Origin of the sequence: Mesorhizobium sp. AR07 (genome assembly GCF_024746815.1) — a bacterium.
In the GTDB taxonomy this organism is placed as follows: Bacteria; Pseudomonadota; Alphaproteobacteria; order Rhizobiales; family Rhizobiaceae; genus Mesorhizobium.
Genome location: NZ_CP080528.1, coordinates 799,324 through 856,680, shown reverse-complemented (window position 1 = coordinate 856,680; position 57,357 = coordinate 799,324). Strand labels below are relative to the sequence as shown.

The following is a 57,357-nucleotide window of genomic DNA, read 5'->3' as shown; positions in this document are numbered from 1 at the left end:
CCGTGAGGTGACGTTGTGAAACAAGCTTCAGCAGCGAACGAGCATGCCAAACACTGCCCGCAAAGAGGGCAGCCCGACGCGGGTCATGCCCCTGCAGAAGATCCGGCCCCCAGCCGCATCCGTTCGAATCCGTGTCATTGTCAAGCAGCAATTCTGCCAATTTTGGCTGCAGCCTGGCACAGGTCTGCAGCTGCACCACTGTCGCAGCCGATAACGTCGGATCCAGACAGGCGGCAATACGAGTCGGATGGGCCGAAGCAGCAAGCTTGCTCCAGTACACGGAACGTAATTGCGACGAATGATCGCGATCGCTAGTCTGCATCGAAATGGGCATTGAGAATATCACCTATGCCGCACGGCCAATGATTTTTTTTCGAATGGCCTCGACAGCGGAAACACCCGAGGGGCCCCCGATCTTGGATAATTCGCCCGATGATTGTCTGCGCCGATGCCGAAGAACACTTGCTAAGAGATAGCACGCCACAGCGAACACAGCTGCGGCAACACCCATCACGATCGCCAGAAGTGGCGCGGGAAAGGATTTAGACGCTTGGGCCAACGCAGTCGCCGGTACGGAGGGTTGCTCATGTACGGACCGTTCCACTGGCACCAAAACCACTTCGACCTTTTCGTAGGACAAGCCTTCGATGCTGTCGGCGACGAGCATCTTTATTTTCGGCAGCAGAACGGAAAGATTTGCTTTGGCGTCGTGCCGGATAAAGACCGAGGCCGAGGATGGCGTGCCGCCCGCTCGTAACAGGTCGTTATTCGGCAGAACGACATGAACACGTACTGAGAAGACGCCATCAATATCGCTGATCGTGCGCGACAACTCTTCGCTCAGAGCATAAACGTAACGGGCACGCTCCTCGGTCGGCGAGGCAATCAGTCCTGATCCTTCGAATATCTCGCCGATGTTCTTGAAAGACTGGCGCGGCAGCCCCTTGGCATTCAAGAGGTTGATTGAGAAGGCAATGAGCTTTTCGTCGACCTGGATCGTGCTGGTCCCGTCCTTAGCGGCAACCCGGACCGCGTCAACTCCGTTGTCTATCAGAAGCGCCAGCATCTCATTCGCCTCGCGCTCCTGCAATTGCGTGTAGAGATCGACCTTGCAACCACTCAAGGCGAAGAGAAGTGGCAGCACGACAAAATGAAGCGATCGCCGACCAGACGGGCGACTACGCATGATTTCGCCATGGGCTAAGCCAATCATTCGCGCCGTTCATCCTTCTTTTATTAGTTTGTTCACCGATGAGGTGATGCCGCTGACACCTTTGGAAACAAGGGCAACCTGGGTGACGCCGTTGTAGAGATCCCGCAGACCAGCAACCATCGCTTCGAAGTCACCCCCTGCTCGCGGAACGTCCGACGTCCCCGTTGCCCCACCTTCGACCGGAAGCCTCTCAGCCGTACCCGGTAGAGCGCCCTTCGTTAGGGCTACCTGATGGTCGGGCGCGGCAGAAGTAACTGCATTGTCCCCGTGCATCGAAGAAATCGCCTGCAGCACGCGGTGTCCCAGTGGACTTGTCTGCGCAGTCGCGCGTTGAACATCCAAGGGCGGAGGAACAGGCGCCGCCGCAGCGGTATCGTTCTTCATCGAGGCAGCCGCCTGGGCTAGAGCGTGGTCAAACTGGGCCTGCTCGCCGAATGACGGTGAGCCAACCCTGGAGAGACTGTCAGTAACACTGGCAGGGATCGACGTGACAGGCATCATCATACAAGGACTCGATTGCTTCTCTTTAACGTGTGACGAGTCCAGCCGGTTCATCACCCGCTGTTGAGTCAATCCCTTAGGGAGGCGAGCTGACGACAAGCTGACGGGAGCGTCGGTTGGTCATTTAAAGTCACTTTGACGACTTTGGTGACTTGTGACAATTCCATCCTTTGGTTTATCAGGGCGAGATGCCAAGAACGCTCATACGATCCACCATCCTGCACAGCTTGAAAAGACTTCTCTGTGTCGGGTTTTTTCTCTCCGCCAGCATCCAAACAACTGTCGGCGCCCCCCTATCGCTTCCCTCGACACCCTACAGGTATACGGTTCTAGATCAGGATCTCACTGCCGCGTTGCAGGAGTTCGGCAACAACCTGAACATCAGGGTCAATATCAGCGCCGAGGTGAAGGGGCGGATTCGCGGGCGTATGCCGGATTTGCCACCGCGCGAGTTCCTGGACCGCTTGACCAACCTGTACCATCTCCAATGGTACTATGATGGGCTTGTGCTCTATGTGTCCGCTGCAAAAGAAGCGCAAACTCGGATGCTCGTGCTCACTTCGATTCGTTTCGATGCCTTCAACGGCGCCCTCGATAGGCTTGGCATCTCCGATGACCGCTATGTAGTGAGACCCACGCCCGGAAATGGCCTCGTCCTTGTTTCCGGTCCACCGCGCTTCATCGCGCTCGTGGAGCAGACGTTCAACGGCCTTGTGGCCGAGGCGCAGGCGCAGCCTCACGTCGCTGAGACGCCGCCAAGGGAATCGGTACTGATATTGTTTCGGGGTTCCTCCACCACGGTCGTCCGTAACGGACAACCGGAAGTCTCTTATTCTTCTGACGTGCCGCAACCGGATAGCGTTGCAGGGAAGCCTGAGCTGAGCCAGAGATGACATCTAAGGAGACGCCGCAGCTTCTGGAGAAATCATCACGTCGGCCGCTCCTGATTGTGAATTCTTCTGAAATTCGTCAGTTTCTCGAAAGCTAAGCCGCTCATGATGGGAATCGGAAGCCCCATGTCGCTGGCTTTTGGCTGGAATTGACCTTGGGGCTAACAACGAGCGGAGCAATTAAAGGCACTGCTAGGGGCCATTTTGGCGACCGGCCAACGCTCGGAACGTTCGTGAAACATTGGCTTACATGAGGCCTTTGTTGGGATTTCAACGTCACGTCTGAGGATGCACAATGTCGGCCAGCAACCTTTCATCATCCATCACTTCGAATCTCCCACAGCCCGTACAGGCATGGTCGGGCCTGAAGCCTTCTGCCGCGGTATTGCAGACTCAGCAAAGCGCATCGTCCTTCGAGGCAATGCTGTCCACCTACTTGCTCGGAGACATGACCAATCCTGGCGCGCTCCGGGGTCCGCTGGCGCCGGATGTCGAATCGACGTTGGAAGATTTGCGGCAGCACCCATTGGACCTGCTGCCGTCGCATATGAAGGCGGCAATCGAATCGATGGATCAGGCCCCGCAGCCTCCTGCGATCGCCTCCGATTTCATATCGCCGGCTCCCGTGCCAAGCTCGAGAATCACGTGGAACGGCGGCTCGCTAACCAAGGCCGAGTTGCAGATCGTGGCAGTGCTGAACCGACACAAGGACCAATGCCCATTCAGTTGGGAGTCGCTTGGCGATAAAGCCAATGATCCCTCTACGCCGCCGGATCTGAAAGCGGCGATCGAAGGACTGCAGCAGGATCCCGAACTCTTTTACGCGATCGGATCGCAGGGCGATGGTCGCTGTGGAGGCAAGATCACGGCGAAGGATTTGTCTGGATTTTCCCACCATCACTCACAAGTTGCCGAATTTCAGGACCGGCAGGCGCAAAGCTACCAGCAGAACTACATTCCATCCGACAGCGCCGGAAATGCTCAGCCTTCGGTCATGACCTTGAGCGATGCATTGCGCGAGCTTTACCGGTACTCCGACGACCTGCCTAAGGATCTAAGCCTGGCTGATTTCAAGCGGATCGTCGACGGCCAAGCGAAAACCGGCAAATGTCCGCCTCAGGTCATTGCGGCTGCTCAACACTTCCTAAATCACCCGGATGCCTGGAAGCAGCTGTGCGGTGGTTCAGATACGGTCCATAAAGACGAGTTCCTCAAAGCCGCTACATCGTCAATGAGCCTCACGCAAACCGAGCTGAACACGCTCAAGATGATTAACAGCAATCAGCGCGCCTTCTTTGGGAGCGGTGACCTGACTCGTGACAAGCTGGCGAGCATGGCAGACGACAAGAGCCTCGATCCGAAGGTACGCCAAACGGCCTCGCAGTTACTCTCCGATCCGCTTTTGTTCGGTTTGCTGAACAATTCAATTACGGGCTATAAGACCCACAATGAGTTCTTCGACTTCGGCGGCGGGCATACGGTCGATTCCGGTAACATCAGCAAAAAAGACTTCGCGCAATTCTACGGCAACATGTCTGTTGCGAACAGCACCGTTCAGAAAACGAAAACCCATGTGCCTGATGCCGCTGCAGAGCAGGAGGCCGTCGCGGACATGATGATGGGTGCGGCGGACCAGCCCGATATCAAGTCTTCCAAACAGAACGGCGGGGCCTTCATCCACACAGTCGGCGACGTGCTCAAGGTGTACTCGACAGTGGTTGATTGGACTGCGACGGCGGTTGGTCTACTCAGCTTCATTCCGGCCGTGGGCCAAGTGGCCGATCTCGCATCGATGGCGCTTGCGTGCGAGGCGCAAGCGTTAAATGTTGTCCGTACAGCTATTACCGGAGGCAATATGAAGCAGGCGCTGCTAGAAGCTGGCCTCGGTGTCGCAGCGCAGGCGGTCAGTCTTGTCGCCGGCCCCCAGGTCAAACTCGCGATTCGCAACGGGCTCATCAGGAAGGCATTGGAAGAGGCTGCGACGGCCGGCATCAATCTGCCGCTTTCAACGGCGCAAACCTATGCAGAAGAGTATTTGAACAATCTGCAGGCACGCCTGAATGCGGAACCGATCCCCGCCGCAGGTATTCCTAGCCCGATCGGCACGCCGCAATTATCTCAGAACGTGGCCTGATAAACGGATTGCGCTTCCTCGGCGCGATCCCCCATCCTGCCAATCAGCGGCCGCGTAAAGCTTTGCTGCCGCGGCACTATCGATCTGACCGGCGCGCCTGGAAGATCGCCAGATCGCCATCTATTCCAAAGTGTCTAGAGCAGGTCGGCTTGATCCGGCTGACCTGCGCCTTTGAAGTGGTGTCACACCGGGCGGGTGAGAAGGAGAGCTCGACAAAAGAACCCGGCAGAGGGGATTGTGCGCGCCAAAGCAGAGCGATCATCAAGGCCCAATGCGACTTGGGTTTGACGACGCGTTCTCGATTGCGGCAGAAAATTAAGCGTGGCGCCAGCCAGCTCGGTCGCGCCGACGCACGGCGCCATCAAGCTGAGGCGCGCAGCGCCCGCTGAAGAAAGTGATCCTCCGGCGGCCATGGGGCACCGCCGGCCCCGCAACACTCGCCGCCTGGAGCGCGGCGCCGCGCCATCTTGTTCGACACGAACCGGCCAATATTTGGGCGCCTGGCCATTGATCCAAGCGGTGGCACTTCAGGTACGCGAAGCTTAAAACGCCAACAAAGGGTCCGCTCAGTGCGCATGCCATCGTCTTGCCCTCAAAAGGTGCCTTGGAGCGGATCCTCTCAACTCCGTTCACACCATCAGCGTGACAGTAACGGCTGTCTCACCAAGGAAAGTCGCGAGCCTGCAGCGTCCACTCAAGTGCGCCCTAGTGTGGTGAGGGAGCAGCTATTATCCATCTGGATCGTCGCAGGTCAACGACCTCGATGAGGCGATGATCGTGCGCCAAATCCGATGGGTCCGCGCGTTAGGTGCTGGAGCAGCTGCCGGGGTGTACCAGGTAGAGACGAGGCGACTTGACATCAGCCGTCTTTGTCCTTCGCGAAGGTCCTGTATCTGGCTACTGGTACAGCCGCACGATCACCATCGCTTGGTTTGACAGCCTTGTTGTCGAGCAAATCGCGCGGATCGCTGACCATTGCCGCCAGGTTATGGCGTATCGAACAGCCAAGCGTCTGGTCGAAGGACTTGTCATTGAGTAAAGGGCCGGAATACGAAGGACAGACAGGAGGGCGGGCACGATAGACAATCGCCTCTATTCGCACTGCGCCGCCGTTGGTTTGGTCGAGCAAATGGATGTTGTAGGCGCCGATGCCCATCTGCCTGGCCTCATGGACGGCCTCTGCGCTGAGCCCGAACGCCCCGCTGATAAGGAGGTGAAGGGCATCGCGCCGGCCGTGACTTGCCGTTTCAAGGAAAACGCGCAAACGCCGCCGTTCGGAAGCGCGAAGGCTGTGTAACGTTAGTACGGTGGTCTCCTGCCCGATAAGGATCGGTGCCAATGGCTCGACAATCGGCGCGGTGCTTGTGCAGCCACTTACGCTTACCGTCAGAGTGATCACCAGACTTATGATCCGCAACGTCATTCGTAGACCGCTATTCAATGATAAAGCCGAGGCCGCCCTTGGCGCCTGACGCACCAGTGCGGGGACTAGGGCGCTGGTCTCCTGGCGGACTTGCCAACGAATTCGTCAGAGTGGCCCCCTGGTCCAAAGGCGCCCCCATCCGGTCCGTCGGTGCGCTCATCTGGTTGGGGTTCGATCCTGGCCTCACGATGTAAGGCGTCACCAGAATAACCAGTTCCGTCTCTTGCTTTTGAAATGAGGACGAACGAAACAGGGCGCCAAGGACCGGCAACTCGCCCAGCCAAGGAAAAACACTGATATCAGTGTTGACGCTCCGCCTGATGAGGCCACCAATCGCGAAGCTCTGCCCGCTGGCGAGTTCGACGACCGTGTCGGCGCGGCGGGTGGAAATTGCCGGCACGGAGATGCCGTTGATTTGAACAGCCCCTTGAGACGATAGTTCGCTGACTTCCGGCTTTACGCGAATATTGATTTGGTCGTTGTTGAGAACGGTTGGCACGAATTCTAGGCTGACGCCGAAGTGACGGAATTCAACCGAGACTTGCCCCTTTTCCTGCAAGACAGGGATGGGAAATTCGCCACCGGCCAGGAAGCTGGCAGTTTCACCTGACATAGCGGTGAGGTTTGGCTCGGCCAACACGGAAGCGATGTGCTCCTCGGCGAGCGCATCGAGAACCGCGCCGACGTTCACAGCACCATTGTCGAATCCGATTTCTGCTGTACCGCCCCCATTCGCCGCACCAGCGCCAGCACCTTTGCCGCTTAATAAACCCACTTTGAAATTGCCGACTTGACCGAAGGCGGACAGGTTAATGCCGAGTGCCTTCATCGCGCTACGGGAGACCTCCGCTACGCGGACACTGAGGTTAACCTGCAAGGATCCAGCGACCTTGATGTTATTGACGACCTGCGCACCGTCCCCGAGAAATTGCTCAGTAACTCTTTTCGCCGTGTCGACGGTCTCGGCATCGGGCGCTGTACCGCTTAAGATGGCACCGCGCGGCGTATAGCTGACTCGGATCGGATAGTCGCCGACCTGGTCCCTCAACATGGCGCGCAGTTCCCCGATCGGTTGCGTGACGACGATACGAAACTCAGCGAGAGCCTCGCCGTTTTCGTCCAGGGCGAATAGGCTCGTTTGCCCGGATTTCTTTCCAAATACGAAGATGGTTGTACTTGAGGGTGCCTGATAATCGGCGATCGCCGGGTCGGCAACAAAGATAGTCGCGGCTGCCGCGGGCAAATGAACTGTCTTGCCGAGCGAAGAGGAAAGGTTCAGCGTGGCGTTGATGCTGTTGGAAGCGGCGCGGGGTGCCGCTTGAACCTGCTTGTTCTGGGCAGCGGCGGGAAGAGGAGAAAACAAAGTGAGCGCGCAGAGGACATGACTCAAGTAACGCGAAACAATAGGTCTCGGGCCGACGATGAGCGGCGGCCGCGGATCAGTGCCCGCATGACCAGTTGGAATGATTTTCAAGGCAGTCTTTTCTTTCAATTCGACCAACTATGCGGATGTCGCGCTAGTCGGACATTCGAGAATGTAACCAATGCCACGCACGGTCTTGATCCGTGGCGTTGCACCTGACCTATTGAGATGTCCGCGCAAGCGATAGATTCCGACTTCAAGCGCGTTGGCAGATACTTCATCGTTGAACGAATAGAGGTGATCTTCCAAGTGCGCACGCGGCACGATGCGGCCTGCACGGTTGAGCAGATGCTCTAGAATACATAGTTCACGGCGTGCGGCCATCAGCGGATGACCAGCAACGGAAACCTGACGGCCGATCGGATCGAAGTGGAGATTGCCAAATACGATGATCGGGTCGGTCATCTGTGTCGACCGGCGCAGAACAGCTCGCATTCTGGCGATGAGTTCGTCAGTAAACACCGGCTTGACCAGAAAGTCGTCCGCGCCACCATTGAAAACCGCAATTCGCTGCTCAAGATGGTCGATGTTGCTCATCACGACGGCAGGAACTGAATGTCCGTCGCTCCTTAGCTGCCTCAGCCAATCCAGACCATCGCCATCCGGCAGAACCAATTCCAGCAGAAGAATTTCATAGCTCGCGCAACAAAATGCACTCGACGCCTGTTCCAGTGTACCAACGACGTCAACGGCGAAACCGCTATCGCCGAGCGCAACTCGCACGGCGCGCGTAAGATCCGCATGATGGTCAACGAGCAGCGTTCGCATTTCATCTCCTATCAAGGTAGGACAGGTGACCGACCGCTATGGGATGGTGCGACAGCAGAAGTCGCGCAACTCGTCGCAGTATTCGTAACCCTCTCTCCGACGGGTAATCGCAGGAGCGTGCAAGCCGCACTCCTGCAATAGGCGGGGACGGAACATGTGAAGACGAGTTGACGGGCCGAAATGCCGCTTGGTCAACCCAAAATGCCACAACTCCGCCTGCAATTTCTCTGCGCATCGTCCACCTACGTGCGGCCCCTGCATTCGTTAGGCCGAGGTCGCCCTCGAGAACCCCATGATTCCGTGGCTACGAAGGGTTAGCTTTCGAGAAGTGACTTGAACAATCGAATGTTCGGATTGTAGGTATACACATAATGGATGCATTCGCATTTCAGCCAGGCGCGGCGAGTCGCACGCTGCCCTGCCGGTGGCATGATGTGTTCGCACCGAAGGGCGGGCCCGATCAAGCCCGTCTAGGGTGAAACGCCGCGGCCAGAGGCTGATGCTCGTGCCGCGGCCGGGAGCTTGCGCTCGGGTCATCAGAGCGTCGAGAGCGGCGATCACTGACCAGGCTGCCGCCCCATCTGAGCGCGGAGAAACCGGGTGGTTTCAAGGCGACCTCGGTGACCGTTCTGACCAAATATCGAGAGGCCCGCCTGCCTTGGTACACCATCTATTCGACTGTGCCGGAGTTCTCCGCGGCGGTCAGTGCCAGGGCTCATGGTCAATGCCAGGGCTCATGGTCAATGGCTGAGGGACCTGCCGGCTCAGTGTCGCTCTATCTCCACATTCCGTTCTGCCGATCGGTGTGCTGGTATTGCGGCTTCCCTACCACCATCACCCGCCAAGATGCGGCGGTGGTATGTGACGAGACCCGTTTGGCCTCGGAGCAAACACCGCAGCCGCTGCCCGTGAGCGACGTCCATTTCGGCGGCGGAACGCCGACCCTCATCGGGCCAGCGGAGTTCTTGGCTATCCATGTAGTGGTGAGGTCTGCAACAGTTACCGTCCCCTGCTGATAACTGTCATCCTTGCCGCTGCGCCCCCCCTGTGTCTTTGCGCGTTCCGCTTTGGCCGCGGAAACTGTATGTTTCGACGGCCCATCAGGCGGGTGGCCCCGCATGGCCCAGCGGCGGAACGCTCGTGATTGCGGCCTCTTTGTGGTGGCCGGCACGCGGGCGCTGGTTCGGCGATTGCAGAGCAGGCAGCCAGACCTGCTGAACCTCCACAACCTGGTCGTCAATCATTCGCACGAGAGACAATGATAGAACGGCGCCTTCCTCATTACCTTCCCCAAGATGGCTGCTGCTCGTAGACCGCAGCGACCGGGAAAGGCCGGTTGCTTATCATTGCGACTCAAACGGGGGATACAATGACAAGCCTGCAGCAGAGCTCGCAGCAAGGCGGGCGCCGCCTGGCGCTATGGCTGCCGCGGCGACTAAGATCCGTAGCACTGGCATCGTTCACTGGCACGAACAGGACCTCGGCTGTGTCGTTACCGTCTGATTATGGGCGATGCGCTGGAATGCGCGAGCGGCTTCTCTGGCCAACCGATTGTCTCCTACGGCGCGCTGTGCTGCGCAGCGGCGTCCCGAACGGGACGGGCCTCCACGCCGACCGCGTCTTCCGGTTGAGCAGCAAGGGCAAATTCTCGCCTGAGTATCGCGCGCAGCAGGAACTTCTGAATGAATCAGTACAGCACCGGTCGTCAAGATCGTGCTGTAAAGCAACCAGAGCAACACGGGGTTTTAGAATTCCTGGGACTGAGCTGTCGCACTATCGGCTGAGATCCAGCAATTTCGAGCTCCTCATGACCCTGCTAACACTCGCTTTCGCTCACACGGACGCGGCAATAGGTCCGCTCAATAGGACACCGAGATGCAGCTTTTCAGTCCGTTAGAATGAGTATTGGAAACGGACGATGCCGCCGACGCTGTTCTTTTTGTCGGCGTTAGTCCAATTCACGTTGGAAGGGTCGACCATGCCGACGCCGAAATTGCCGTAGTGATAATGGTCGACTTCGACCGTCGCTGTAAAACCTGGCACGACCGTATAGGCGACGTTGGCAGCCAGACCATAGTTCTTGAACTGATCGCCCGATAGTCGCAGGTTCAACGACGTCTTCTCGTTTAGCAAATAGGCGCCGCCGACCCAGAAGGCCCAGTTGCCCCCCCACTGCTTGTAGAAACCACGACCGTGGGCGTCGATGAGGTTTGTGGAGTCATCGTTGAGCTTGCCGTTGGAACCGTAGCCGACCATTCCGAATAGTGAAAGTTCGCTGGTGACATTCACGTCAAGGCGGACCTTGCTGGCCACCGACCCGTAATTGCTATCATAAGCGACAACGCCAGTGATCGCGCCCCAGCCTTGCGTATACCTCATGCCGCCGACGACGTGCGGAACATAGCTGTCGATAGTACCGACTGCGCTCGAGCCTTTCTCGAGTGAAACTAAAGTCGAAAGGCCATTGCTGGCGTCGAAGTAGTACTGAATTACGTTGGTGTCAGCGTCGCCGTAAGGAGCAAGCTTGCCATTGAGAACGTTGCCGGCGTGGCCAATAAAGGTGTCGAAGGCCGACCAGTCCTTACCAACTCGCAGGCCACCAAGCTGAACCCAGGCGAAAGTCAACATGACCTCACTGTTGACGGCATAGTTCTGAGGACTATCCGGACCCGGATAAAAGTTGCGGTTGCCGAAGTTGAAAAGGGTTTCGGAATAGGTCTTAAAAGTGCCGAGTTCGGTCTCCTGGCCCGTCCAGGTTTTTAATGCCAAGCGCGTGTTGTTCCACCATGTTCCCCGATCCTCGCCAGTTCTCACAGCTGAAATTCTTGCGCCGTCATTCGAGCCGAGGTCGCCGGCGCCGATGTCATAACGAACATAGCCGCCAATGCGCAGGCAGGTCTCGGTGCCGGGAATGTAGAAGTAGCCAGCGCCGTAGACGTCGCAGATCTTGACGTGTTCAGCGGGTCCCAGCTCGGCGTCGGCGCCGCGCGCACCGGAAATTGCGGTCAGGGCCGCAGCGGAGCCGACAAGAAGGCTATTGATATTCATTCTTGATCTCCATTCAAAGATTAAAAGGCGGGCGACCAAGAATGAGCCCTTCACCAGTCCCTTGTTCGAAGGAGAATGGCATAGCGCTGCTTCTCCGCCATTATCCGTCACACTGATCTGGGTCGGCGCCCTGCGCTCGACGCTACTCGTCAGCCTAAATCGTCAGTTGGCCCGTGGAATCGCATTTCTGAGCCATGGCCATAGGCATCTCCGCTATTGTCGGCAGACCGTCACAACCGCTTTCGGAGTCGATTGTGCAAGTCACGTGCCACGCTGAAGACGTGAGTTGCGGGCTGACCCTCAAATTGGCCAGTCTCATTCGCGTCGCGTTTCTTGTTTTTGGGCGTCAGGCTGAGCACGAAGGGCAAATGTTTGGAATCTGGTTTGTTTGTTCGATATGCGACAGTTTCGTTCAATGGTGACAGCATTTGTTCGGCTTGGAACCTCGGGAGACATCATTGCGCGGAACCGCTCGATGATCAGACGAGACCCCAACGGACCCTGACACAATCCACGAGCAAGGTCGGGCACGCGATTGTCGAAGGACGGCCGGGCCGATTGGGGCGGAGGGCCGCGCCTAATCAGTATGAAGCCGGCCATGATCGCGTGGAAACCAGTCCGGACAAGGTGATTTCGCAGGTCTGGGAAGACCGACGTGAACCGTTGTAAACCGCCTCTGGATCGCTGGCCGGGATGGCCCGTTCGGTTTTTGCAGCAGCATGCGAATTCTCGGTGCGATTGTTCAGACCGTGTGAGAACGATGTTCGACTTGCGGCAGCACCTGGCGCTTTGCCGATGCATCGATCATCGTGCGCCTCGGGCGCGGTCCTGCTATCGGCATCAGGAAAGCAGGTGCGTGGCAGTTTCGGCATTGCGGCGGCCTCGATAATCCCGTCGCATTCCCGTCCTTGATCAACGCGCGACCACGAGCTCATCGAGATGTCAGACGGTCTTTATAAGCCTCAACCAGCAGCCGGCGAGCAAAGTCTCGTACTTCGTCAGGATTCGGCAATGCCGCGCTCCACCAACGTTTCATCTAGTACTACTGCGTCATAAAGTGCGAACGTGACGCGGACTGTCCATTGGCCTTATGCAGCACGGACATCGTTGCAGACGGTTGGCCAGGGCCACAGTCAGGCGTCGCCTGAGGGTTGGGATCGAGGTCGGGACGTGCCGCTCTGGTCGGATCGGAGGATCCGCGGGGTCGATGACCGTCGGGAAGACCAGGTGTTTGGCGGCCTTGGGCGCGAGTTGGAGTTGAGGGGGGAATCGTCTCCCTCAGAGAGACCAGGAAGCCATAGGCGGCGATACAGAGGCTGGCGTGGTGGTGGAAGCCCCGCCACCCTCGGCCTTCGTAGTGGCCCAGTCCCAACTCCTGCTTGAGTTCCTGATAGTCTCGCTCGATCCGCCAACGCAGCTTGGCGGCATCGACCAACTGGGTGATCGTAGCGTCGGCCGGCAAGGTGGAGAGCCAATACTTGCTCGGCTCGACCTCGCCTTCAGGCCACTCGATCAGGAGCCACTCTTCGGCGTGAGCCTCGGGCCGATTGTAGTCCCTGGATGCCGGCCGCAAGCGCACGGCGGCGAAGCGGGAATTGAGCTCGGTGTTGGTTCCTTCACGCCAGGCGATCGTGCGCCAAGTCTCGGCGTCGAACTCCTCGGCCAGGGCCTTGGCCGAGATCGGCTTGTGATTGTCGGTTCGGCCGACTCGAGACGGCGGCCGGCCTCTTCCGCTCCAGGGCTTGGGCGGCAGCGGGCTCTCGCCTGGGCGCCAGACGCTGAGTGTGGGCTGAACGCCGACAACATAGGTCAGACCGAGCTCGGACAGGCCCGCGCGGAAACCGCCGTCGGCGCCATATCCGGCGTCGGCCAGAACCACGCCGGGCGCGACGCCTTCGGCCATGGCCGTCCTGATCTGCTCGAGCGCGATCTGCGGCTTGGTCCGGAACGTGATCTCCGCCGGAATCTTGGCCTTCTTGCGTTGTTCGGGATCCTCCGCCCAGCTGTGCGGGAGATACAATTCGTAGGCGATCGGAAGCGAGGCTGCGTCATTTGCGATCGATAGGCTAACCGCAATCTGACAGTTGTCCTGCTTGCCCAACTGGCCGCAATACTGGCGCGCTACGCCCACCGAGTGCTTGCCCTTCTTGGGAAAGCCCGTGTCGTCGACGATCCACGCCCGGATCGGTCCACGCTGCTCGATCCGTGGAAGAACCCAGTCGCGAACCCGTGCTAGCAAGGCCGCGTCCGACCACGGCGCCTGTCCCACGAAATGCAACAGAGACTGATGCTTGGCCGCTACCCGCGACGGCGCCGTGACAGCCGCCAACGGTTCCACGCTCTTGCGCTCGATCGGCATCAGGAGTCCCAGGCAATAATCCTTCAGCGGCTCAGCGCGGTCGGCGTGGCCGATCACCCCGATCAAAGCATCGACATAGGCGTCGAATGCGGCTTCACTCTCGGCTGTCCAGTCGGGCATGGCGGGGCGCTTCCCTGATCACGAAGCAGCACCCTAACAAATCCCCGACCAGCGCGAATCCCCCCGCAGCCGCGACTTTCTGACTCAGTAAGACTAGGCGCCCGGCTGAAAATGAGAGCGGAAGTAGAGCCGAACGGTGTGGGCGATGGTCTCGGGGGGAAGCGATAGCGCCGTAGCTAACCCGCTAGGTGTTCATACCATCCCAACGGAGACTCATCGGCGGTGGCATCGCCCCGTGAGCATTAACACTGGCAAAAGGCAAATTGCAGCGAAAAGCGGAACGGACTGACATAGCGCAAAGACACAGGAGAGCGCAGCGGTAAGGATGACCGTTATCAGCATGGGACGGTAACTGTTGCAGACTTCGTTTCTGGCCAAATATCGCGAGGCCCGCCTGCCCTGGTACACCATCTATCCGACTGTGCCGGAGTTCTCCGCGGCGGTCGGTGCAGAGGCTTATGCGGAATGGCTCAGGGACCTACCGGCTGACGATCCGGTGTCACTCTATCTCCACATTCCATTCTGCCGATCGACGTGCTGGTATTGCGGCTTCCCTACTACCATCACCCGCCAAGATGCTCCGATTCTCAAGTATCTGGCGGTGGTGCGTGACGAGATCCGTTTGGTCGCCGCAGCCGCTGCCCGTGAGCGACGTCCATTTCGGCGGCGGAACGCCAACCCTCATCGGGCCAGCGGAGTTCTTGGCCATCATGGAGTGCCTACGCCGCCGCTTCGCGTTCAGGAAGACGACCGCCGTTGCAGTCGAGATCGATCCGCGCACGTTCACGGCCGAGATGGCCGAAGCCTTAGCAGCAGCCGGCGTGAACCGCGCCAGCCTCGGCGTGCAGAGCTTCGATCCCATTGTTCATAAAGCGATCAACCGGGTCCAGAGTGAGGCGCAGACGGCGGCTGCCGTCGAAATGCTGCGCCGGCATGGAGTAAGCCGCATCAACTTCGACCTGATCTTCGGTCTCCCGCATCAGACGGTGCGGTCCTGCGTCGAGACCGCGACGGCGGCGGTCGCCATGCGCCCCAACCGGCTTGCGGTGTTCGGCTACGCGCACATTCCATCCGCTATAAAGAATCAGCGCCTGATCGAGGAGACAGCGCTGCCGGACAGCGCTGCCCGTGCCGAACAGGCTGCAGCCGTGGCCGAGACGCTGGTTGCCGCCGGCTACCGAGAGATCGGGCTCGACCATTTCGCCTTGCCCGACGACGAACTCGCGCTGGCGCAGGAAACCGGGCGCCTGCGGCGCAACTCACTGGGCTACTCGGCTGACACCTGCAAAACCCTGATCGGTTTCGGCGCGTCCGCTATCGGGCGGGTTGGCGAGGGTTACGTCCAGAACGAGGTCACACGGGATTGCTACAGCCGTCATATCGCAGCTGGCCGTCTGGCGACGTCACAGGGCTATCGTCTCACCGACGAAGACCGCGTGCGAGCCGCAATCATCGAGCGGCTGATGTGCGATTTGGAGGCCGATGTGCCGGCAATCTGTGCCGCCCACGAATTTGATCCGATCCGTTTTCCCGATTCCGCCGAACGCTTGGCGATGCTGGTCAAGGACGGGATCGTCGACATCGAAGATGGTATCATCCGCGTGCGGCAGGAACATCGCTTTGTGATTCGCGCTGTTGCTGCCGCCTTCGATGCCTTTCTCGCAAATCGCTGAGCGAAGGCCAAGCGGGAGGCCGAGCGGGGAAAAGGCCCGCAGGTTCGCACTCCAGAGGCAATTGGTCTTCAGCGACACGCACCGAGGTGCGGCTGACAAACCGTCGAGCTCACCCGCATCTCGGCGCGGCCACGACAACAGCCTTGGCGCCCATCTCGGCCACAGAAGGAGGGCGTCTCTAAGCGCAATATGGTGGGTGTCTGTGGATTGACATTCCACACTGCATCTACGGGACTTTTGGCCATAGGTCAGTCTCAGCAAAGCTGAGAGGGCCATGATAACCCTCACCTGGCCAATCGACATTCTCGATTCAAATCTGCGTTGAGATTCGATCTGGAGCGAGGGATGGCCCGGCGATATGAACTGAGCAGCGAGCAATGCCAGCGCCTCGAAAGCCTCCACACTTCAGGCGCGGTAAGGCCGGTATGGGATCGGATATTCGCTGACCTGATCGGGATCCTCAGAATTACCAAGTGATGCTCGACAGCACATTGGTTCGTGCCAACCAGCAGGCAGCGACCGGGAAGAAGGGCCATAACCAGCCTTCGATTACCAAGATCCGAATGTCGGTCGACGGCCAGGGGCGCCAGATCACTCACCGCAGCCAAAGCGAAAGCGGCCAGCGGTCCAAAGAATGCCAGGATTACGCCGCCAAAAGCCGTACCAACGCTGCGCACAATATTGTATCCGACAGACATAAGCGGTGATGGCAACCATTTCAGCGTCCGATTTGATGGTTGCGCTCGTGCAGGCCGCATCCACATTGCCAGTATTCTTCCTCTCAACCCTTGCCCAACTGATGGCAACCGTTTGCACGAGCCACCCGAGGCTGGATATTTGTGTGGCCGTCTAGATCGGGCGAAACACCTGGTTTCGAAATGGAGCGAGCGTCGTTGAAAACGGGCATATGGGGGTTTTTTTCGCACTGCATGACGTTGCCGGGTTCGGTCACCTCCACGCCGGCAGCCATCGCCAGGCAGTCCTCGCACAGTCAGGTAGCCTTGCCGCTCGTCGTGCCCGAAAAAGGTGGTCGGCACGGTGATTGGCTCTCGCGTCAGGGAACCAGAGCCATGGAGCCTGCAGGCGACTATTTTCGCATTGGGCCATCCTAGCTTCATTCATGACAGTCCTGTGCGTGGCCGAGCGTTCCGCTAAGTTCCAACAATGAGGGCCCCGCCGCTGAGACCCGCACCCGCTGCCGCCAGAAGGATCTTCTCGCCCTGCCGGAACGGCTCCGCTTGGTTGGCCAGCGACAGCGACAGTGGGATCGTCGCGGCGGAAGAGTTGCCGTAGTCGACGATCGTCTTGATGATCGCATGATCTGCTATGCCGAGGTTTCTCCCAACGGCATCGAAAATGCGCGCGTTGGCCTGGTGCGGCACGAACCGGTCGATGTCCTGCGGCCGCATTCGGGCAGCAGTGAGCGCGTCCTGCGAGCAGGCAGTCATCATCTCGACCGCCTTGGCGAACACTTCACGGCCGTCGGTGATCGTCATTCGAGTCTGCTCGAGGTCGAGGTCGCCGTGGAACGGCTTGTTGCTTCCTCCGGCAGGAATCTGGATCAGCCCGTAGCGCGAGCCATCGGAATCCACCGAGGCACCGAGAATGCCGCGATCGGGGTCCTCGCAGGGGCCAATCACCAGGGCGCCGGCGGCATCGGCAAACAGCACGGCGCTGGCACGCTCAGCGGGATTGATGCGACGGCTGAGGATGTTGGCGGCGATGACAAGGGCCGATTTGCCATGCAGGCGTGTGAACCCGTCCGCGAACATCAGCGCATAGATGAAGCCGGCGCAAGCACCAGCGAGGTCGACCGCGCCTGCACGGCCGAGCCCCAGCCCGTGTGCGACCAGCGGCGCGCTGGGCGGCAGGAGGTGATCGGGTGTCGAGGTGGCAAGCAACAGCAGCCCGATGTCGCTGCGCTTGATGCCGGCATTCGCCAGCGCCATGTCGCCGGCATACGCGGCAAGGCCAGACAGCGTGTCTTCGTCCGTTGCCCAGAAGCGTGACCGTATCCCGGTCCGCCGCTCGATCCACCCGGGTTCGAGGCCGAGACTGTTCTCGATTTCCGGGTTCTCGACCCTGCGCGCCGGCGCATGATGGCCAAACCCAAGAATGCGCGACGATCTGCTCATGGCCTCGAGCCGAAGCGTTCGCCGGCCTCCTCGATGGCGTCATGGAGTCCGACCAGCTCGTCGCCGGTGATGCAATACGGCGGCAGAAGGTAGAGGACATTGCCGAGCGGACGCACGAGCAGCCCCTTGTCGAGGAAGAATGCGCGCAGCTTCGGCCCGATCTCGGCCAGATAGCCGGCTGAGCCGGTGCGCAGATCGAGCGCTGCGATTGTTCCAGTCGCGCGGCAGTCGGTAAAATATGGATTGTCTCGAAACCGCCGAAGCCCGGCGGCCTGCCTCGCGCTCAAGGCCGCGATCCGCTCAGTCACCGGCTCGTCACGCCAGATCTCGACATTGGCGAGTGCTGCCGCGCAAGCAATCGGATTGGCGGTGTAGGAACTCGAGTGGAAAAACGTCTTCTTCCGGTCCGTCGAATAGTGGGCCTGGAAGATGGCATCGGTCGCAAGCGTGGCGGCCAACGGGATCACGCCGCCCGTCAGCCCCTTCGAGGTGCACAGGATATCCGGAGAGATGGATGCCTGCTCGCAGGCGAACATGGTTCCGGTGCGGCCCCAGCCGGTCATCACCTCGTCGGCGATCAGTAGCGTGCCGGAGGCCTCCGCGATCTTCTTCAATTCGGCCAAAACCCATGCCGGATACATCAGCATGCCGCCCGCGCCGAGCACCAGCGGCTCGACGATCAGCGCGGCGGCGCGCCGGTCGCGGCAGACGGCCTCGAACCGATCCAGCGTTTCCTGTTCGCGCCCGGTGGCCGGGAAGGGGATGGTGTCGACCTCGAACAGCAAGGGCTCGTAGGCAGCGTTGAACACACCGCGGGCGCCGACGCTCATCGTGCCGATCGTGTCGCCATGATAGCTGTGCTCCATGACGACGATGCGCGAGCGCGGGGCGCCGATGTTGCGGAAATAACCGAGCGCCATCTTCAGCGCGACTTCGACTGAGGTCGAGCCGCTGTCGGAATAGAACACCCAGTCGAGGCCCGATGGAGCGAGGCCGACAAGCGCCTTGGCCAGACGTTCGGCTGGCTCGTGCGTGAAGCCCGCAAAGATAATCTGGTCGAGGCTCGACGCGGTTGTCTCGATAGCCTTCATGATGCGGGGGTGGCGGTGCCCGTGGGTGACGACCCACCAGGAGGAAATGGCATCCAGGATACGCGTGCCGTCGGCCTTGTGGAGATAGGCTCCCTCCGTCAGGACGATTTCAGGGGTCGCCGCCTCGAGCGCATGCTGGGTGAAGGGGTGCCACACATGGGACTGCGACATCAGTGATCTCCCGTACACGAGGCGAAGGCGAAGCCGGCAATCATTGCGTCTCGCAGCGTTTTGTTCGTCAGCGGATCGAGATAGGGCAGCCTGCCGAGCTGCGGCACCCCGCCCATTTCCACGATTGTCCGTTGTGTATCGGCCATCTCATCGCCGATGAAGGCGATGCCGGCCAGCGGGATGGAGCGGGCGCGCAGCGCCTCGATCGACAGCAGCGTGTGGTTGATGGTGCCGAGCGTGGTGCGGGCACACAAAATAACTGGCAGCCGCCACTCAGCGAAGATGTCGATGAACCTTGTGCGCCGGTTGAGCGGCACCATCAGCCCGCCCGCGCCCTCGATGACGAGCGGCGTCGGCAGGACGGGAAAAGTAAGATCGGCAGCCTTGATCGCGACGCCGTCGATCTCGGCCGAACGATGCGGCGACAGCGGGCTCTTCAAGCGGTAGGCTTCCGGCAGCACGCGCTCCGAGGGCAAGCCGGCAAGCCGCGCAACCACCTCGCTGTCGGTCTCGCCGTCGAGGCCCGATTGCACCGGCTTCCAGTAGAAACCGTCGAGCAAACCGGCGAGGCCAGCCGCAAACACGGTCTTGCCAATTCCGGTGTCGGTTCCGGTGATGACGATGCGTTGGGTCATACCGCTCTGGTCATGTTTGGGCCAACACCTCAACGAGCGCGTCGACCATGGCCGAGATGGCAGCTTCGTCGACGTTGAGCGTCAGCGAAATGCGCAGGCGCGATGTGCCCTCTGGCACGGTCGGCGGGCGGATGCCGCGGATGTCGAAGCCGCGGGCCTGCAGTTCCGCCGCCACCACCATGGTGCGCCCGACATCGCCGATGGCAAAGGGCTGGATCTGCGAGCCGCTCGGCTTCACGCCGCAGCGCTCGGCCAATTGACGGCCGGCGAAGGCAACGCGATCCTGCAGCTGAACGCGGCGCATGGGCTCGTCGGACAGCATGGCGAGCGCTTCGCGCACTGCCACCGCCATCAGCGGCGATGGCGCGGTGGCGTAGATGAATGGCCGGCACCGATTGATGAGATAGTCGCACAGCGTTCGCGGTCCGGTGACCAGTGCGCCCGACGCGCCGAGCGCCTTGCCGCATGTGTGGAGCGCGACGATGTTGTCGCGGCCCTTGAATGCGGCGGCCAGCCCCCGGCCATCCGGTCCCCAGACACCGGTGGCATGCGCTTCGTCGACGACAAGGAATGCCTCGTGCCTATCGGCAAGCGCGACAAGACTTTTTAGCGGCGCGCGGTCGCCATCCATGCTGTAGAGGCTTTCGATCGCGATCCAGACGCGTCCCATGCCGCCTTCGGCGCGCCAGCGCGTGATCGCGTCCTCGGCAGCATCGACGTCGTTGTGCGCAACCAGCTTGAACTCGGCGCGTCCTGCCCGCGCCCCCTCATGCATGCTGGCATGGGCGAGTTCGTCGAGGACCAGCAGGTCGCCCTTCTGTGGCAGCGCGGTCAGAAGGGCGAAGTTGGCGATGTAGCCGCTGCCGAAGAACAGCGCGCGTTCGGTGCCGAAGAACGCCGCCGCGTCTGCCTCCAGTTGCTCATGCTCCGGCGCGTTGCCGCGCAACAGCCGCGAGCCGGTTGCGCCAACCGGCGTACCCAGCGCAATGGCAGCCGCAACCGCCTCGCCAAGTCTCCTGGAGGCGGCCAGCCCGAGATAGTCGTTCGACGAGAAGTCGAGCCCGGCGCGTGGCGCAAGTGTGCGCAACCGGTCCCTGCGCGCCAGTCCCTGCAAGGTTGCCTCGTAGCGGGCAAGCGGTGCCCCGTTCATTGCGCCTCGACTGCCATTGGCTCGATGCCAAGGCGCCGGAAGAGCAAAAGATCCTTGTCCTCGCCGGGATTTTCTGCCGTCAGCAGCGTGTCCCCAACGAATATGGAATTGGCGCCGGCGAAAAAGCACAGTGCCTGCATTTCGTCGCTCATCGCCGCCCTGCCGGCGGACAGCCTTATAAAGGACTTGGGCATCATGACGCGAGCGAGCGCAATTGTACGCACGAAGGCGAGCGGGTCGAGGGGGCCGGCCTCGGCAAGCGGTGTGCCCTTGATGGGGATCAGAAGGTTGATCGGCACGCTTTCGGGCGGCTCAGGCAGGTTGGCCAGCGTGACCAGCATGTCGATGCGGTCGGCCTTTTCCTCGCCCATCCCGAAAATGCCACCGCAGCAGACCTTTATGCCAGCCTCGCGCACGTGGCCAAGCGTTTGCAGCCGGTCGGCAAAGGTGTGGGTCGAGACAACCTCTGGATAGTAGCGCTCGGAGGTGTCGATGTTATGGTTATAGTAGTCGAGGCCGGCCGCCTTTAAGCGTTGCGCTTGGCCAAGTTCGAGCATGCCGAGCGTCATGCAGGTCTCCATGCCGAGTGCCTTTATGCCCTGGACCATGGCGATCAGGGCGTTCATGTCACGCTCCTTCGGGTTGCGCCAGGCCGCGCCCATGCAATAGCGGGTGGCGCCGGCGTCACGCGCCTTGGTCGCCTCAGTGATGACCCGCTCGACCTCCATCAGCTTCGTGGCCATCAAGCCGGTCTTGTGATGTGCAGACTGGCTGCAATAACCGCAATCCTCCGGGCATCCGCCGGTCTTGATGCTGAGCAGCCGCGACAGCTGCACCCGGTTGCGATCGAAGTTCTGGCGGTGAACCGTCTGAGCCAGGAAGAGCAGGTCATTGAACGGCATGCCGTGGATCGCCTCCGCCTCCTTGCTGCTCCATCGGGGTAGCGCTACGTCGATGGTGTCCACAACCTGGTTCACATCGGTTTCCGCGTTCATTTCAATCGTCATCTTCAAAAGCCTTTTGTTGCTGGTTGGCGAGCGCGTGCAGGGGTCAATCGACCGGCGGGGCTCGCAGCGCTATGACCGTCGTCAGCGCAATGCGCCTCGAATCTCACGTCGTTGAACGGTAACAGGCTCGCTTCGAGCACCGTTGCGCTGCGTGCAGGTCCGAGCGGTACTGCTCTTCATTTCGTCTCCATCAGTTCAAGCGGGTGCCGATGTTTCCCAGGGCTGGCATGTCCAGGCCGATATCGAGGATCGGCGCGCTGTGGGTCAGCCAGCCCATGGAAATGAGATCGACACCGGTGGCTGCGATTGCGGGAGCCGTTTTCGGTGTCACCCGACCTGAGGCCTCGGTGATCGTGCGGCCGCCGACCGTTGCCACGGCGCGGGCAAGGTCCTCGACTGACATATTGTCCAGCAGCACCGCGTCGACTCCAACTGTAAGCGCGATATCCAGCTGTTCCAGCGTGTCGACCTCAACCTCGATCTTCACCATGTGGCCTGCGGCGGCGCGCGCCCGCTCTATAGCTGTGCGGATGTCACCGGCGATCGCTATGTGGTTGTCCTTGATAAGCACGCCGTCGTCGAGCCCGAAGCGGTGATTGGCGCCGCCGCCGACGCGCACGGCGTATTTCTCCAGCGCGCGCAGGCCGGGAGTCGTCTTTCGAGTGCATACGATCCTCGCCTTGTGGCCACGCACGGACTCCACCATCGCCGCTGTGGCTGTGGCAATGCCGCTCAGGCGACACAGGAAATTGAGCGCTGTGCGCTCGGCTGCGAGCAAACCGCGCGCCGGTCCGCACAGCTTCGCGATGGTTTCGCCCGCCCCGACATCACTGCCGTCAGGACGCCAAATGTGCATGTCGATCGCGGGCTCCACGAGCAGGAAGGCGTACGCGACCAGATCGAGCCCGGCAACGATGCCCGCCTGTCGCGATTTGAGCACCAAGGTGGCAATGCAATCGTGGGGAATCACTGCATCGCTGGTCAGGTCGCCGCATCTGCCAAGGTCTTCGAGAAGGGCACCGCGCACGATCGGTTCGATCAGCGTCGAGGGGAGGGGTGAGAATGAAACCATATCACGTGCTCCGTATCGGCGCCCGGCAACTGAGTGCGGCGGCGGCCTGCATTGCGCTGTTCAGCGTCAGCCGTGACGTACACGCGTCTGCATCGCGCCGAGGGAAATCGGATCGACAGTGCGCGCCGCGGCTCTCTTCTCGCCGTAGGGCTGCAACGGCCAGCATCAGTGAGACCAAAGCCGGGCCGGACTTGGGGCCGTCGTGACCTGCCATCGGCAGCAGGGTCGCCACCGCTTCGCGCATCGTCTGGCCATCGCGGATGATGCCGAGTGCGGCGGAGACGACCGCCCTGATGCCTGAAGCGTCTGGCCGTGGAGGCACCAACGTGGAACATACACGCCGTCGCCGGGTATACGATGCGCCGGCAACGCTTTCAGCAACCCAGCTCGCGGTGACCGCCGCTTCGGTGAGCGAGTTGCTTGCGAGACGATTGGCGCCGTGCAGGCCAGTACAAGCAACCTCGCCGCACGCCCACAATCCCTCGACGGAGCTGCGGCCGGCGGCGTCTACGGCGACGCCGCCCATGTGATAATGTGCCGCTGGGCGCACCGGAATCGGGTCGGTCGCAGGATCTACGCCTGCCTCGCGGCACAAACCGGCAATGCCTGGGAAGCGCTTTTCAAAACTAGGGCCGAGACATCGCCGCGCGTCCAGGAACACGCGGCCCCCGGCAGCAAGCTGATGCCAAACGGCGCGCGCCACCACGTCGCGAGGCGCAAGCTCGCCGCCAGGCGTTTCAGCGAGGAAGCGCTCTCCTCGCTCGTCAATGAGCACCGCGCCTTCGCCGCGCACTGCTTCGCTCACCAGCGGCATCGGCCGACGCGGGGTGTCGAGGGCGGTCGGATGGAACTGCACGAATTCCAGGTCGGCGAGCTCTGCCCCGGCCCAGGCGGCGAGTGCCAGCCCGTGTCCCCATGAGCCAGGCGGGTTTGTCGTGTCGCAAAACAGGCCGCCGATGCCGCCGGTTGCCAGCACCGCGCGGCGCGTGGGCAAAGTGACCGCACCCGCGTACCCGACCGCGACCACGGCGATGACCGACCCGTCTTCCACGATCAGGCGGCGGACCTCCACGTTTTCGAGAATAGTGATCGAGGCTGTCCGGCGCGCTGCGGCGATGAGTGCGCGGACCAGCTCCCAACCCGTGGCGTCGCCCCCGGCATGCACGATCCGCCGTTGCGAATGTGCTGCCTCAAGCCCGAGCCGCAAAGCGCCTTCAGGATAGCGGTCGAAGGCGACGCCGAAGCGCTCAAGGGTCTTGATGGCATTGGTTGCAGCCCGGACCACTCGCCGCACAGTCGCCTCGTCGCAGAGGCCGTCGCCGGCTGCAAGTGTGTCGCAAAGATGAAGTTCGGGGTCGTCGTCGCCGCCGAGACTTGCCGCAAGACCACCCTGAGCGAGCTCGCTGCAGACTCCGGTTCCAAGCGGCGCATTGGACAGAAGCACGACCGGTTCCGGCGCTAGATGAAGCGCCGTCATCAGGCCGGCAATGCCGGCGCCGATGACGACCGGCGCCCCGGCGATGTCGAGGACATCAAGGTTCATATTGAAAGCATGCGCTCGACCGCGCGGCGGGCGGGGCCGGCTATCCCGGGATCGATCCGGATCTCGTACCGGTTCTCCTCGAGCGCGGCGCGAATGTTGGCGAGCGTGATGCGCTTCATGTGTGGGCAAAGATTGCAGGGGCGAACGAACTCGACGTCGGGATGCGCGACCGCGACGTTGTCGCTCATCGAACATTCCGTCATCAACACGACCCGTGCCGGTTTCTCCCGCTCGACATAATCCGACATGGCGGCCGTCGACCCCGAGAAATCCGCCTCTCTGACAACGTCGGGCGGACATTCGGGATGGGCGAGCACGACCACGCCCGCGTGTGCAGCGCGCAGCTCGCGGATATCAGCCGGGGTGAAGCGCTCATGCACCTCGCAATGACCCTTCCAGGCGATGATCTCGACCTTCGTCTGGGCGGCGATGTTCTTCGCAAGAAATTCATCGGGCAGCATGATCACACGCGGCACGCCGAGCGATTCCACTACCGCCTTGGCGTTGCCCGAGGTGCAGCAGATGTCGGATTGGGCCTTCACGGCGGCGGACGTATTGACATAGGTGACAACCGGGACCTCCGGATAGCGCTGTCGCATCAGCTGCACATCTTGTGCCGTGATCGAATCCGCCAGTGAGCAACCGGCGCCCATGTCCGGGATGAGCACAGTCGTGTTCGGATTTAGCAGCTTTGCGGTCTCGGCCATGAAATGCACGCCGGCAACCACGATGATGTCGGCATCCACCGCCATTGCTTTACGGGCCAGTGCGAGGCTGTCGCCGACGACGTCTGCGACGCAATGGAAGATCTCAGGCGTCTGATAATTGTGCGCCAGGATGATGGCGTTGCGCTCCCGCTTCAGCGCGAGGATGGCATCAATGTCGTTTGCAAAGGCCGACCATTCGACTGGCGGGACCACGCGCCGGACGCGCTCGTACAAGGACGCGGCAGTAGGTAACGCCCCAGTCATCAGCGCCTCCGATTATATTCGATCTGATAATAAGGGGATATGTCTACCTTGACTATAAGGTTGTCAAGCCCGCGTCAGCGGCAATTTCGTCCCCGCGACAGCCCTTTCATCGAGGACCCCACGGCGGAAACGATAGAGCTTTGCTGGTCGCCCCCCCGTATCAACGGAAGTCTCGCCAGTTTCCTCGACCAGCTCCTGCTGCTCAACAAGCCTGCGGAAGTTCGGCTTGTTGATGAGCCTGCCAGCTAAGGCTTCCACCGTTCGCTGCAGCTGCAGCAGTGTGAAAGTCGGCTGCATAAGCTCGAAGACGACCGGCCGGTATTTGATTTTGGAGCGCAGCCGCGCAATGCCGGTCGCCACGATGCGGCGATGATCGGCGACCATGGACTCGCTGGGCACCAGGGGAAGCGGGGTCGCGTCCGTTCCGCTTCCGGCCTCCTGAACCAGGCCTGCTTCGTAAAGCAACTCATAGCGTTGAAGCGCGAGTTCCTCGTTCCAATGGCGATCATCGAAGCCGAACGCTATCGCCGACCGCTGACGGCGTTCGCGTCGCGTGGCTGCGTCGCTTGCGCCATCCGCCCACTCGATCAAGCGCGGTCGCACAAAATCCAGCATCACCGGCGGCGTGCCGGAGCGGTGATCCTCCCATGGAAAATATTCGTACCAACTTCGCCAGCCGCACTCGGTCGAGCTCTGTTCCTTGCGGGTCAGTGCGAGATAGCTGATGGAGATGGCGCGCTCGCGCTCGGCGCCGATGCGGTCCCGATCCGCGAACGTGTAGAGTTGCTCGGTGTACCCAAGCGGATGGCCGGTCTGATGCTCGACCCACCCCCTCAGGCCGGATTGCAGCGATCGGTGCTCGAGCGCAAACGGTCCGGAGGGAAGGGTGTTCATCCGGCCGATTGTTAGGACACAGGGTTCACTGTCATTGACGGCGACGACAACGGCGATCAAATCGACTTTGACTTGGCCGGCCTTGATGGCGGCTCTGTCTTTCCTGGTTCCTGTTTTCTTGTGGTCCATGTCCGCGAAGTGGTTGGCCCAGAGCTAGGGGCGCCTTAATCGATTTAGTGTAAGCGTGGAGGTCTGCGCGTCAACACCGCAGATCCGCAAGTCCGCTTTTTTAGCTCTTCGCATTTGCACAAAAATATGCCAAACGCGACACCCGCAGCGGGTAACGCAAGGGAAGGAGGCGCGGGTTGAGCGCAGCTGGCTGTCGATGGTGTGGCGACGGTCGTGGCCAAGCTCTTTCCGCAGACCGGCGCTGACTTCGCGTTTTTGGCGAGAAGGATTTCCAGCAGCTTCAGACTGTCAGACGCATGGTGAGGGAACGCGCAACGTCCGGCTCTCGCCAGCGGAACGCGTCATCGCCCCAAAAGCTGGCATCGGTCCTCTTCGATACGGCCGAGCGGCTTGAGCGCGGCTCTCCGTCAGCCATCGCTTGATGAAGCGCGTGCAACAATTCTGGCCGCCGGCTATCGCGAGGTCGAATACCTGGAACTTCGCGGGGAAACAGATCTGCGAGCTTTGGCAAGCCTTGACCGACCGGCACGGCTGCTTGTCGCGGCTTGGCTGGGCGACACACGGCTCATCGACAATGTGTCAACGTCACCGCCTGGCAATTGGTCAGGTTCGCGGCGTTGTCTTCAAGCAGAAGCAGGAAAGTAATGGGAGCGATGATGGGGACGAGATCCTGCGCGTCGCTTCGATTCGCGATCGTTTAGCCCGAGCCCCGCGCCTGGCATCGAGGTACATCCGCGGAGTTTACGCAAAACCAGATGCATCGGCTATTTGAAAAATTGGCAACTATATACCTGACAACGGAAGGCCGCGCCTGATATAAGCCGGCCGCCCATCTTTACGAGTAGCGGCGCAATTCGTATTGTCCCTTCCGAAAGTGGAGGGGACAAAATTGCCAGATATTCCGTTGAAGATCGAGCACCTCGTGCTCGATAGTGACAATCCGCGCATTACGCATGCTGCCGGGCAGCAAGAAGCCTTGCAGAAGGTAGTCAAAGACCAGAAGATGAAGCTGGTCCGTTTGGCAGAGAGCATAGTGGAGCATGGTCTCAGCCCCATCGAAAAGCTGATGGTCCTTGAAGTGAGCGCAAAGCCAAAACGCTACATTGCCTTGGAGGGCAACCGTCGCGTAGCCGCTCTCAAACTCTTGGCCAATCCGGCGGCGATGACTGGTCTCGATATGCCGGACAGTATGCAACGCTCAATGGAGCGCCTAGCGAGCATCTTCGACAAGAGCAAAATCGAGCCGATCGTCGGCTATGAATCCGGCTCTCGGGAAGAAGGTCGGTACTGGATCGAACTGCGCCACAACGGCGAGGACGATGGGCGCGGCGTCGTTGCCTGGAAGCCGATCGTCGCAGCGAGATTTCGGAAGCGAGAGCCAGCCATACAAGCTTTGGATTTGGTTCTAGAGCATGGTGGCTTCAATGAAGAAGAGACAGAGGCGATCCGTTCGAAGTTTAGCCTGACGACCTTGCGGCGCGTCGTGGAAGATAAAACCGCGCTTGCGCTCTTGGGATTGACCGTTAAGGACAATCAGCTGCGCACCAGCATTCCAGGCGCGGAACTGATGAAGCCCCTGAGGAAGGTCGTCCGAGACATTGCTGCGAAGGCGGTCAATTCGCGCACGTTCAACAAGAGCGAGGATATCGTCAAATACGTCCGGAGTTTCGGGAAATCGGACAGTGCCGACGCCACCAAGAAAGTCGCTGAACGCCCTGTCGAAGGTATTTCAAAGGCTGAGTTCACAGCCAAGACGCCAAAACCAGCAAAACCCCGCCCGAAGCCGGCTGTGGACTGGCCATACGTTGTTCCGAAGGGCTGCTCCCTAAACGTCACCGACAACCGCATCGGCGAAATCTATAAAGAACTTCAAACGTTGAAACTATCCGATGCGCGGAACGCCATTGCTGTGCTGTTGAGGGTTTTTCTGGAGCTGTCTGTCGATCATTTTCTTGAAGACAACGGTGTCGACCTTCACCACCCAGCGGACCCGAAGAGCGGGAAAAAACCGTGGAAGAGTCTCGACAAAAAGCTGGCCGAGACGGTGGACCTTCTGATAAAGGTAGGGGTGCCTAAGGCGCACTTTGCCGCCGTGACCCGCAGCGTCAGTGACAAGAGCAGCCCCATGCACATGGACCTTTTTCATCGATATGTCCACGACAGGTTCCAGACACCAGTCACGACAGACCTAGCCGCTGCTTGGAACAACGCCCAGCCATTGTTCGAAAAGATTTGGCCGTGACCTCATCAGATACCGCCCCGCGCCGGCTCACTCATTTTACGCCGTTGCGCTATCCCGGCGGAAAGGGAAAACTCGCCGCCTACGTCAAGGAGATCATAAGAGCCAACAAGCTTTTCGACGGTGAGTACGTCGAACCCTATGCCGGCGGCGCTGCCATCGCCCTTGAACTGCTCTTTCAAGAGTACGTTGCGCGTATCCATATCAACGACCTGAGCCGTCCGGTCTATTCGTTCTGGAAAAGCGTTCTGAACGATACCGAAGAACTATGTCGGCTGATCAAGGACACTCGGGTTTCGGTCGCGTCGTGGGACCGGCAAAAGCGCATCTTCTCCAACCCCGATGGTCACAGCTACGTTCAACTTGGATTCGCAATGTTCTTTCTAAACCGGACCAACAGGTCTGGCATTTTGAACGCTGGAATCATCGGCGGGCGCGACCAGACAGGACCTTGGAAAATAGACGCGCGCTATAATGCGGATGAACTCGTTTTCAGGATAGAGTCCATCGCGAAAATGCGGACGCGGATCAAACTGACGCAAAGTGACGCGCTGGCGCTGTTGCGCCACGGCTTGCCGAAATGGGACGCGAAAACGCTGGTTTACCTAGATCCCCCCTATTTCGAACAAGGACGCCAGCTCTACTACGACTACTACAAGCCGGACGACCACGCCGCGCTGGCATCGTTCATCAACGCGAACATGCAGGATCGTGCCTGGATAGTGAGCTACGACAACGTAGCCCCTATCAAAAGCCTCTACTCAGGCTTCCGCAGCATCGTCTATAATATCGGCTATTCGGCGCGCGAAGTGCGTATAGGCAAAGAGGTCATGTTCTTTGCGCCGGGCATGACAATCCCAGAGGTAGCCGGCCCTATTCAGCAAGTCGGGATAATCGAGGAGGCGGCTTAATGGCTAGAGCGAAAAAGGCCGCCGGGGTTCGCACGAACTCCGGAAAAAAGCTGAACGAGCAATGGCACATTGGGGCAGCTCACGCGCTCTATCATCGTGACGGAACGTGGTTCAATGTCCTCGACAAATTCCCCGGCGCGCTGTGCGATCCGAATGGATACGTCCTCTTCTCAAGCAAGTCCGAGTATGAAAACGCGCCCGACGTAAACGTTGCCCAGCAGACAAACGTGCCGGGCGGTATCCATCGGCTAAGTAGCTACGTTCGGATGGCAGAATGAAAAAACCTCAACTCGATGCAGCAACCGTCAAGGTCTTGAAGCGGTTGCTGGCCACGCCGCCAAAGCCACATGATGAGATGAAGGTCGGCCGACCAGCTCAAAGCAAAAAGAAGAAGGCGGACCCTAAAGGCCGCGCCTCTTCCTCCAAGCCGCGTGACGCTTAATGAACTGATCGCGACTGGTGATTTCCGTCAGTCGGTCGGTACGTGAGACGCTTGCCCTCAAGGCCTTTGGCTATCAGCGTCGCACGTTCCCCGTCGTTCATCTTGCGGGTGTTGAACTTGAAATCCCATTCAGCGAGGTAGCGCGAAAGATGCGCTTCGCTGATCGAATGGTGTGTACCGAACACCGCCCGCTTCATTAGGCTGAAACGGCATTCCGCAGTATTAATGTGAGCGAAGCCGCCCAGCCTGACATACTCATCGGCCGAATGATTGACCGTGCTGTGTCCGGCAAATTGCTTACCCACCGAACCATACGAGAGCAATTCGTCGGTCATGAGGTGAGACTTGCTATCAACCGCCTTGTTGATGGTCTCGCGAAGCGTATCGGCCTTCACGTTGGCGATGTGGAATGAATAGCTGTTACCGTCGCGATCAACGAGCGCGAGCACGGCGTGCTTCTTGGGCTCTTTCTTCGCAAATGCGCGGTTCTTCGCCTTACCGCCGATGTAAGTTTCGTCGCTTTCGACGACCTTGTTCGCGCCGCCGATAGGGCCGCGCTGATCGGGTGTCATCGCTTCGCGGATACGGTGGCACAGAAACCACGCGGTCTTATAAGTCACGCCAAGCATACGGCTTAGCTGCAACGCGCTCATACCCTTCTTGGACGCACCCATGAGGTGCATCGCGAACAGCCATTTCGACAGGGGGATTTTGCTCCGCTCCATCACAGTCCCGACCGTAACGGTGAATTGGCCGTTGCAAGCCGCACAATAATAGAGACCGGGGCGATGAACTTTGCCTTGGCCCTTTGCGATCTTTTCCCGATCGAGATTTCCACAATGAGGGCAAGAGGGACCATCAGGCCAGCGCACGGCCTCTAGGGCTTCGCGGGCTGCGTCCTCTTCATAAAAGGCTCGGTTCTGGATAGGCGCTTGGGCCATGACTAACTCCTAATGGCCGACTATTGACGATGCGCCCTCCGTTGTCAAGTATATAGTTGCCGAAAAATTCATCGAGCAACTTTCAGCAAGCGTCGATGCTGCGGATCTCCACAAGGCAATGGCCTCGGCCGCCGCCGGCTTGGAATTTCCGCTCTTCGCTTACTTCACTTACCCGCCAGCCTCCAGCGACACGCCGCCAGTGATCTCGAACTATCCTTCTTCCTGGACCTCCAATTATCTGCAACCGCGCCACCACAGCGTCGATCCGGTGACCCTGCGCGGGCTGCGAGGCTGGGATACTTTCGACTGGGGGCTGGATCGAGATCATCGGTATTTGCCAGCCTCGCAGCAAGAAGTTTTGGAAAACGCAGTTCAGTTTGGCATTCGGTGCGGCTTGACCATGTCCATGCATGATCATCGCGGGGCCGCTTTGCTGCGCTGACCTCCGCTTCAGATGAGGCGCGTCCGCCTGTCTTGCGGTCGCTGGAATGCTACGAAAACGCATTGCAGTTGGTAGCGATCAACTTCCACATTCATGTCCGGCGCAGGCTCGCCGGCAATTGCGTGGTGGATGGCGCAAAGACGCGGGAGTTCGAAGCTCTGAGATGGGCGGCGCGCGGCAAGTCGGCGTGGGATATCAGCCAGATCCTCGGCCTCTCGAAACGCACCGTGACCTTCCATCTGGAAAACGCCAAGGCAAAGCTTGGCGTGCGAACCATCAATCAGGCTGTAGCAAGGATGGCCGCTTCTTGTCACGCCAGAACCTGATCGTCTCGTTCGCCTCTATCTGAACCGAGCATCGTCCGCCCCAGTCTCCTTAATTCCGGCAGTGAAGGCGCCCGGGGGGCATGCATCCATCAATTGGATGGGGCGCATAAACAAAATCGATTTGCTCAATAGCGCGAGGAGACGTTAGTCCGCCGTCGACTGAGTTTTGGTGCCGATTTTTGGAACCGACTACGCAGCATCGCAATGGATCCTCATGCTTCGAAATCACGTCAGGACACCTGGCACAGGATGTTTCTTGGTTCGGCGGGTCAATAGCAGAGAACGCCTTAACCCGAATGCCTTCCCCGAAAATGTCATTGTCCCAGCGAAGGAGGCTGGCGTCGATGACATGGTCGAACACGTCCGGAGAGCTTTGCGGGCGAGCAGAAGGGGAGTGGCCGCCAAGGGCTGCGGGTACCGACGCCAGCCCAAACTGTGTGCTGCCGACATTCGCCGTGGCCTGTGAACAGAGGACTAATTTAATGACATACAGGCGTGATATCGATGGCCTTCGGGCCCTTGCGGTGCTGCCGGTCGTACTGTTCCATTTCGGAATCTCGGCAATTCCCGGCGGTTTTACCGGTGTGGACATCTTCTTCGTCATATCTGGCTACCTGATCACCGGAAGCCTTCTGGACGACCTTGAACGCGGCGAGTTTTCGATCGTCAGCTTCTACTGGCGCCGTGCCCGACGCATTCTGCCGGCCCTGATCTTTGTCACGCTCCTCACCTGCATCGCGGCATTGTTCATTCTTCTGCCGTCAGATCTGCATGAATTCAGTCTCAGCGTCATAGCGGCATCGACTTTCTGGTCAAACATCTATTTTTGGAAAACGTCAAATTACTTCTCCATCGATGCCGAGCTCCGACCTCTGTTGCACACGTGGTCGCTTTCCGTCGAGGAGCAATACTATATCTTTGCCCCAATCCTGATGTTCCTGATCTATCGCTATTTTGCGAAGCGCTGGCTGACAGCATTCCTACCGATCATTCTCGGCAGCTTCGTGCTCGCGGTCATGGCGACATGGCTGGCGCCAAGCGCTGGATTCTACCTGCTGCCGACACGAGTCTGGGAACTCATGCTGGGCGCGGTGCTCATGCTGAAACGGCCCCCGCCGTTGAACAATCGATTTCTTATGGAGATGGTGGGGATGGCCGGATTTGGCCTTCTCGCCATCGGGTTCTTCGCGATTTCGGAGAGCGATCCGTTCCCGGGCTACAACGCGCTGTATCCGTGCCTCGGAACGACCCTCCTTATCTATGTCGGCCAAAATAGCCCCTCGACGATTGCTAGCCGCATACTCGAAGTCCGGCCGCTGGTCTTGATCGGCCTCATCTCCTATTCGCTATATCTCGTTCACTGGCCGATCAATGCGTTCGCGCACTATCTTTCGTTACAAAATCTCGACCCGTCGATGACCATTGCGATGACGGTTGCAAGCTTCGCATTGGCTGCATTCTCCTGGAAGTATATCGAACAGCCGTTTCGGCAGAAAAGGTCCTTCACCGCCCCGTTGCCGATCTTCGCCTTTTCAGCGGGCGCGATCGCTCTTGTTTGCGTTGGCGGGGCGGCCGGCGCGCTCGGCAACGGCTTTCCGCAACGGTTCCCGGAGTATGCCCAGCAGCGGATTCCTGCCGGGGACTGGCTCGAGGGGACCTGTTTCAACGAGGGCTCGAGCCGGATCGAAAGCTGGAACATCGAGGACTGCACACGCACTCGCGGCTTCGCTACGACCGTTTTGTTGTGGGGCGACTCCTTCGCCGCCCACTATGTTTCAGGGCTGGAGGCCAACAAAAAGAAAATTCAAGCCAACGTCGTGGAATATACTTACGCAGGCTGTCCACCGATTCTCTCTTACTTCTCGTATGCACGCCCGGATTGCATACGGTTCAATCAGAAGGCCCTGGAGATCATCCGGGACGCAGGCATCAAGACGGTTGTCCTCAGCGGGCGGTGGACCGACTACGAGGCGAGAAGTTTCGACGGTCTCCAGCAAACGATCGATAAGCTTCGTGGCCGGGGTGTGCGCGTATTCGTCATCGGCCAGTCTCCGCAATTCATAACCGACGTTCGGAAAATCGCATTCTTCGCAAAGCGCAGAAATTCGGATGATACATACTGGCCAATGGCCATGGATCCCGACATCAACAATCGTGTGCGCTCATTTACCAAAGGCGCCACCTTTATCGATCCGCTGAAATTCCTCTGTAGCGCAGGACGCTGCCCCTACGCCGACGCAGGCGAGTTTCTCTATTTCGACTACGGTCATTTTTCTTCCGTCGGCGCCATTCTGGCAATTTCGAAATACTGGCCGGTGTTAGCCACAGACAATGCCCTTGCTGTGACGAAGTAAGCCCGCGGGCGGCTGGCAAGACGAGTGCGAGGCGCATTCGCGCGCGTAGCAAAGCTCACACATGTGTTGGGGCAAGTTTGGAGACACTGTCGTCTATTAGGCTTCGTGGACAAAGCTTGACGCTAGACTCGGTCGCTGGTTCAAGGCTGTCTTTTGGAGGCAGCGTTGGGCGCGCGGATTGGGGTATCGGACGAGGAATGGGCACGGATCGGGCCGCTGCTGCCAGCAGAGCGGGGTCGAGGGTGCCGTCCGGCGCAGGATAATCAGCGCTATTTCGAAGGCAGGATGTGGATGGCCCGAACCGGGGCGCAATGGCCTCATCTGCCTGATGCCTGATGAATATGGCAAGTGGAACAGCGTCTTCCGCCGATACCGGCGATGGGTCGCGACGGGGGTGTTCAAGCAAGAACCATTCCTCGATGGAGGGCTTCAGAATACGCCCGAACCTGACCGAGACGTGCCTCATCGACATGTATCTCTCGAACGTAAGCTGCCGGACAGCTGCTTGTGGTGGACAGCCATAATCGAGCACTGGATGTGCAGAGATCGTCGCGAACCGCGGGGGCAAGTGCTGCCGCACGCGGGGTCACAAAACGTTCGCGGCCGCTTGTCGTAAACAGTTCATCGCCGAAATAATCGCGTAGCGGGGGCGACGGCCGCACTCATGGCCGGCTGGCTGAGTTGATGGGGCGGGCCGCCGAGAGGCTGCGCTCCACCAGCAGCGCGTCGAGCACAACGAGGAGATTTAGGTCAATCCCTTTGAAACGCATGTCTTTAGCTATCCATAGCGTGGATGCCGTTAATCGAAACAAACGATTTTACCGATTCTGAAGAACGTCGCATAGGGAGAATTCAAGGAAGCCCTAAAGGAAAATCGTCGATGTTTGCGTTAGCTCCAAGGAGCATTCTCGGCTCCGAGGAGCATCTTCTGGTGTACGCCTTCCGGCATACGCCGAAACATCAATCAACTCCCATGTCGGTTGCGGCTTGGTTCTTCGGTGATCCGCGCAAGGTCCATCGCGTCAGCTCGACGCGGCAAGCTCTCCATGCGTAGGCGCTTATCTCAAAAACAGCAATCAAGATGAGGTATTTCCATGGGCTCTGACGTACGGTGGAAGTTGTGCTGGGAAAATGAGTTGCAACTGGCCGACCATGTCGAACTCTCCGATTTCTTTCTAAAGACTTATGGACGGCATGGGGCCTTCCTCGCAAAGCCATTCGAAGGCGGCCGTAGCTGGGCCGGTGCAAGGCCGGAATTCCGCGCAATCGGTTACGACGCGCACGGCATAGCGGCTCATATTGGCATACTGCGCCGCTTCATCAAAGTTGGCGAGGTCGATCTACTGGTGGCCGAAATTGGCTTATACGGGGTCCGTCCGGATCTTGAGGGACTCGGAATCAGCTTTTCACTGAGCGTTGTGTACCCATTGCTGCAGCGGATGGGGGTTCCATTTGTGTTCGGCACGGTTCGGCAGGCAATGCGGAACCACGTTGAGAGGTTCTGCCGCGGCGGTCTGGCGAGCATTGTGTCGGGGGTTGAGGTACGGTCCACCCTCGCAAATATACATCCCGACCTGCCGCCCACCCGCGTCGAGGACGTGATCGTCTTCGTTGCGCCAATTGGACGCTCGATGGACGAGTGGCCGTCCGGCACCCTGATCGACCGAAACGGTCCAGAATTGTAAGCATGACTACACATGTGAGTGCCGGGTGATGCGCTGACGCCGACCTTTGAGGACTTGCCCAACCCACATTGCATACCGCAAATCCGTCATGTGCTGGCGCCACATCGGGTGCCGGCGACCTTCTTCGTCATCGGAGCCTACGCCGCAGATCGGCCGGAACTCAGCCCGCCCTTATGAGCATGAGCTTTGTCGGTGGCTATTTTCGCAACGCGGCCCGCAGGAGTTGAGCCGCGTCCACGTCAAACCAGCTGAAATCGAAAGGAACAGACAGAATGGCTGATCAACTCGCAACGGAAATCATTACCATAATCAAGAAACGCGTCGAATCTGAGAACTTTGCGGGAGCGTTTCGACCCATAGTCGGCGAAATAACGACCGAGACGGAAGTGACCGCGCTCGGCATCGATTCGCTGGGACTGGCGGACGTGCTCTGGGACCTCGAGCAAGCCTATGGCATTAAGATCGAAATGAACACATCGGAGGCGTGGTCGGATCTGCAGAATGTTGGCGACATCGTGAAAGCCATCCGCGGCTTGCTTGCTGAGGCAGCTTGAATGGACAGGCGGGTCGTCATCACCGGAATAGGCGGGCTGTGCGGGCTGGGCACTGATGCCCCCTCCATCTGGAAAGAGATGCGCGAAGGTCGCTCAGCAATCGGCCCGATTGTCACTTCAGAGCTTCATGGGTTGACCGGCACGATCGGTGCCGAGATCAAGACGCTCCCTGAGCACGACATCGACCGCAGGCAGCTCGTCACCATGGACCGCTTCAGCCTGCTTGCCGTGCTTGCAGCGCGGGAAGCCATGCGACAGGCCGGACTTTCCTGCGATGAACGAAATGCCTATCGCTTCGGTGCGATAGTGGGCGTCGGCGGCAGCGGCTGGGAAGCGATCGAGGCAAGCTACCGCGCTCTCCTTTTGAACGGCGCGCGCCGTGCTGGCGTCATGGACGTACCCAAGGCGATGCCGAGTGCCGCTGCCGGCCAGGTCAGCATGAGCCTCGGCCTGCGCGGGCCGGTCTTCGGCGTCACCTCCGCCTGCGCCTCTGCCAACCATGCGATTGCCTCAGCCGTAGACCAGATCAGGTGCGGCCGGGCCGACGTGATGCTTGCCGGAGGCAGCGACGCGCCATTCGTATTTTGTGTGGTGAAAGCGTGGGAAGCAATGCGCGTGATTGCGCCAGATACCTGCAGGCCCTTCTCCTCCGACAGGAGGGGCTTGGTGCTGGGCGAGGGTGCGGGGATGGCCGTGCTGGAAAGCTATGAACATGCCACTGCTCGCGGCGCAACGATTATTGCCGAGATCGCCGGCATCGGCCTTTCCGCTGATGCCTTCAACCTCGTCGCGCCGGCTGTCGAGGGGCCGGAGGCGGCGATGCGCGCCTGCCTTGCCGATGCCGGGCTGAATGCCCAGGATGTCGACTACATCAATGCGCACGGCACCGGCACCAAGGCCAATGATCGGATGGAGACGGAGGCGATCAAGCGAGTCTTCGGTGGCCACGCCAACTCGATGTCCATCTCTTCCACCAAGTCCATGCACGCGCATTGCCTCGGCGCCGCGAGCGCGCTTGAAATGATCGCCTGCGTGATGGCAATCCAAGAGGGTGTCGTGCCGCCGACCGCCAATTATCGCGAGCCAGACCCCGATTGCGATCTCGATGTCACGCCCAACGTCGCGCGCGAGCGCAAGGTCCGCGTGGCACTGAGCAACGCCTTCGCCATGGCCGGCATGAACGCGGTTCTGGCATTCAGGCAGGTGTAGGACGACATGCCGGCAAGGTCACCTTCCGTATCCCGATGTTTGCGGAATCCCCGATCGGTCCGTAGCGGCCTCCTTGCTCAGGTGGGCTGAAGGGTTGGAGTGCAAGTACTTGCAGTAGCCCAGTGAAGCAGCAGATTTAGGTGATCACGTCGGTCATCCGGCGCCTGGAATTATCGTGGCCGAGACCTCTGCGCTGCGCGAGTTCGCGGCGAGGAAGCTGCCACGAACCGAGACTTCTGGCGCGGCGATGCTGCAGCATTTGAAAAGAGCATAATAAATGTTCGAATTGACTGGCCGCAAGGCACTCGTCACCGGCGCATCGGGGGGCATTGGCGAGGCGATCGCCAGGGTTCTGCATGCGCAGGGCGCCATCGTCGGCCTGCATGGCACCCGTGTCGAGAAACTGGAGACGCTGGCCGCCGAGCTTGGCGACCGGGTCAAGCTGTTCCCGGCCAATTTGTCGAACCGCGACGAGGTCAAGGCGCTCGGCCAGAAGGCGGAGGCCGATCTCGAAGGTGTCGACATACTGGTCAACAATGCCGGCATCACCAAGGACGGTCTGTTCGTGCGCATGTCGGACACCGACTGGAACACCGTGCTCGAGGTCAATCTGACAGCCGTGTTCAGGCTGACCCGCGAACTCACCCATCCGATGATGCGCCGCCGCCACGGCCGCATCATCAACATCACCTCGGTGGTCGGCGTCACCGGCAATCCCGGCCAGACGAACTACTGCGCCTCCAAGGCCGGCATGATCGGCTTTTCCAAGTCTCTGGCGCAGGAGATCGCCACCCGCAACATCACCGTCAACTGCGTCGCCCCGGGCTTCATCGAATCGGCGATGACCGACAAGCTCAACGACAAGCAGAAAGAGGCGATCATGGCGGCGATCCCGACGCGCCGTATGGGCACCAGCGTTGAAGTCGCGTCCGCCGTCGCCTATCTCGCCTCCAACGAAGCCGCCTACGTCACCGGCCAGACCATCCATGTGAATGGCGGCATGGCGATGATCTGAGCACGGGCTTGACCGGAGCTTACCTGTTCCAAAACGCCCTTGCGTCACGGTCCGCGACCTGCGCAACCAGCTATCTGCCACGAAGATCTGGGATCATCCAGCATCACCGAAGGGGCAGCAATATGCGTGATTGAGCAGATAGCCCAGCAGAGCAGCGTGATCACCCTTGGCCGTCGGCCGCTCCGATGGCCAAGAGCCACAAGTAGTGGCGGCCGAGATTACGCGTGAGATGGCCACCGTGCGGGGTAGGCATCATGCGAGAGGTCTCCACTCTAACGAACTTAGGGGGCGAGTGCTTCCGCACGCGGTATTAGAATAAGTTCGCGGCTGTTCATGGCAATATTTCATCGCGGAAAGAATCGTGCAGCCGCGCGAGGACATGGCCGGTTGGCTTAGAGCATTTTGATAGAAGCATGCCCACGAGCGTTTGCGAGGTAGTTTGCGCATTCGGTGGATGTGGTTTTGTGGATGAGCTGGCCCATCTTCACCCCTCGCGCCTGAGAAACTGCCAAACCGCATTACGGGACACTAAGATACCGCGTGCGGCCAGCTTCTGCCGATGCAGCGTCAGATTCGAGGTGTGCTCGATCCGCTCGATGATGATGAACGCCCGATGCTCCAGAACGCTGTGGCGATGGCCACCCCAGGCCGAGCGCTACCCGTAGCTCGATAGCGCTGGACCACACAATGCGACGCCAAAGCGCGCCGCAAGCTGGCGGGCTAGTCCCGAAGATTGTTCGAAAGGGCTCGTGTCATCCGATGCTTCGGCTTGCCGCGGCAGTGAGGCCGCGCCCGGCGAGCGCGCGTCGTGCACCACGATGAGATTTACATCGAGCCGTTTGAAAATGCATGTCATCAGCTATCCAAAGCGTGGATGCATCTGATCGAAACAAACGATTTTACCGATTTTGCAGAACGTCGCATAGGGAGAATTCAAGGAAGTCCTAAAGGAACGTTGTCGATGTTTGCGTTAGCTCCGAGGAGCACTTTCGGCTCCGAGGAGCATTTTCTGGTGTACGCCTTCCGGCATACGCCCAACATCAATCAAGTCGCATGTCGATTGCGGCTTGGTTCTTCGGTGACCCGTGCAAGGTCCATCGCGTCGACACGACGCGACAACCTCTCCATTCCATCCGGCACGGTTCGGCAGGCGATGCGGAACCATGTTGCGCCAATTCGATGCTCGATGGGCGAGTGGCCGCCCGGCACCCTGATTGATCGGAGCGTTCCGAACCTATGAAAAATGTGGACTACATGTGCGAAGTGCCCAGTGACTGCGCTGACGGCACTCAAGATCGAAGCGTCTATTTGACGTTTGACGACGGGCCCAATCCAGTTTGCACACCGCAGATCCTCGATTTGTTGGCGCAACATCGGGTGCCGGCGACGTTCTTCGTCATCGGTGCCCACGCAGCAGACCAGCCGGAACTCATCCGACGAATGATTGCAGAAGGGCACGAGGTAGCCAATCACACGATGACTCATCCGGACCTGTCCAGATGCGAACCCGGCGAAGTCGAACGTGAAATAGTCGAGGCAAGCAACGCCATCAGGATGGCGTGTCCCCAGGCCACGGTGCGGCGCATGCGCGCGCCGTATGGGGTCTGGACCGAGGACGTGCTCACTACGTCGGCGCGCGCTGGATTGGCATGCGTCCATTGGTCAGTTGACCCGCGAGACTGGGCTCGCCCTGGCGTCGACGCGATTGTCGATGAGGTGCTCACCGGTGTTGGGCCGGGCGCAATTGTGCTCTTGCACGACGGGTGGCCCGAGGAGTTGAAATCGGCCACTTACGCCAGTCTGCGTGACCAGACTGTCACGGCGCTATCCCGCCTGATTCCAGCGCTGCATCACCGCGGTTTTGTAATCCGCCCGCTCCCTCAACATCACTGAATATACGAGATCCCATGGACCTGCTTACCACGACCAGTACTGTCGCCGTCGCGTGCTATGCACTGCTCTCGACTGTTTATAAGGGCATGCAGGCGGTTTATTCCCTGCCGCCAACCGTTGCACCGGCGTCGGAAGACCTGGTCGGCTCCGACCTCTGGCCGAGCGTGGATGTCATCATCCCCTGCTACAACGAAGGCCCGCTTACGCTCTCGGCGTGCCTAGATTCCATTGCAAACCAGGAATACGCCGGAAAGCTACGTGTCTACGTGGTTGATGACGGTTCTGGAAATCGCGACGCCGTCATTCCCGTTCACGACAATTACGCCGGCGACCCGCGATTCGACTTCATTCTGCTCCCAGAGAATGTCGGCAAGCGCAAAGCGCAGATCGCCGCGATACGTCGCTCATCTGGAGATTTGGTGCTCAACGTCGACTCGGACACGACACTTGCGTCCGACGTCATCAGGAAGCTTGCGCGGAAGATGCAGGATCCAGCAATCGGCGCTGCCATGGGCCAGTTGACGGCAAGCAACCGGAGCGACACTTGGCTGACCCGATTGATCGATATGGAGTACTGGCTGGCCTGCAATGAGGAGAGGGCGGCGCAAGCCCGCTTCGGTGCCGTCATGTGCTGTTGCGGCCCCTGTGCTATGTACCGCCGATCTTCGCTGCTTTCGCTGCTAGACCAGTACGAGACGCAGATGTTTCGGGGCAAGCCAAGCGACTTCGGTGAGGATCGCCATCTTACGATCCTCATGCTGGAGGCAGGCTTTCGAACCGAGTACGTTCCGGACGCTATTGCTGTAACGGTGGTCCCCGATAGGTTAGGACCTTATCTGCGCCAACAACTGCGCTGGGCACGGAGCACTTTCCGGGACACGCTGCTTGCGCTGCGCCTGTTGCCCGGCCTCGATCGCTATCTTACATTGGACGTCGTCGGACAGAATCTTGGCCCGCTACTTCTTGCCCTGTCGGTAATAGCCGGGATTGCACAGTTTGCACTGACAGCCACGCTGCCTTGGACGACAATCCTGGTTATTGCAGCAATGACCATAATTCGGTGCACCGTGACAGCATGTCGAGCTCGGCAAGCTCGATTTATCGGCTTTTCTCTGCACACTTTTATCAACATCTTTCTGTTACTCCCCTTGAAAGCCTATGCTTTGTGCACCTTGAGCAATAGTGATTGGCTTTCACGCAAGACTGCCACCCTGCCCAACGCCGACAAAAAGCAGATCATCGTCGCAAACCCGATTGCCGGAGTTGGTACAGGCAGTTCGGGAAGTGCTGAGGCAATTCGAAGAACGGATCTTCCGCGCGATTCTTCAAAGTTGGTGAACGCGGACAGCGTTTGCAGCGCTGAGTGATCGAGTGCGTTGGCTGGATGGACACGTTGTGAGCTTGGGCAACATCCATCAATTGTCAGCACGGCGATCGATTGCATCTCGACGCCAATCCGTCCGGTGAGAGCGACACACGCTTGCTTCGGCTGTGACTATCCAAAGGGGCCGTCACCATGCGATGGACGGTTCTGCCAAGAAAATATTCGCAAGTAAGCTACCGGCCGGCTGATCGGCCTCTTAAGACTGAGATAGACACATGTCCAAAGTAGCAATCGACCTTGCCGGCGTGAAGAAGTCCTTCGGCGACAAGCTTGTTGTGAACGGGCTGTCGTTCACCGTTGCGTCGGGAGAGTGCTTCGGCTTGCTGGGGCCGAACGGTGCGGGCAAGAGCACGATTGCGCGTATGCTCCTTGGCATGACAGTGCCTGATGCGGGCAAGATCACGGTTCTTGGAGAGCCGGTGGGTGCGCGGAGTCGCTTTGCACGCAAGAGCATCGGCGTGGTTCCGCAGTTCGACAACCTTGACCAGGAATTCACCGTACGAGAGAACCTGTTGGTGTTCGGGCGCTACTTCGGCATGAGCACACGCAAGATCAAAGAGGTCATCCCGTCACTCCTCGAGTTCGCCCGTCTTGAGAGCAAGGCGGATGCACGTGTCGGCGAACTATCTGGCGGCATGAAACGGCGTTTGACACTGGCACGTGCGCTGATCAACGACCCCCAGCTACTCGTGATGGACGAGCCGACGACCGGCCTCGACCCGCACGCGCGACACCTGATTTGGGAGCGTCTGCGTTTCCTGCTGGGGCGCGGTAAGACGATCATTTTGACTACCCATTTTATGGAAGAGGCCGAGCGTTTATGCGATCGGCTGTGCGTTCTGGAGCATGGACGCAAACTCGCCGAAGGCAGCCCTCATGCCCTGATTGAGGAACACATCGGGTGCCAGGTGATCGAGATCTTCGGCGGGAATCCCCAGGAGCTGGTTTCGCTGATCAGGCCATACGTGCAGCGCGTCGAGGTGAGCGGCGAGACGCTCTTTTGCTATACGGCCGATCCGGAGCAGGTTCGCGTACAACTGCGCGGGCGCGCGGGTCTGCGCCTTCTGGAGCGTCCACCCAGTCTGGAGGACGTTTTCTTGCGGCTGACCGGACGCGAGATGGAGAAGTGAACGATGGGTAAAGGTTTTTCGGCGGCTCTACCCGCCAACGCTTGGAACTGGATTGCGGTATGGCGCCGCAACTATCTGGCATGGACGAAGGTCGCGCTCGCGTCGATTCTCGGTAACCTCGCCGATCCTATGATCTACCTGTTTGGACTCGGCACTGGTCTCGGAATGATGGTAGGTCGCGTTGAAGACGCGTCGTACCCTGCTTTTTTGGCAGCCGGCATGGTCGCGACAAGTGCGATGACCGCGTCCACCTTCGAAACAATTTATGCGACTTTCCCTCGCATGAACGAACAGCGGACCTGGGAAGCGATCCTGCACACACAACTTACCCTTGGCGACATAGTTCTCGGTGAGTTGGTGTGGGCAACTACAAGGGCCTTTCTGGCCGGTACGGCGATTGCGATGGTGGCCGTCATAGCGGGCTACTCAGCATGGTCGTCCGTCCTCTATGTGCTACCAGTCATCGCTCTCACTGGGTTGGCCTTTGCGAGCTTGGCGATGATCGTAACCGCGCTTGCGCCCAGTTACCACTACTTCATATTCTACCAGACGCTCTTCCTCACACCCATGTTGTTCCTGTCCGGCGCTGTCTTCCCGGTCACTCAACTGCCAAGCACCTTTCAGCACATAGCGGGCATCTTACCGCTGGCACATTCGATCGACCTGATTCGTCCGGGCATGCTTGATCGCCCGGCTGGGGACATCGCCCTGCACATTGGTGCGCTTTGCATATACGCGGTAGTGCCGTTCTTCCTCTCGATGGTGCTGCTTCGCCGGCGCCTGCTGCGTTGATGCTACTTTCGAATACAAGAAGGAGAACGAGAGTCAGCATCGCGAACGGCTACAGCCGCGAGCGTGCTTGGCCCAGCGACTGTGAGTTGGGGACAGCAGAACACACAAGCTGAGGCGCACACGCGACCGGACGCAGCCTTGCACGCCGGTCTGCGATACCAGAACCTCATGGCGCGATCCGGCTGCATGAGCGCTGATTGCATCCGTCCGCGTCTAGAGATCACATCCAGTATTCTTGTCCTGGGCGCCCCTGAACCGTCGAAACTATCATCAGCTGGAACACACACCATGACCCACATTTCACCGACACCTGAGCCTTTTGCCATCCTTGCTATGCCAAGGACCGGGACACACTACCTGGAAGTATTGCTAAACGAGCATCCGAACATATTGAGTAACGGTGAGTTGCTCAACGAGTACGACACCAACTGGCCCGATAAGGATCGCTTGCTGCGCGGCGATCGCGAGCTCCTAGAGCTTGCTTACGTGCGCTGTCCCACTTGGAGCGACAAGACGGTGACGCATGTTGGCTGCAAGGTCAACGAACCTCAGTTTCACGATCATCCGGGCTTTTTTGCGGAACTGGCCCGTTGGCCAAGACTCAAGGTCATCCTCGTGGTCCGGAGAAACATACTGGAATCGCTAAGGTCGCTGGTGCAGGCACGGCAAAGCGGCCAATGGCTGAAGTTCAGTTCGGACAAGGATGCGGCTCCGCCACCACGGGTCAGATTGCCAATCGCCGACTGCGAGTCGTACTTCAAAACCGCCGACGCTTTCTACGCTCGAGTTGCGCACGCCTTCGCGCCGTCCAACGTGCTGGTAATCGAATATGAGAGCCTTCTTCAAGAACCCGCCGCATGTTTGGGAGCGGTTTGGGATTTCTTGGGGGTTCCGGGGCTTCAGCTTTCCGGTCGCGCCATCCTTCAGCGCCAGGAAGCGCGACCGCTCGACGAAACGGTAGAGAACTTCGACGAGTTGCGGCTTCACTTCGCAAACGGACCTTATGCGAGGTTCTTTGACGTCGCTGCCGTGTGACTGGCCTTCGCAGCCAGTAGCGGGCTTGCTCCACGACGGGGCTGCCACTTGGCCCGCGATTGGCATCAACTAAGGGCGTTCTTGTTGCAGACTTGCCAAGAAGGGCATGACCGCCAACGTACTTCCTCCCGACCTGATCGACAGGCAGGATCAAGAACGTTCCCACCATCAAACCAAGCTGACCAAATCAGGTCGGTCTTGACGTCCCCCTGGAGCGATTGCGCATGTTCATTCCTGTTCCCGAGACCCACGGCAGATCCATAGCCAAGGCTGTCAGTTGGCGCATCACAGGCAGTGTCGATACGTTCGCGCTGAGCTGGCTCATAACTGGAAACGTCGTTTCCGCGGGATCGATCGCCAGTGCTGAAGTTATTACAAAAATCGTGCTGTACTATCTCCACGAACGGGCATGGTCGTTCATTCCGTTTGGCCGGCGCATGATATTGCCGGCTGATTGAACAGCACACCATTGGGGCAATCTCTCGGATGTCTCAGATCGTCGCGATGACGAAAGCTGTGATCATATGGTTTCAGCAAGCGTCGAACTTCCGGCGCACATTCGCGCTTGCAAGGGCCCGCTTCGGGGATGACTGGCAGCTCTGCCCGGGGCGGCGCTTTAAGCGCCGTCAAAGGCTGGATTGGAAAGTGCCGACATGAATGTTCCTTTGACGCACCTGCAACGTCTGGAGGCCGAGTCCATCCATATCTTCCGCGAGGTTGCAGCCGCTTTTGCCAAGCCGGTCATGCTCTATTCGGTCGGCAAGGACTCCTCCGTGCTGATGCATCTGGCGATGAAGGCGTTTTATCCCGCCAAGCCGCCATTCCCCTTCCTTCATGTCGACACGACGTGGAAATTCCGCGAGATGATCGCCTTTCGCGATCAGATGGCGCAGAAACTCGGCTTCGATCTGCTCGTTCATGTCAACGAAGATGGCGTGCGCGACAACATCAATCCGTTCGATCACGGTTCCAACACGCACACCCATGTGATGAAGACCGTGGCGCTGCGCCAGGCGCTCGACAAATACGGTTTCGATGCCGCCTTTGGCGGCGCCCGTCGCGACGAGGAGAAATCGCGCGCCAAGGAGCGCATATTCTCCTTCCGCAACGCGCAGCATGTGTGGGACCCGAAGAACCAACGGCCCGAGATGTGGAAGATATTCAACACCCGCATCGCATCGGGCGAATCGATCCGTGTCTTTCCGCTGTCGAATTGGACCGAGCTCGACATCTGGCAGTATATTCTGCAGGAAAACATCCCGATCGTGCCACTCTATTTCGCCAAGCAGCGGCCGGTGGTCGAGCGCGACGGCATGCTGATCCTGCGCGATGACGAGCGCATGAAACTGCGCCCCGGCGAGACGGTGGAGAACCGGCTGGTGCGCTTCCGCACGCTTGGCTGCTATCCGCTGACCGGCGCCATCGAATCCGACGCCGATACGCTGGAAGCCATCGTTGGCGAAATGCTGACGGCGCGTACCTCCGAGCGGCAAGGGCGCCTGATCGACCGCGATGAAGCCGGCTCGATGGAAAAGAAGAAGCGCGAGGGGTATTTCTGAGCATGCGCCACATCATGGCAAAGAGCCTCGCACCCACCGACGGCGTCCGCGACTATCTGGCGGCGCAGGAGAAGAAGTCGCTGCTGCGCTTGCTGACCTGCGGTTCCGTCGATGATGGCAAGTCGACGCTGATCGGGCGCCTGCTTTCCGACACCAAGCAGATTTTCGAGGACCAGCTCGCCGCGCTCGAACGCGATTCGCGCAAGCACGGCACGACCGGCGACGACATCGATTTCGCGCTTCTGGTCGATGGCCTCGAGGCCGAGCGCGAGCAAGGCATCACCATCGACGTCGCCTATCGCTTCTTCGCCACGCCGAAGCGCAAGTTTATCGTTGCCGACACGCCCGGCCACGAACAGTACACCCGCAACATGGCGACCGGCGCGTCGACCGCCGACCTGGCCATCGTGCTGATCGATGCCCGGCAAGGGGTGCTGCGCCAGACCAGGCGCCATTCGATCATCGCTTCGCTACTCGGCATCCGGCACATCGTGCTGGCCGTCAACAAGATCGATCTTGTAGGGTTCGACCAAGCGGTCTTCGAACGCATTACCGAGTCCTACCGGCAATTCTCGCGTGATCTCGGCTTCCAGACCATCGTGCCGATCCCGATGTCCGCCCGTTACGGCGACAACGTCACCAGCCGCTCGGAAAGCATGGAATGGTATTCCGGCCCGACGCTGATCGAGCATCTCGAAACCGTATCGGTCGACGAAGCGGTGGTCGAGCTGCCGTTCCGGTTCCCGGTCCAATATGTCAACCGCCCCAATCTCGACTTTCGCGGCTTTGCTGGCACGGTCGCCTCCGGCTCGGTTGCACCCGGTGACGAGGTCGTCGTCGCCAAGTCCGGCAAATCCTCGCGCGTCAAGCGCATCGTCTCCTATGGCGGCGACCTGGCCCAAGCGGCAGCCGGCCAGGCTGTCACACTCGTCCTTGACGACGAGGTCGAGATCTCACGCGGCAACATGCTGGTTTCGCCGGCTGCCCGGCCGCAGGTCGCCGACCAGTTCGCCGCCAACATCGTCTGGTTCGACGAGCACGCTTTGCTGCCCGGCCGGTCCTACATCCTGCGCACCGAGACCGACCAGACAAGCGCCACCGTCACCGACCTGAAATACCGGATCAACGTCAACGACTTTGCCCATGAGGCGGCCAAGTCGCTCGAGATGAACGAAGTCGGCATCTGCAACATCTCGACGCGGACACCGATCGCCTTCGATCCGTTCGCCGAGAACCGCACCACTGGCGCCTTCATCCTGATCGACCGCATCTCCAATGCCACGGTCGGCGCCGGCATGATCCTGCACTCGCTGCGCCGTGCCGAAAACATCCATTGGCAGTCGCTCGATGTCGGCAAGCGCGTCCGCGCCGACATGAAGAACCAGCGGCCCGCCGTGTTCTGGTTCACCGGGCTTTCCGGCTCCGGCAAGTCGACCATCGCCAATCTGTTCGAAAAGAAGCTCTACGCCACCGGCCGCCATACGTACATTCTGGATGGCGACAATGTCCGTCACGGCCTCAACCGCGATCTCGGCTTCACCGACGCCGACCGCGTCGAGAACATCCGCCGCGTCGCCGAAGTGGCGCGCCTGATGGCCGATGCCGGGCTGATCGTCATCGTCTCCTTCATTTCGCCATTCAGCGCCGAGCGGCGCATGGCACGCGAATTGATGGCTGACGGCGAATTCGTCGAGGTGTTTGTCGATACGCCCTTCGAGGAATGCGCGAGGCGCGATCCGAAGGGCCTGTATGCGCGGGCGCTGAATGGCGAAATCAAGAATTTCACCGGCGTCGATTCTCCGTATGAAGCTCCGGAAAAGCCGGAAATCCATCTCAAGACACTCGGCAGATCGGCCGAAGAGATGGTAGAGGCCCTGGAACACTGGCTGATCGAGCGCGACATTGCGCAACCACCTCCTGCCGACAATGGTGGATACATCTGATGACAAGGCAGTCCTTGCCCTGTTCGAAAGGTCGGCACTGGCCGCGAGTGGCGCCATCGGCTGTCTTTGATGCCGGATTTAGCCATGAGACGAAGGCGGACGCCTCACCCCCACCGCAGGGATTGTAGAGCCGGGGTCGCACACATCAGTTCGATGTCGGTTGCAAACTTAAAAACAGCGAAACAGCCGGAGACCACCCGCCTGATCACGCAGCATCGCCCTGAACTATGCGCTTCCCGACCAGATGGATGGAGCTCGTGGGTTGCTGCCGACATCGTCATTTTTGCCGGTATGTGGCAATCGGCCATGGTTTGTGCCACAGGCTGACATAAATCCGATAGGTCGAATTCAGATCCAACAAGTGCATTGCATTACGATATCGGACCGGGAACCGTAGACTGTGTTCCAGGCTGATGCGGACGCCTAAAAACGAGGAAGAAGGATGGGAGCTGGAGCCTTGACCAGGGATGTTGAACCCGAGAATGCCGAGCGCCAGCGATGGCTGGCCTTGGCGGAAAAGGCGTTGGCCGGCGCATCCTTCGAGGAAACGCTGGTCTCGCATACCGACGACAACATCCGCATCGAACCGCTCTACGACCGCAGCATCGCGGCGGAACCGCTCGTGCGTGCAAACCCGAAATCGCCCTGGATCGTCAGCCAGCGCGTCGATGATCCGGATATCGACCGCGCCAGGGCCCAGGCTCTGGAGGACGTAGCGCAAGGCGCGACGGGATTGTCGCTTGTCTTCGAAGGGGCGCCGAACGCATTCGGCTACGGCCTGCCGAGAACGGCGCTGGCGCTGGAGACGGTGCTGGACGGCGTACCGCTCAATCGCATCCAGACCCGCATCGATGCGCATCCCTGGAGCCGCGCCGTGGCCGACTGGCTGGTGGCGTTCCTGAGCAAGCGCCGTTCAGACCCGGCAAAACTCAACCTCTCCTTCGGCATCGATCCGGCGGCGATCTTTGCCGGAACCGGCCGGCTGCGCATGTCGATCGAGGCGCTACAGGCCTCGATGCCGCAGTCGCTGGCGCATTTCTTCTCGATGGGCGTTCCGGGCGTGCTGCTGGAGGCGGACGGCCGCGTGTTCCACAATGCCGGCGCCACGGAAGCGCAAGAGCTTGGCATAATGCTGGCCTCGGCGGTCTCCTATCTCAGAATGTTCGAGACGGCGCGGCAGCCGCTTGTCTATGCCGCACCGCATATCGGCTTCGCGCTCAGCGTCGACCAGGACCAGTTCCTGTCGGTGGCCAAGGTTCGGGCACTGCGCAGGCTCTGGGCACGGCTGCAGGAAGCCTGTTCGATCCCCAATTCCACCGCCAATATCCACGCCGAGTCGTCGTTTCGCATGATGACGGCATTGGACCCCGAAACCAACATCCTGCGCACCACGATTGCCTGCTTTGCGGCAGCATCAGGCGGCGCCGATTCGATCTCAATCCTGCCGCATACGATCGCGCATGGCTTGCCGGCGGGTTTTGCCCGCCGCGTTGCCCGCAACGCGCAACTGATCATGGCCAATGAAAGCCATATCGATCATGTCGCCGATCCTGCCTACGGATCCGGCGCGGTCGAAGCGCTGACCGCGGAACTGTGCGAGACAGCCTGGACGGAATTGCAGACGATCGAGGCCGAGGGCGGCGTCTTGTCCAGCCTCCAGGGCGGGCATATCCAGGCACGCGTTCATGCCGCGGCAGCGCGGCGCAACGCAGCCTATCAGGCAGGCGAGCGAGCCATCATCGGCACCACGCTCTATCCGTTGAAAAGCGAACGTCCGGTCGAGACGCTGGCAGCGGAACGGCGGCCCGCCTTCACCGAAGGCGTTGCCGTCTGCGAGCCCCTGTTTCCGGTTCGCATCGACCAATCGATCGGAGCCGGCTCTTGATCCCTGATTTCAGCTAGGTCGGCTGGGTGCCGCCACGCCGCGCACCCATCGAGGTCAAAGGCCAGCGGATGAAGAGGGAAGGCCTTGTCAGCATTGACGCTGTCGGTCGCCACGACGCAGGCTTCGGTCAGGCGAATCGTGGCCGCGTCGTTCGCTAGCAAGCTGTAAAGGTCGACAGGCTGCATCAATGACGGCTTTGCCCTTCGATGGCGGGAACACATCCCGCACGGAGGCGACGCATGTGCCAACGATGTCCTGCTGACGCGAGCAGGCGTGCAGCACGTGCTGCTGCGACAGGATTGCCGGAGCTTGCAGATCGCCGCTTCCGGCCCCTCCGTGCTCCGCCCGTTTGCGGCTATGCGTCGACGCCATCGTGCCTACGCGGCGTCTGAAGAACAATCCTGCTGCCCTCCGGTGGTTGAATGACATCCACGGCGGCGGCCGCCCGATGGCCAGTGCCTCGCCAGCCGGTCGCTGTCACGGCCGATGGTGATCACTGTCGATGTTCAAGCAGGCGATCAAGGACACGGTTGCCACCAGGGTATCGCCAGACACGCTGCCCCACGACTGCAGCTTGTATCTGCTTCCGAAATTGAATGATCTCCATTTTCGACGATTTCGTTTCGCCCGCACGGCCAGCGAGCCGCCGCCGGCAGAGAGTGCGTTCGCTTACCGCTGCCTCCATTGGGCGAGGAACGAACCACCGGTAACAGCTTATCGCGGACAACGATCCTAAGCCGCGCGATGATGACCGGCTTGGACAGTTTGATGCTGCGTGGTTCCATATCCGCAGCGCTGATGGTCCGCATCAATACAATCGATTTGCCCTATCTTTCGAAATGCTGGAAAGCATCGCTCTTTCACTCCTATCTGGTACCATCTAAGGACCGGGCAATGCCTTACGAAGCTATTTTTAGCCTTGGATCTGACTGCACTCCTGCGACGCAAATCAGACGCTATTTCAAACGGCGCCCGAGCAGCTGTTTTGATTGGATTGTGACACCTATAGCCTCCATCGAGGAAATATTGGCAGATGATGGAGCGCGATTTGGGCTTCGTGTATCAGCCTGCTTCAATGGGACGTCAGCTTTTTGCGAGAATTACGGGGTAGTTTACCACCATGAATTCGATCGGACCACGTCCAACGCAGTGATATTCACGCCGGAAGCGTTACGGTCCTGCCGAGAGAAGCTGATTTACAAATACAATAAGATGCTTGACATCGCTCGGACACGAAAGACGTTGTTTGTGCGTTATGTCTCGGCGACGGATGCTCCGGGGGATCAGCAGATGGGAAAGACGTTTGGCGTAGACGATCTCCAGGAGATGGTCACTCTACTTGAGAAAAAATTGGGACACTCAAGGTTCCATGTGGCCTATTTCCGCGCCAACGGGAATGCATATGATAAGTCGATGTTCACAGGGCCAGTCCCGGAGCGCTGCAGTATCCATCAGGAGAACCATGTTCCTGATCAACTGGGCGAGGTTGAGGTATGGAACGTGTTCTTCTCGAAAATGGGACTTTCGCCAGACCGTCCACCGCTGCTGTAATCCTCAAGAGTTGACCAGAAGCATCCTTCGCGGCCATCCAAGAGGGATAGTCGGCGCGTCGATGTGGACGGATCCTCGACCTCGCCGAAACGATCGGTTTTCGATCCACATGAAATACCGCGCAAGCTGGGCGAAGATTTCGAGTACAGGATCAATCAAGCCCCCAAGCCCCACTATCGCAAACCCGTCCTATTGACGTTGGCGGGCGCCCGCGCGCCTCCTGACGCGCGGCGGGCTCTCGTGAACCGAGCCCGCTTCATTCGCTCTGCTCACGGCGGTCTCGCCCCTTCGAGCTTTGATCCCCGGCCATAACAACCCTTTGGTTGTCCAGCGGAGCTGCTTTCGTGTCACCCCGAGGAACACCGAGCCAAGGCAGTTTGACCGTACGATCGCGGACATCGTGGCCGCCCATAACGGGCGCTACAACATCGACATCCATCTCAAGCATGATCGATCGGTCACCGAACCTTTCGCCGAAACGCACGTCCGGCGCCTTGAAGCGATCCGTCACGCCACCGGTGGAGTGAAGCGCGAGCCTGACGGCACCTGGGTCATCGGGCCGGACCATCCCAAACGCGTCGTCGTCTACGAGCGTCAGCGTGCCAGGGAAGAACCTGTCACGGTCGAGAAGCTCTCCTCATTGTCGCTTGAGCAACAGATTGGTATCGACGGCGCCACCTGGATTGACCGCGAACTGGTCTCTGACAGACCGGAGGCTTTGCATGGCTCGGGTTTCGGGCCGTGATGTGCGGGCCGCGCAGGCACGCAGGCGGCAGTGGCTGCTCGTGCAGGGTCTCGCGCGTGAAGAGCAGGACCGGATAGTTTATCGCGCCAACATGATTTCGATCCTGCGTCAGCGTGAGCTGAACCGTGTTGTCGGTCAGCTTTCGCAGGAACTTGGGCTCTCGTATGCCGAAGCCCGGGCAGGAGATCGAATAGAGGGTACGCTGCGCCGATCGGTTGAGCTCGCCTGCGGCAAATATGCCGCGATCGAGAGGTCGAGCGAGCTCACGCTGGTGCCATTGCGGCCGGTGCTCCAGCGGCACATCGGCAAGGAGGTTTCTGGCGTGGTTCAGCGCGAGGGTATGGAACATCGGCCGGCAAAGGGGCGGGCCCAGCGTTTCATGACGACGCAGCAGCGATGCTTCATGCAACGCCCGATCGACCCGTCGCGCCGCGAAGCGCGGCGGTTTTTTCTCTTGAGCACTTGTTTTTGGTCGCCGGACGTTTGCTGCCGTAGTGTCCAGCCTGGACCTTGCAATAGCGCCCAACTATCGATTGTGCTCGACGGAGCCTGCAGCGAAGGGGGTGTCATGTCGATTTCGTCGAAATGCTCGCGCACTCCGCCGTCTTCAATCCCTCCGATCTGGCGTTGCTGGGGCGCGTCTTCGATCATTAGACATTGAGGGCCAATCTGCGCAATCTGCGTGAGGTGCTCGCGTCCCGGATCGTTCAGGAGGCCCGTATCGCCGAGATTTGCTGTCTCGCCGCCGGATGATCGAGGACGTCGCCCAAACGCGTCCTGGCCCCATCCACTGGGTGGATGACAGTTATCCCAATAATCGATTTTACCAATCGTACCGAATTCCCCTAGGAGGCTCTGAATAGAAACGGCCGGGCGGGTGTCCTTCCGGTCGACCCAGGCTGCCGGGAGAAATCGGAGACGAGCATGTGCGGGATTGTTGGCATCGTTGGGCAACAGCCAGTGTCGGAGCGGTTGGTCGACGCGTTGAAGCGTCTGGAATATCGCGGCTATGACTCAGCCGGCGTTGCGACGATCACCGAGGGCGCCTTGCACCGCCGGCGCGCCGAGGGCAAGCTCGTCAATCTCGAGGCGAGGCTGAAGGAAGAGCCGCTGGGCGGCACCATTGGCATCGCCCACACGCGCCGGGCAACCCCTGGGGCACCGACTGAACGCAACGCGCATCCGCACTTTAGCGATGGTGTGGCCGTCGTCCATAACGGCATTATCGAGAATTTCGCCGAGTTGAAGGACGAATTGGCGGCGGCGGGGGCTGCCGGCAGTCGACGAGATAGTCGCGCCGATGATTTTCTCGCTGCCGATACAGCTTCTTGCCTACCACACGGCGCTGGTCATGGGCACAGATGTCGACTAGCCGCGCCATCTCGCAAAATCGGTCACCGTCGAATGATTGTGGGAGCTGACATGGCTGACTGGTCCGCCGCCCTCTATGTCAAATTCGAGGATGAGCGAACGCGGCCGGCGCGCGAATTCGACGCCCACGTGAGAGCCGCAGCGCCGCCGCGTGCGACGGATTGAAGATGCATCGCGTCATCATCAACGGCATTGGCGTTGAAATCCCCGAACCGACGATCACCAATGAAGAACTGGTCGCCAGCTTCAATGCCTGGGTCGACATGGAGAATGCGCGCCGCCAGGAGACCGGCGAGCCGCCGCTGCCGAAATCGGACAGCGACTTCATCGTCCACGCTTCGGGCGTGCGCACCCGCCATGTGATCGAGCGCGAAGGCATTCTCGACCCGACCCGCATGGCGCCGCGCATTCCGGCGCGGCCAGACGACGCGCTGTCGCTGGAGGCAGAGTTCGGCATCGCTTCGGCAAGGAAAGCCCTTGATCATGCCGGGCTGAAGCCGTCCGATATCGATCTGGTGATCTGCTCGGCCTCGCATCACCAGCGGCCCTATCCGGCGATCGCCATCGAAATGCAGGAGGCGCTGGGCACAAAGGGCGCCGGCTTCGACATGGGACTTGGCTGCTCTTCGGCGGCTGCGGCACTGCACATTGCTGTCAATTTGGTGCGGTCGGGCGCGCACAAGCGCATCCTGGTGACGACGCCCGAGATCATCACCGGCCATCTCAACTTCCGCGACCGGCAGACGCATTTCATCTTCGGCGACGCCTCGGTGTCGATGGTGGTCGAAGGGCTGGCGCAGGGCGAGAAGCGGCCGGGGCGCTTCGAGGTGCTGGACACGCGCATCTGGACGCAGATGTCGAACAACATCCGCACCAATCTGGGCTACCACACCCGCACCACCCAAGATGATCCTTACATGATCAATCTGGAAGGTAATCTGATCAAGCAGGTCGGCAACAAGGTGTTCAAGGAAGTCACCGTCGCCGGGCAAAAATTCATCGTCGAGTTCCTCGCCGAGCACGGGCTGACGCCGCAGGCGGTCCGGCGCTTCTGGCTGCATCAGGCCAATGCGCGCATGAATGCCATGATCCTGAAACTGTCATTCGGCCACGAGGTCGGCCACGACCGCGCGCCGATGGTGCTGGAACGGCTCGGCAACACGGCGGGCGCCGGCGCCATCATCGCGCTGTCGGAGAACCACGCCGACATGAAGCCCGGCGATTTCGGCCTGATCTGCGCGTTTGGCGCGGGGTATTCGATAGGCGGCGCGCTGCTGAGGATGCTCTAAAATCGGCGGTTTCAGGCTTGTGCGGACGGCACCAGCAGGGGCACCGCTCCTCCAGTCTTGCCTTCATGCAGCTTGCGGATCGCCAGATCCTCGCCTGTCGTCTTTGCATCATGTGGATCATCTCGATCCCGTCCAGCGTGCCGATCGCGCTGGCGCGTGATTGAAACCGATCATGGGCCGTACACGACACTTGATGCGCCGATGGTCCTGCTCGATCGATTGTTGAGGTATTGGCTCTGCGGATCTGGATCGGCGTCAGTCTGCGCCGCGAACGGTCCCGGAGGGGGTTGGTCGTGTTGTAGGAAACAACCCGATTGGTCCGCAAGCCATTTGCCGGTCACGGCACGTTTGCGCCCATTGAAGCGTTTCCGCAGCAAGGGCGAGAAGCGAACGACCCAGCGATAGATCGTCGAATGATCGATGGCCTGATGCCACGCTCGGGCCATCATGTCCTTCAAATTGCCAGGGCCCAAGCCGTAGGCCAGATGCCAGCGAACGCAAAGCAGGATGGCGGACTGGTCGAAATGGCGACCGTTGAACATCTGAACTCTCCGGCGAAACACCGGAGGCCATGCCATGCCTCTGGTTGCCGAAAACTTAGCAACCCATCCGTCTTGACGGGAACGTTGTCATCGTCAGGTTCTCGACAGCTTGCCTGTGTCAAATCCAAGCCCAGCGTCAAACGGGCTTGTATTGCTGAAAGTGAGAACGGATGGACTTCACCTCGACCAAGCGGGTGCGTGGACAATCGAACAGGGCTGGCCCGCAAGAGAGCGCGGCTCCGTCCGCAGGTGCGGCGGCCTTTGAGCGGCAACTGAGCGAGGTCGCCAATACAGGTGGAGGTGGTGGAGCAATGCCGGCCGGCTCGGCGCCGCAGCCGGCTCAGTCAACTCAGTTTTTGAAAAGGGTCAGCAAGCGCCCTCTTCATTTCAGGGATGAAGACTTTATCCTCAACCTTGAGGAGGCCCTCATCAAAGGCGGGGCCGCCGAGCAAACCGCCAAGAACAATGTAAGTACTCTTCTCCGCTTTGGCCATTGGCTCTTCGCAAATAACAAAGATCCCATGAAGGGTCGGCTCGACAAGCAGTCGCTGACCGATGATGCGCGCAAATTCATCGGAAATGGTGATCCCGAGAGGCTGTCTGCGGCAATAGGTCATCTCCGGACCTCGCAGACGGGGGGCGTCGTGCCGGTCGCAGGCCGCGCTAAGTTGACTCCGCATCCGGAGGACGCGGCTCTGATCAAAGAGTACAGAAAGGAAGCAGCGACAGATATCGGCAGTACGAATGCAACTGCTCTTAGGAGCTTCAGTGCCTACCTACGTCAAAACAACAAGAAGGGCATTGCTGGTCGGCTTTCCGGCGAGGCATTGGATGGAGATGTCAAGGGCTTTAAGGAGAAGGTCGGTGGTCATCGGTACATCGGTGACGGACTAGTTTGTCTCCGAAAATCGCACGCCGGCGTTAAAGCGATGGAGCTCGAGCGCCGTGTTCCCACCGGTCCTGATCCCGACGACGCGGCACTGATAGAGCCGAGGCGGGTCGGCGACGCCGCTGGGCAGCACAGCGCGTGGCAGGAAGCTGGCAGTTGGCCAAAGGAGCTTCCTGCGGCAGCCCACGATCAGGATGTGCGTTTGGAGCTGATGGAAAAACCCGGCCCGTCGTCCTCGGCGCTGCGGCCAGCCCGGTCAACTCGGCTTCGCAGGCCGCCGCCGCCTCTCTATCCCCAGGATGCTTCCCTTATTCTGGGGCTTGAGGAGGCCCTCATCAAAGGCGGGGCCGCCAAGCAAACCGCCAAGAACAATGTAAGTGCTCTTCTCGGCTTTGGCCACTGGCTCTTCGCAAATAACAAAGATCCCGTGAAGGATCGGCTCGACAAGCAGTCGCTGACCGATGATGCGCGCGAATTCATCGGAAAGGGTGATCCCTCGAGGCTGCTTACGGCAATAAGTCATCTCCGGACCTCGCAGTCGACGGGGGGAATCGTGCCGATCGCAGGCCGCGCTGAGTTGACTCCGTATCCGGAGGACGCGGCTCTCATCAAAGAGTACAGAAAGGAAGCAGCGACAAATATCGGCAGTACCAATGCAACTGATCTTAGGAGCTTCAGTGACTACCTACGTCAAAACAACAAGAAGTGCATTGCTGGTCGGCTTTCCGGCAACGCATTGGATGGAGATGTCAAGGGCTTCAAGGAGGACACCGGTGGTCATCGGAACATCGGTTTCGCACTGGCTCATCTCCGAAAATCGCAGGCCGGCGCTATAGCGATGGAGCTCGAGCGCCGTGTTCCCACCGGTCCTGATCTCGACG

General features: G+C 59.8%; 50 protein-coding genes and 7 pseudogenes (2 of these 57 cut by a window edge). 35 read left to right on the top strand and 22 right to left on the bottom strand.

Annotation, left to right across the window (positions count from 1 at the left end):
• The 3 genes in view from BPNPMPFG_RS40365 to BPNPMPFG_RS40355 are tightly spaced (at most 12 nt apart) and all read right to left on the bottom strand, a layout consistent with a single transcriptional unit that may run on beyond the window.
• Positions 1–334, bottom strand: the 5' portion of a protein-coding gene (locus BPNPMPFG_RS40365; protein WP_319946042.1) for a nodulation protein NolU. The gene continues 299 nt to the left of window position 1, outside the view; the window shows 334 of its 633 coding nt (coding positions 1–334); it begins with the start codon at positions 332–334; its stop codon lies off the left edge, out of view.
• A gap of 12 nt (positions 335–346) precedes the next feature.
• A complete protein-coding gene (sctJ, locus tag BPNPMPFG_RS40360) occupies positions 347–1,213 on the bottom strand; it encodes a type III secretion system inner membrane ring lipoprotein SctJ (protein ID WP_258598535.1) in 867 nt (288 codons plus the stop codon).
• Positions 1,214–1,222: 9 nt separating this feature from the next.
• Positions 1,223–1,768, bottom strand: a complete 546-nt coding sequence (locus BPNPMPFG_RS40355; protein ID WP_319946041.1) for a nodulation protein NolB — start codon at positions 1,766–1,768, stop codon at positions 1,223–1,225.
• Positions 1,769–1,902: 134 nt separating this feature from the next.
• Between BPNPMPFG_RS40355 and BPNPMPFG_RS40350 the strand changes: the two genes are divergently transcribed.
• Entirely contained in the window at positions 1,903–2,607 is a 705-nt protein-coding gene (locus tag BPNPMPFG_RS40350) for a secretin N-terminal domain-containing protein (protein WP_258598534.1), read from the top strand.
• Between the two features lie 292 nt (positions 2,608–2,899).
• Positions 2,900–4,738, top strand: coding sequence for an HrpF/NolX family T3SS translocon protein (locus BPNPMPFG_RS40345; protein ID WP_258598532.1), 1,839 nt, complete (start codon positions 2,900–2,902; stop codon positions 4,736–4,738).
• Between the two features lie 859 nt (positions 4,739–5,597).
• Here the strand turns inward: BPNPMPFG_RS40345 and BPNPMPFG_RS40340 are convergent.
• The 3 genes from BPNPMPFG_RS40340 to BPNPMPFG_RS40330 are packed head-to-tail and all read right to left on the bottom strand — an operon-like array spanning position 5,598 to position 8,352.
• Entirely contained in the window at positions 5,598–6,161 is a 564-nt protein-coding gene (locus BPNPMPFG_RS40340) for a CpaD family pilus assembly lipoprotein (RefSeq protein WP_258598530.1), read from the bottom strand.
• Between the two features lie 10 nt (positions 6,162–6,171).
• Positions 6,172–7,635 (bottom strand): type II and III secretion system protein family protein, encoded by a 1,464-nt coding sequence (locus BPNPMPFG_RS40335; RefSeq protein ID WP_413776972.1) that lies wholly within the window; start codon positions 7,633–7,635, stop codon positions 6,172–6,174.
• Positions 7,636–7,662: 27 nt separating this feature from the next.
• Positions 7,663–8,352, bottom strand: a complete 690-nt coding sequence (locus BPNPMPFG_RS40330; protein ID WP_183455245.1) for a response regulator — start codon at positions 8,350–8,352, stop codon at positions 7,663–7,665.
• A 620-nt stretch (positions 8,353–8,972) separates the two neighbouring features.
• Here BPNPMPFG_RS40330 and BPNPMPFG_RS40325 point away from each other — a divergent pair.
• On the top strand, positions 8,973–9,368 hold the full coding sequence (locus tag BPNPMPFG_RS40325; RefSeq protein ID WP_413776931.1) for an oxygen-independent coproporphyrinogen III oxidase: 396 nt from the start codon (positions 8,973–8,975) through the stop codon (positions 9,366–9,368).
• 877 nt (positions 9,369–10,245) lie between these two features.
• Here BPNPMPFG_RS40325 and BPNPMPFG_RS40320 read toward each other — a convergent pair.
• Together BPNPMPFG_RS40320 and BPNPMPFG_RS40315 are read right to left on the bottom strand one after the other, a co-directional pair.
• A complete protein-coding gene (locus BPNPMPFG_RS40320; RefSeq protein WP_258598529.1) occupies positions 10,246–11,400 on the bottom strand; it encodes a porin in 1,155 nt (384 codons plus the stop codon).
• Between the two features lie 1,042 nt (positions 11,401–12,442).
• Positions 12,443–13,879, bottom strand: coding sequence for an IS701 family transposase (locus tag BPNPMPFG_RS40315; protein WP_258598528.1), 1,437 nt, complete (start codon positions 13,877–13,879; stop codon positions 12,443–12,445).
• A 355-nt stretch (positions 13,880–14,234) separates the two neighbouring features.
• Here BPNPMPFG_RS40315 and hemN point away from each other — a divergent pair.
• Positions 14,235–15,552, top strand: a pseudogene (hemN, locus tag BPNPMPFG_RS40310) (oxygen-independent coproporphyrinogen III oxidase).
• A gap of 578 nt (positions 15,553–16,130) precedes the next feature.
• Here hemN and BPNPMPFG_RS43535 read toward each other — a convergent pair.
• Positions 16,131–16,253: pseudogene (locus tag BPNPMPFG_RS43535) on the bottom strand (MFS transporter); the annotation flags it as partial.
• Positions 16,254–16,258: 5 nt separating this feature from the next.
• Between BPNPMPFG_RS43535 and BPNPMPFG_RS43530 the strand changes: the two are divergent.
• Positions 16,259–16,405, top strand: a complete 147-nt coding sequence (locus tag BPNPMPFG_RS43530) for an MFS transporter (RefSeq protein WP_413776930.1) — start codon at positions 16,259–16,261, stop codon at positions 16,403–16,405.
• A gap of 298 nt (positions 16,406–16,703) precedes the next feature.
• Here BPNPMPFG_RS43530 and bioZ read toward each other — a convergent pair whose 3' ends face one another.
• The 9 genes from bioZ to BPNPMPFG_RS40260 form a co-directional block, all read right to left on the bottom strand.
• Positions 16,704–17,687, bottom strand: coding sequence for a 3-oxopimeloyl-[acyl-carrier-protein] synthase BioZ (bioZ, locus tag BPNPMPFG_RS40300; RefSeq protein WP_258598526.1), 984 nt, complete (start codon positions 17,685–17,687; stop codon positions 16,704–16,706).
• Positions 17,684–18,949 carry an adenosylmethionine--8-amino-7-oxononanoate transaminase gene (locus BPNPMPFG_RS40295; protein WP_258598524.1) on the bottom strand — a complete coding sequence of 422 codons (1,266 nt, stop codon included), beginning with the start codon at positions 18,947–18,949 and terminating at the stop codon, positions 17,684–17,686. Before BPNPMPFG_RS40295 ends, bioZ begins: the two co-directional genes overlap by 4 nt.
• Positions 18,949–19,584, bottom strand: coding sequence for a dethiobiotin synthase (bioD, locus tag BPNPMPFG_RS40290; protein ID WP_258598521.1), 636 nt, complete (start codon positions 19,582–19,584; stop codon positions 18,949–18,951). The genes BPNPMPFG_RS40295 and bioD overlap by 1 nt, the downstream gene beginning before the upstream one ends.
• Positions 19,585–19,594: 10 nt before the next feature.
• Complete coding sequence (locus BPNPMPFG_RS40285; RefSeq protein ID WP_258598519.1) at positions 19,595–20,734, bottom strand: 8-amino-7-oxononanoate synthase; 1,140 nt, start codon at positions 20,732–20,734, stop codon at positions 19,595–19,597.
• On the bottom strand, positions 20,731–21,741 hold the full coding sequence (bioB, locus tag BPNPMPFG_RS40280; protein WP_413776929.1) for a biotin synthase BioB: 1,011 nt from the start codon (positions 21,739–21,741) through the stop codon (positions 20,731–20,733). Before bioB ends, BPNPMPFG_RS40285 begins: the two co-directional genes overlap by 4 nt.
• Positions 21,742–21,931: 190 nt before the next feature.
• Positions 21,932–22,813: a carboxylating nicotinate-nucleotide diphosphorylase gene (nadC, locus tag BPNPMPFG_RS40275; protein ID WP_183465605.1), complete on the bottom strand. Its 882-nt coding sequence runs from the start codon at positions 22,811–22,813 to the stop codon at positions 21,932–21,934.
• 1 nt (position 22,814) lies between these two features.
• Positions 22,815–24,356, bottom strand: a complete 1,542-nt coding sequence (locus tag BPNPMPFG_RS40270) for an L-aspartate oxidase (RefSeq protein ID WP_258598516.1) — start codon at positions 24,354–24,356, stop codon at positions 22,815–22,817.
• The gene (gene nadA, locus BPNPMPFG_RS40265; protein ID WP_258598515.1) at positions 24,353–25,327 is read right to left on the bottom strand and encodes a quinolinate synthase NadA; all 975 of its coding nucleotides are present in this window, start codon (positions 25,325–25,327) and stop codon (positions 24,353–24,355) included. Before nadA ends, BPNPMPFG_RS40270 begins: the two co-directional genes overlap by 4 nt.
• Positions 25,328–25,390: 63 nt before the next feature.
• Complete coding sequence (locus tag BPNPMPFG_RS40260; protein ID WP_258598514.1) at positions 25,391–26,350, bottom strand: NUDIX hydrolase; 960 nt, start codon at positions 26,348–26,350, stop codon at positions 25,391–25,393.
• 390 nt (positions 26,351–26,740) lie between these two features.
• Here BPNPMPFG_RS40260 and BPNPMPFG_RS40255 point away from each other — a divergent pair, with 390 nt between their 5' ends.
• The 5 genes from BPNPMPFG_RS40255 to BPNPMPFG_RS40235 all read left to right on the top strand — a co-directional run bounded on the left by BPNPMPFG_RS40255 (position 26,741) and on the right by BPNPMPFG_RS40235 (position 29,942).
• Positions 26,741–26,995, top strand: a complete 255-nt coding sequence (locus BPNPMPFG_RS40255; RefSeq protein WP_258598513.1) for a pantoate--beta-alanine ligase — start codon at positions 26,741–26,743, stop codon at positions 26,993–26,995.
• 244 nt (positions 26,996–27,239) lie between these two features.
• Positions 27,240–28,592 (top strand): hypothetical protein, encoded by a 1,353-nt coding sequence (locus BPNPMPFG_RS40250; RefSeq protein WP_258598512.1) that lies wholly within the window; start codon positions 27,240–27,242, stop codon positions 28,590–28,592.
• A complete protein-coding gene (locus tag BPNPMPFG_RS40245) occupies positions 28,589–29,500 on the top strand; it encodes a DNA adenine methylase (RefSeq protein WP_258598511.1) in 912 nt (303 codons plus the stop codon). Before BPNPMPFG_RS40250 ends, BPNPMPFG_RS40245 begins: the two co-directional genes overlap by 4 nt.
• Entirely contained in the window at positions 29,500–29,778 is a 279-nt protein-coding gene (locus BPNPMPFG_RS40240; protein WP_258598509.1) for a hypothetical protein, read from the top strand. The genes BPNPMPFG_RS40245 and BPNPMPFG_RS40240 overlap by 1 nt, the downstream gene beginning before the upstream one ends.
• Complete coding sequence (locus BPNPMPFG_RS40235) at positions 29,775–29,942, top strand: hypothetical protein (RefSeq protein WP_258598508.1); 168 nt, start codon at positions 29,775–29,777, stop codon at positions 29,940–29,942. The genes BPNPMPFG_RS40240 and BPNPMPFG_RS40235 overlap by 4 nt, the downstream gene beginning before the upstream one ends.
• On the opposite strand, the gene BPNPMPFG_RS40230 is transcribed toward BPNPMPFG_RS40235, so the two are convergent.
• Positions 29,939–30,883: an IS1595 family transposase gene (locus BPNPMPFG_RS40230; protein WP_258598506.1), complete on the bottom strand. Its 945-nt coding sequence runs from the start codon at positions 30,881–30,883 to the stop codon at positions 29,939–29,941. The two genes, BPNPMPFG_RS40235 and BPNPMPFG_RS40230, sit on opposite strands and share 4 nt — an antisense overlap.
• Positions 30,884–31,001: 118 nt before the next feature.
• Here BPNPMPFG_RS40230 and BPNPMPFG_RS43050 point away from each other — a divergent pair, with 118 nt between their 5' ends.
• The 4 genes from BPNPMPFG_RS43050 (at position 31,002) to BPNPMPFG_RS43525 (ending at position 34,341) form a co-directional block, all read left to right on the top strand.
• Positions 31,002–31,325 carry an autoinducer binding domain-containing protein gene (locus BPNPMPFG_RS43050; protein ID WP_319946040.1) on the top strand — a complete coding sequence of 108 codons (324 nt, stop codon included), beginning with the start codon at positions 31,002–31,004 and terminating at the stop codon, positions 31,323–31,325.
• A 62-nt stretch (positions 31,326–31,387) separates the two neighbouring features.
• Positions 31,388–31,651 (top strand): helix-turn-helix domain-containing protein, encoded by a 264-nt coding sequence (locus BPNPMPFG_RS43045; RefSeq protein ID WP_319946039.1) that lies wholly within the window; start codon positions 31,388–31,390, stop codon positions 31,649–31,651.
• Between the two features lie 482 nt (positions 31,652–32,133).
• Positions 32,134–34,005, top strand: a complete 1,872-nt coding sequence (locus tag BPNPMPFG_RS40220; RefSeq protein ID WP_258598505.1) for an acyltransferase family protein — start codon at positions 32,134–32,136, stop codon at positions 34,003–34,005.
• Between the two features lie 153 nt (positions 34,006–34,158).
• Positions 34,159–34,341, top strand: coding sequence for a transposase (locus tag BPNPMPFG_RS43525; RefSeq protein WP_413776971.1), 183 nt, complete (start codon positions 34,159–34,161; stop codon positions 34,339–34,341).
• 13 nt (positions 34,342–34,354) lie between these two features.
• Here the strand turns inward: BPNPMPFG_RS43525 and BPNPMPFG_RS40215 are convergent.
• Positions 34,355–34,775, bottom strand: a pseudogene (locus BPNPMPFG_RS40215) (LysR family transcriptional regulator); the annotation flags it as partial.
• Between the two features lie 324 nt (positions 34,776–35,099).
• Here BPNPMPFG_RS40215 and BPNPMPFG_RS40210 point away from each other — a divergent pair.
• The 5 genes and pseudogenes from BPNPMPFG_RS40210 (at position 35,100) to fabG (ending at position 38,468) form a co-directional block, all read left to right on the top strand.
• On the top strand, positions 35,100–35,690 hold the full coding sequence (locus tag BPNPMPFG_RS40210; RefSeq protein ID WP_258598503.1) for a NodA family N-acyltransferase: 591 nt from the start codon (positions 35,100–35,102) through the stop codon (positions 35,688–35,690).
• A gap of 42 nt (positions 35,691–35,732) precedes the next feature.
• Positions 35,733–35,852 (top strand): annotated as a pseudogene (locus tag BPNPMPFG_RS40205) (polysaccharide deacetylase family protein); the annotation flags it as partial.
• A gap of 110 nt (positions 35,853–35,962) precedes the next feature.
• Positions 35,963–36,244, top strand: coding sequence for an acyl carrier protein (locus BPNPMPFG_RS40200; RefSeq protein WP_183455234.1), 282 nt, complete (start codon positions 35,963–35,965; stop codon positions 36,242–36,244).
• Entirely contained in the window at positions 36,245–37,453 is a 1,209-nt protein-coding gene (locus tag BPNPMPFG_RS40195; protein ID WP_258598501.1) for a beta-ketoacyl-[acyl-carrier-protein] synthase family protein, read from the top strand. It begins immediately after the preceding gene.
• Between the two features lie 277 nt (positions 37,454–37,730).
• Entirely contained in the window at positions 37,731–38,468 is a 738-nt protein-coding gene (gene fabG, locus BPNPMPFG_RS40190) for a 3-oxoacyl-[acyl-carrier-protein] reductase (protein ID WP_258598500.1), read from the top strand.
• A 487-nt stretch (positions 38,469–38,955) separates the two neighbouring features.
• Here the strand turns inward: fabG and BPNPMPFG_RS40185 are convergent.
• Positions 38,956–39,146, bottom strand: a pseudogene (locus tag BPNPMPFG_RS40185) (IS630 family transposase); the annotation flags it as partial.
• Between the two features lie 130 nt (positions 39,147–39,276).
• On the opposite strand from BPNPMPFG_RS40185, the gene BPNPMPFG_RS40180 reads away from it, so the two are divergent.
• The 15 genes and pseudogenes from BPNPMPFG_RS40180 (at position 39,277) to BPNPMPFG_RS40110 (ending at position 55,045) form a co-directional block, all read left to right on the top strand.
• On the top strand, positions 39,277–39,708 hold the full coding sequence (locus tag BPNPMPFG_RS40180) for a GNAT family protein (protein WP_258598498.1): 432 nt from the start codon (positions 39,277–39,279) through the stop codon (positions 39,706–39,708).
• Positions 39,705–40,361 (top strand): chitooligosaccharide deacetylase NodB, encoded by a 657-nt coding sequence (nodB, locus tag BPNPMPFG_RS40175; RefSeq protein ID WP_258598497.1) that lies wholly within the window; start codon positions 39,705–39,707, stop codon positions 40,359–40,361. Before BPNPMPFG_RS40180 ends, nodB begins: the two co-directional genes overlap by 4 nt.
• Before the next feature lie 14 nt (positions 40,362–40,375).
• Positions 40,376–41,728 (top strand): chitooligosaccharide synthase NodC, encoded by a 1,353-nt coding sequence (gene nodC / locus BPNPMPFG_RS40170; protein WP_258598495.1) that lies wholly within the window; start codon positions 40,376–40,378, stop codon positions 41,726–41,728.
• A 232-nt stretch (positions 41,729–41,960) separates the two neighbouring features.
• Positions 41,961–42,875, top strand: a complete 915-nt coding sequence (nodI, locus tag BPNPMPFG_RS40165) for a nodulation factor ABC transporter ATP-binding protein NodI (protein ID WP_258598494.1) — start codon at positions 41,961–41,963, stop codon at positions 42,873–42,875.
• Positions 42,876–42,878: 3 nt separating this feature from the next.
• Positions 42,879–43,667: an ABC transporter permease gene (locus tag BPNPMPFG_RS40160; protein ID WP_183455227.1), complete on the top strand. Its 789-nt coding sequence runs from the start codon at positions 42,879–42,881 to the stop codon at positions 43,665–43,667.
• Between the two features lie 288 nt (positions 43,668–43,955).
• On the top strand, positions 43,956–44,702 hold the full coding sequence (locus BPNPMPFG_RS40155) for a sulfotransferase (RefSeq protein WP_258598493.1): 747 nt from the start codon (positions 43,956–43,958) through the stop codon (positions 44,700–44,702).
• A gap of 224 nt (positions 44,703–44,926) precedes the next feature.
• Complete coding sequence (locus BPNPMPFG_RS40150) at positions 44,927–45,160, top strand: DUF2061 domain-containing protein (RefSeq protein WP_183455225.1); 234 nt, start codon at positions 44,927–44,929, stop codon at positions 45,158–45,160.
• Between the two features lie 195 nt (positions 45,161–45,355).
• Complete coding sequence (gene cysD / locus BPNPMPFG_RS40145; protein ID WP_258598492.1) at positions 45,356–46,261, top strand: sulfate adenylyltransferase subunit CysD; 906 nt, start codon at positions 45,356–45,358, stop codon at positions 46,259–46,261.
• A 2-nt stretch (positions 46,262–46,263) separates the two neighbouring features.
• On the top strand, positions 46,264–48,204 hold the full coding sequence (gene cysN / locus BPNPMPFG_RS40140; RefSeq protein ID WP_258598491.1) for a sulfate adenylyltransferase subunit CysN: 1,941 nt from the start codon (positions 46,264–46,266) through the stop codon (positions 48,202–48,204).
• A gap of 442 nt (positions 48,205–48,646) precedes the next feature.
• Positions 48,647–50,089, top strand: a complete 1,443-nt coding sequence (locus tag BPNPMPFG_RS40135) for a methylmalonyl-CoA mutase subunit beta (protein WP_258598489.1) — start codon at positions 48,647–48,649, stop codon at positions 50,087–50,089.
• Positions 50,090–50,845: 756 nt separating this feature from the next.
• Positions 50,846–51,640 carry a papain-like cysteine peptidase gene (locus BPNPMPFG_RS40130; protein ID WP_258598488.1) on the top strand — a complete coding sequence of 265 codons (795 nt, stop codon included), beginning with the start codon at positions 50,846–50,848 and terminating at the stop codon, positions 51,638–51,640.
• A gap of 400 nt (positions 51,641–52,040) precedes the next feature.
• On the top strand, positions 52,041–52,385 hold the full coding sequence (locus BPNPMPFG_RS40125; RefSeq protein ID WP_413776928.1) for a DUF3363 domain-containing protein: 345 nt from the start codon (positions 52,041–52,043) through the stop codon (positions 52,383–52,385).
• Positions 52,363–53,046, top strand: a complete 684-nt coding sequence (locus tag BPNPMPFG_RS40120) for a DUF3363 domain-containing protein (protein ID WP_258598486.1) — start codon at positions 52,363–52,365, stop codon at positions 53,044–53,046. The genes BPNPMPFG_RS40125 and BPNPMPFG_RS40120 overlap by 23 nt, the downstream gene beginning before the upstream one ends.
• Before the next feature lie 263 nt (positions 53,047–53,309).
• Positions 53,310–53,657: pseudogene (locus BPNPMPFG_RS40115) on the top strand (glutamine--fructose-6-phosphate transaminase (isomerizing)); the annotation flags it as partial.
• 266 nt (positions 53,658–53,923) lie between these two features.
• On the top strand, positions 53,924–55,045 hold the full coding sequence (locus tag BPNPMPFG_RS40110; protein WP_258598485.1) for a beta-ketoacyl-ACP synthase III: 1,122 nt from the start codon (positions 53,924–53,926) through the stop codon (positions 55,043–55,045).
• Positions 55,046–55,133: 88 nt separating this feature from the next.
• Here BPNPMPFG_RS40110 and BPNPMPFG_RS40105 read toward each other — a convergent pair.
• Positions 55,134–55,587, bottom strand: a pseudogene (locus tag BPNPMPFG_RS40105) (DDE-type integrase/transposase/recombinase); the annotation flags it as partial.
• Between the two features lie 170 nt (positions 55,588–55,757).
• Between BPNPMPFG_RS40105 and BPNPMPFG_RS40100 the strand changes: the two are divergent.
• On the top strand, positions 55,758–57,357 hold the start of the coding sequence (locus BPNPMPFG_RS40100) for a Ulp1 family isopeptidase (protein WP_258598483.1). It continues 2,393 nt past the right edge of the window; only the first 1,600 of its 3,993 coding nucleotides appear in the window; its start codon is at positions 55,758–55,760; its stop codon lies beyond the right edge, outside the window.

Excerpts from the sequence above, each read along its gene's own strand:
- nodI (WP_258598494.1), top strand. The coding sequence starts at position 41,961 with ATGTCCAAAGTAGCAATCGACCTTGCCGGCGTGAAGAAGTCCTTCGGC.
- BPNPMPFG_RS40200 (WP_183455234.1), top strand. The coding sequence starts at position 35,963 with ATGGCTGATCAACTCGCAACGGAAATCATTACCATAATCAAGAAACGC.
- BPNPMPFG_RS43050 (WP_319946040.1), top strand. The coding sequence starts at position 31,002 with ATGGCCTCGGCCGCCGCCGGCTTGGAATTTCCGCTCTTCGCTTACTTC.
- BPNPMPFG_RS40110 (WP_258598485.1), top strand. The coding sequence starts at position 53,924 with ATGCATCGCGTCATCATCAACGGCATTGGCGTTGAAATCCCCGAACCG.
- BPNPMPFG_RS40155 (WP_258598493.1), top strand. The coding sequence starts at position 43,956 with ATGACCCACATTTCACCGACACCTGAGCCTTTTGCCATCCTTGCTATG.
- nadA (WP_258598515.1), bottom strand. The coding sequence starts at position 25,327 with ATGACTGGGGCGTTACCTACTGCCGCGTCCTTGTACGAGCGCGTCCGG.
- BPNPMPFG_RS40120 (WP_258598486.1), top strand. The coding sequence starts at position 52,363 with ATGGCTCGGGTTTCGGGCCGTGATGTGCGGGCCGCGCAGGCACGCAGG.
- fabG (WP_258598500.1), top strand. The coding sequence starts at position 37,731 with ATGTTCGAATTGACTGGCCGCAAGGCACTCGTCACCGGCGCATCGGGG.
- nadC (WP_183465605.1), bottom strand. The coding sequence starts at position 22,813 with ATGGTTTCATTCTCACCCCTCCCCTCGACGCTGATCGAACCGATCGTG.
- BPNPMPFG_RS40210 (WP_258598503.1), top strand. The coding sequence starts at position 35,100 with ATGGGCTCTGACGTACGGTGGAAGTTGTGCTGGGAAAATGAGTTGCAA.
- nodB (WP_258598497.1), top strand. The coding sequence starts at position 39,705 with ATGAAAAATGTGGACTACATGTGCGAAGTGCCCAGTGACTGCGCTGAC.
- BPNPMPFG_RS40285 (WP_258598519.1), bottom strand. The coding sequence starts at position 20,734 with ATGAACGGGGCACCGCTTGCCCGCTACGAGGCAACCTTGCAGGGACTG.
- BPNPMPFG_RS40350 (WP_258598534.1), top strand. The coding sequence starts at position 1,903 with ATGCCAAGAACGCTCATACGATCCACCATCCTGCACAGCTTGAAAAGA.
- BPNPMPFG_RS40220 (WP_258598505.1), top strand. The coding sequence starts at position 32,134 with ATGACATACAGGCGTGATATCGATGGCCTTCGGGCCCTTGCGGTGCTG.
- BPNPMPFG_RS40355 (WP_319946041.1), bottom strand. The coding sequence starts at position 1,768 with ATGAACCGGCTGGACTCGTCACACGTTAAAGAGAAGCAATCGAGTCCT.
- cysN (WP_258598491.1), top strand. The coding sequence starts at position 46,264 with ATGCGCCACATCATGGCAAAGAGCCTCGCACCCACCGACGGCGTCCGC.
- BPNPMPFG_RS40315 (WP_258598528.1), bottom strand. The coding sequence starts at position 13,879 with ATGCCCGACTGGACAGCCGAGAGTGAAGCCGCATTCGACGCCTATGTC.
- BPNPMPFG_RS40260 (WP_258598514.1), bottom strand. The coding sequence starts at position 26,350 with ATGGACCACAAGAAAACAGGAACCAGGAAAGACAGAGCCGCCATCAAG.
- BPNPMPFG_RS40135 (WP_258598489.1), top strand. The coding sequence starts at position 48,647 with ATGGGAGCTGGAGCCTTGACCAGGGATGTTGAACCCGAGAATGCCGAG.
- BPNPMPFG_RS40345 (WP_258598532.1), top strand. The coding sequence starts at position 2,900 with ATGTCGGCCAGCAACCTTTCATCATCCATCACTTCGAATCTCCCACAG.
- bioD (WP_258598521.1), bottom strand. The coding sequence starts at position 19,584 with ATGACCCAACGCATCGTCATCACCGGAACCGACACCGGAATTGGCAAG.
- BPNPMPFG_RS40270 (WP_258598516.1), bottom strand. The coding sequence starts at position 24,356 with ATGAACCTTGATGTCCTCGACATCGCCGGGGCGCCGGTCGTCATCGGC.
- cysD (WP_258598492.1), top strand. The coding sequence starts at position 45,356 with ATGAATGTTCCTTTGACGCACCTGCAACGTCTGGAGGCCGAGTCCATC.
- BPNPMPFG_RS43530 (WP_413776930.1), top strand. The coding sequence starts at position 16,259 with ATGGCAACCATTTCAGCGTCCGATTTGATGGTTGCGCTCGTGCAGGCC.
- BPNPMPFG_RS40230 (WP_258598506.1), bottom strand. The coding sequence starts at position 30,883 with ATGGCCCAAGCGCCTATCCAGAACCGAGCCTTTTATGAAGAGGACGCA.
- BPNPMPFG_RS40235 (WP_258598508.1), top strand. The coding sequence starts at position 29,775 with ATGAAAAAACCTCAACTCGATGCAGCAACCGTCAAGGTCTTGAAGCGG.
- BPNPMPFG_RS40320 (WP_258598529.1), bottom strand. The coding sequence starts at position 11,400 with ATGAATATCAATAGCCTTCTTGTCGGCTCCGCTGCGGCCCTGACCGCA.
- sctJ (WP_258598535.1), bottom strand. The coding sequence starts at position 1,213 with ATGATTGGCTTAGCCCATGGCGAAATCATGCGTAGTCGCCCGTCTGGT.
- BPNPMPFG_RS40295 (WP_258598524.1), bottom strand. The coding sequence starts at position 18,949 with ATGTCGCAGTCCCATGTGTGGCACCCCTTCACCCAGCATGCGCTCGAG.
- bioZ (WP_258598526.1), bottom strand. The coding sequence starts at position 17,687 with ATGAGCAGATCGTCGCGCATTCTTGGGTTTGGCCATCATGCGCCGGCG.
- BPNPMPFG_RS40330 (WP_183455245.1), bottom strand. The coding sequence starts at position 8,352 with ATGCGAACGCTGCTCGTTGACCATCATGCGGATCTTACGCGCGCCGTG.
- BPNPMPFG_RS40195 (WP_258598501.1), top strand. The coding sequence starts at position 36,245 with ATGGACAGGCGGGTCGTCATCACCGGAATAGGCGGGCTGTGCGGGCTG.
- BPNPMPFG_RS40340 (WP_258598530.1), bottom strand. The coding sequence starts at position 6,161 with ATGACGTTGCGGATCATAAGTCTGGTGATCACTCTGACGGTAAGCGTA.
- BPNPMPFG_RS40150 (WP_183455225.1), top strand. The coding sequence starts at position 44,927 with ATGTTCATTCCTGTTCCCGAGACCCACGGCAGATCCATAGCCAAGGCT.
- BPNPMPFG_RS40160 (WP_183455227.1), top strand. The coding sequence starts at position 42,879 with ATGGGTAAAGGTTTTTCGGCGGCTCTACCCGCCAACGCTTGGAACTGG.
- bioB (WP_413776929.1), bottom strand. The coding sequence starts at position 21,741 with ATGACGATTGAAATGAACGCGGAAACCGATGTGAACCAGGTTGTGGAC.
- BPNPMPFG_RS40240 (WP_258598509.1), top strand. The coding sequence starts at position 29,500 with ATGGCTAGAGCGAAAAAGGCCGCCGGGGTTCGCACGAACTCCGGAAAA.
- nodC (WP_258598495.1), top strand. The coding sequence starts at position 40,376 with ATGGACCTGCTTACCACGACCAGTACTGTCGCCGTCGCGTGCTATGCA.